Annotated in this window: 35 protein-coding genes; 27 read left to right on the forward strand and 8 right to left on the reverse strand. The window is 56.1% G+C overall.

Annotated elements, in window-relative coordinates; translation table 11 throughout:
- Positions 1 to 797 precede the first annotated feature (797 nt).
- Complete coding sequence (locus N0M98_RS27805) at positions 798 to 1151, forward strand: winged helix-turn-helix transcriptional regulator (protein ID WP_249865820.1); 354 nt, start codon at positions 798 to 800, stop codon at positions 1149 to 1151.
- A gap of 142 nt (positions 1152 to 1293) precedes the next feature.
- Here the strand turns inward: N0M98_RS27805 and N0M98_RS27810 are convergent, their stop codons facing one another.
- Complete coding sequence (locus N0M98_RS27810) at positions 1294 to 2511, reverse strand: MFS transporter (RefSeq protein WP_259619790.1); 1218 nt, start codon at positions 2509 to 2511, stop codon at positions 1294 to 1296.
- A gap of 130 nt (positions 2512 to 2641) precedes the next feature.
- Between N0M98_RS27810 and N0M98_RS27815 the strand changes: the two genes are divergently transcribed.
- Positions 2642 to 3526: a LysR family transcriptional regulator gene (locus N0M98_RS27815; RefSeq protein ID WP_259619791.1), complete on the forward strand. Its 885-nt coding sequence runs from the start codon at positions 2642 to 2644 to the stop codon at positions 3524 to 3526.
- 255 nt (positions 3527 to 3781) lie between these two features.
- On the opposite strand, the gene N0M98_RS27820 is transcribed toward N0M98_RS27815, so the two are convergent.
- Entirely contained in the window at positions 3782 to 4984 is a 1203-nt protein-coding gene (locus tag N0M98_RS27820) for an MFS transporter (RefSeq protein WP_259619792.1), read from the reverse strand.
- A 428-nt stretch (positions 4985 to 5412) separates the two neighbouring features.
- On the opposite strand from N0M98_RS27820, the gene N0M98_RS27825 reads away from it, so the two are divergent.
- The 7 genes from N0M98_RS27825 (at position 5413) to N0M98_RS27855 (ending at position 11809) form a co-directional block, all read left to right on the forward strand.
- Positions 5413 to 5808, forward strand: a complete 396-nt coding sequence (locus N0M98_RS27825) for a Fur family transcriptional regulator (RefSeq protein ID WP_249865816.1) — start codon at positions 5413 to 5415, stop codon at positions 5806 to 5808.
- Positions 5787 to 6533 (forward strand): winged helix-turn-helix transcriptional regulator, encoded by a 747-nt coding sequence (locus N0M98_RS27830; RefSeq protein WP_259619793.1) that lies wholly within the window; start codon positions 5787 to 5789, stop codon positions 6531 to 6533. Before N0M98_RS27825 ends, N0M98_RS27830 begins: the two co-directional genes overlap by 22 nt.
- 214 nt (positions 6534 to 6747) lie before the next feature.
- Complete coding sequence (locus N0M98_RS27835) at positions 6748 to 7680, forward strand: NAD(P)/FAD-dependent oxidoreductase (RefSeq protein WP_249865814.1); 933 nt, start codon at positions 6748 to 6750, stop codon at positions 7678 to 7680.
- 60 nt (positions 7681 to 7740) lie between these two features.
- On the forward strand, positions 7741 to 7983 hold the full coding sequence (locus N0M98_RS27840; RefSeq protein WP_249865813.1) for a glutaredoxin family protein: 243 nt from the start codon (positions 7741 to 7743) through the stop codon (positions 7981 to 7983).
- A 96-nt stretch (positions 7984 to 8079) separates the two neighbouring features.
- Positions 8080 to 8649: a peroxiredoxin gene (locus N0M98_RS27845; RefSeq protein ID WP_259619794.1), complete on the forward strand. Its 570-nt coding sequence runs from the start codon at positions 8080 to 8082 to the stop codon at positions 8647 to 8649.
- Positions 8650 to 9131: 482 nt separating this feature from the next.
- Positions 9132 to 9935 (forward strand): (2Fe-2S)-binding protein, encoded by an 804-nt coding sequence (locus N0M98_RS27850; protein WP_249865811.1) that lies wholly within the window; start codon positions 9132 to 9134, stop codon positions 9933 to 9935.
- A 185-nt stretch (positions 9936 to 10120) separates the two neighbouring features.
- A complete protein-coding gene (locus N0M98_RS27855) occupies positions 10121 to 11809 on the forward strand; it encodes a methyl-accepting chemotaxis protein (protein WP_259619795.1) in 1689 nt (562 codons plus the stop codon).
- Here N0M98_RS27855 and N0M98_RS27860 read toward each other — a convergent pair.
- From N0M98_RS27860 to N0M98_RS27875, 4 genes are all read right to left on the reverse strand, one after another.
- Positions 11779 to 12129: a hypothetical protein gene (locus N0M98_RS27860; RefSeq protein WP_259619796.1), complete on the reverse strand. Its 351-nt coding sequence runs from the start codon at positions 12127 to 12129 to the stop codon at positions 11779 to 11781. The two genes, N0M98_RS27855 and N0M98_RS27860, sit on opposite strands and share 31 nt — an antisense overlap.
- Before the next feature lie 90 nt (positions 12130 to 12219).
- On the reverse strand, positions 12220 to 14313 hold the full coding sequence (locus N0M98_RS27865) for a hypothetical protein (RefSeq protein ID WP_259619797.1): 2094 nt from the start codon (positions 14311 to 14313) through the stop codon (positions 12220 to 12222).
- Between the two features lie 11 nt (positions 14314 to 14324).
- Positions 14325 to 15173, reverse strand: a complete 849-nt coding sequence (locus N0M98_RS27870; RefSeq protein WP_259619798.1) for a hypothetical protein — start codon at positions 15171 to 15173, stop codon at positions 14325 to 14327.
- Between the two features lie 82 nt (positions 15174 to 15255).
- Positions 15256 to 15405: a hypothetical protein gene (locus tag N0M98_RS27875; RefSeq protein ID WP_249865804.1), complete on the reverse strand. Its 150-nt coding sequence runs from the start codon at positions 15403 to 15405 to the stop codon at positions 15256 to 15258.
- Positions 15406 to 15584: 179 nt separating this feature from the next.
- Here N0M98_RS27875 and N0M98_RS27880 point away from each other — a divergent pair, with 179 nt between their 5' ends.
- The 7 genes from N0M98_RS27880 (at position 15585) to N0M98_RS27910 (ending at position 29833) form a co-directional block, all read left to right on the forward strand.
- Positions 15585 to 17345, forward strand: coding sequence for a VWA domain-containing protein (locus N0M98_RS27880; RefSeq protein WP_259619799.1), 1761 nt, complete (start codon positions 15585 to 15587; stop codon positions 17343 to 17345).
- Positions 17346 to 17366: 21 nt separating this feature from the next.
- Positions 17367 to 20756, forward strand: a complete 3390-nt coding sequence (locus N0M98_RS27885) for a tubulin-like doman-containing protein (RefSeq protein WP_259619800.1) — start codon at positions 17367 to 17369, stop codon at positions 20754 to 20756.
- A gap of 84 nt (positions 20757 to 20840) precedes the next feature.
- Positions 20841 to 23246 carry a hypothetical protein gene (locus N0M98_RS27890; protein ID WP_259619801.1) on the forward strand — a complete coding sequence of 802 codons (2406 nt, stop codon included), beginning with the start codon at positions 20841 to 20843 and terminating at the stop codon, positions 23244 to 23246.
- Positions 23247 to 23323: 77 nt separating this feature from the next.
- On the forward strand, positions 23324 to 24616 hold the full coding sequence (locus tag N0M98_RS27895) for a vWA domain-containing protein (RefSeq protein WP_259619802.1): 1293 nt from the start codon (positions 23324 to 23326) through the stop codon (positions 24614 to 24616).
- Between the two features lie 36 nt (positions 24617 to 24652).
- Positions 24653 to 25294 carry a hypothetical protein gene (locus N0M98_RS27900; RefSeq protein ID WP_259619803.1) on the forward strand — a complete coding sequence of 214 codons (642 nt, stop codon included), beginning with the start codon at positions 24653 to 24655 and terminating at the stop codon, positions 25292 to 25294.
- Between the two features lie 379 nt (positions 25295 to 25673).
- Complete coding sequence (locus N0M98_RS27905; RefSeq protein ID WP_249865798.1) at positions 25674 to 26939, forward strand: TRAFAC clade GTPase domain-containing protein; 1266 nt, start codon at positions 25674 to 25676, stop codon at positions 26937 to 26939.
- Positions 26936 to 29833: a GAP1-N2 domain-containing protein gene (locus N0M98_RS27910; RefSeq protein ID WP_259619804.1), complete on the forward strand. Its 2898-nt coding sequence runs from the start codon at positions 26936 to 26938 to the stop codon at positions 29831 to 29833. The genes N0M98_RS27905 and N0M98_RS27910 overlap by 4 nt, the downstream gene beginning before the upstream one ends.
- 339 nt (positions 29834 to 30172) lie before the next feature.
- Here the strand turns inward: N0M98_RS27910 and N0M98_RS27915 are convergent, their stop codons facing one another.
- Entirely contained in the window at positions 30173 to 31018 is an 846-nt protein-coding gene (locus tag N0M98_RS27915) for an SDR family NAD(P)-dependent oxidoreductase (RefSeq protein WP_259619805.1), read from the reverse strand.
- A 275-nt stretch (positions 31019 to 31293) separates the two neighbouring features.
- On the opposite strand from N0M98_RS27915, the gene N0M98_RS27920 reads away from it, so the two are divergent.
- From N0M98_RS27920 to N0M98_RS27960, 9 genes are all read left to right on the forward strand, one after another.
- Positions 31294 to 31950 (forward strand): YheC/YheD family protein, encoded by a 657-nt coding sequence (locus tag N0M98_RS27920; protein WP_259619806.1) that lies wholly within the window; start codon positions 31294 to 31296, stop codon positions 31948 to 31950.
- Between the two features lie 190 nt (positions 31951 to 32140).
- On the forward strand, positions 32141 to 33211 hold the full coding sequence (locus tag N0M98_RS27925; protein ID WP_259619807.1) for a cache domain-containing protein: 1071 nt from the start codon (positions 32141 to 32143) through the stop codon (positions 33209 to 33211).
- A gap of 4 nt (positions 33212 to 33215) precedes the next feature.
- Positions 33216 to 33794, forward strand: a complete 579-nt coding sequence (locus N0M98_RS27930; RefSeq protein WP_259619808.1) for a sensor histidine kinase — start codon at positions 33216 to 33218, stop codon at positions 33792 to 33794.
- A gap of 404 nt (positions 33795 to 34198) precedes the next feature.
- Positions 34199 to 35491 (forward strand): ABC transporter substrate-binding protein, encoded by a 1293-nt coding sequence (locus N0M98_RS27935; protein WP_249865793.1) that lies wholly within the window; start codon positions 34199 to 34201, stop codon positions 35489 to 35491.
- Positions 35492 to 35684: 193 nt separating this feature from the next.
- On the forward strand, positions 35685 to 36605 hold the full coding sequence (locus N0M98_RS27940) for a carbohydrate ABC transporter permease (RefSeq protein WP_259619809.1): 921 nt from the start codon (positions 35685 to 35687) through the stop codon (positions 36603 to 36605).
- A 54-nt stretch (positions 36606 to 36659) separates the two neighbouring features.
- Positions 36660 to 37490: a carbohydrate ABC transporter permease gene (locus N0M98_RS27945; RefSeq protein ID WP_259619810.1), complete on the forward strand. Its 831-nt coding sequence runs from the start codon at positions 36660 to 36662 to the stop codon at positions 37488 to 37490.
- An 18-nt stretch (positions 37491 to 37508) separates the two neighbouring features.
- The gene (locus tag N0M98_RS27950) at positions 37509 to 38501 is read left to right on the forward strand and encodes a PfkB family carbohydrate kinase (protein ID WP_259619811.1); all 993 of its coding nucleotides are present in this window, start codon (positions 37509 to 37511) and stop codon (positions 38499 to 38501) included.
- Positions 38502 to 40007, forward strand: a complete 1506-nt coding sequence (locus N0M98_RS27955) for a glycoside hydrolase family 32 protein (RefSeq protein ID WP_259619812.1) — start codon at positions 38502 to 38504, stop codon at positions 40005 to 40007.
- An 84-nt stretch (positions 40008 to 40091) separates the two neighbouring features.
- Positions 40092 to 41759, forward strand: coding sequence for a response regulator transcription factor (locus N0M98_RS27960; protein WP_259619813.1), 1668 nt, complete (start codon positions 40092 to 40094; stop codon positions 41757 to 41759).
- 28 nt (positions 41760 to 41787) lie between these two features.
- Here the strand turns inward: N0M98_RS27960 and N0M98_RS27965 are convergent, their stop codons facing one another.
- Positions 41788 to 43008, reverse strand: coding sequence for an ROK family transcriptional regulator (locus N0M98_RS27965; protein ID WP_249865786.1), 1221 nt, complete (start codon positions 43006 to 43008; stop codon positions 41788 to 41790).
- A 355-nt stretch (positions 43009 to 43363) separates the two neighbouring features.
- Between N0M98_RS27965 and hepB the strand changes: the two genes are divergently transcribed.
- Both hepB and N0M98_RS27975 read left to right on the forward strand, forming a co-directional pair.
- The gene (hepB, locus tag N0M98_RS27970; protein ID WP_259619814.1) at positions 43364 to 45667 is read left to right on the forward strand and encodes a heparin/heparin-sulfate lyase HepB; all 2304 of its coding nucleotides are present in this window, start codon (positions 43364 to 43366) and stop codon (positions 45665 to 45667) included.
- Positions 45657 to 47117: a sulfatase family protein gene (locus N0M98_RS27975; protein WP_259619815.1), complete on the forward strand. Its 1461-nt coding sequence runs from the start codon at positions 45657 to 45659 to the stop codon at positions 47115 to 47117. The genes hepB and N0M98_RS27975 overlap by 11 nt, the downstream gene beginning before the upstream one ends.
- The last annotated feature ends 527 nt before the right edge of the window (positions 47118 to 47644 follow it).

The raw sequence follows: 47644 nt of genomic DNA on the forward strand, positions 1-47644 counted from the left end.
AACGAAGGAATGTAAGGGCGAAGACCCGTTGAGTCATGGGAGGGTGAACCTCCAGAGGCAAAGTGGAGTAGTGCACAATAGGGTAAAACTGGAAGCGTTATGAACGCTGCCTCTGTTCCTGCATGCCTATTAGCCAATGAGATGGGCCAGAATCCCTACATTCCAAACTTCACCGACATCCAATACAATAGAAATCCTGCGAATGAGTGAGCATTCGTGAGATTATCCCCTAATTACGAGGGACGGACACAGCGGCCGTTATATAAACCCTATCGGCCATTTCGGATTTCTAACGGACGCAGATGCAGTTATTTGTTGACAAATTTTCCTCAAAAAGCAATTCGGAGTAATGTAAGCGCGATGATGACCGTTACGTTTCAAAAACGTCTGTTTGCGACGACTTTAGCTCCCTGGTGTCCGTTAAAGTTAGTAACTATTCGGAGGCTGCACCTCCTGCAGCTTTCTTCCTTTCTGACCGTTCGGGCGCCTACCGTTTCGGAGAAAGATGGTTGGGGAATTGCTTGAAAACGCCAAGCCATTGTCTAAACGGGTACGTTGGAGCATGAAGAGGGAATAGGATATCGGATTCCGAACGCCGTTAAAGTCATTCGTGTTCCTTGAATGATTTAAAATGCTGTGAACACACTTTTAAAAGCATGGAGAAAAGAGCGGAGGGCCGCTTGAATCTTGAAAAGCGTCAGCGTTCGCCTTTGTCCCCGGATTTCAAGACATCGGAAGATGCTTTCGCATGTGCAGTCGGCGTTTTTAACTATATTTCTTAAAAGGCGGGATGAATCATGGCAAGCGAACTGAAGGAACGGATCAATCTGAAGGAAATCAACTGCGAGAAGGAATTGACGCTCGCCGTGATCGGCGGCAAATGGAAGCTGATTATATTATGGCATCTCGGGCTGGAAGGGACGAAACGGTTCAGCGAGCTGAAGAAGCTGATTCCCTCGATTACACAAAAGATGCTGACGAACCAGCTGCGCGAGCTGGAGGAGGATTTGCTGGTAAACCGCAAGGTGTATGCCGAAGTCCCGCCGCGGGTAGAATATTCCCTGACCGAGTACGGCCAGAGCCTGATGCCTATTCTGCGCATGATGTACGACTGGGGCAAAGATTACGGGGAAAAAGTCGTATGGAAATAAGCTGTCGGGAAGCGGCAACCGCTCCTCTCCAGCGTGGAATAAACGTGTGAGTATGAAAAAACAAGCGCAGTCCACGAGCCTATCAGCGGCTGTCGGGCTGCGCTTTTGTTTGCGAGGTGCCGCTGGTGCTGCGGCGGAACGGTTATTTCGGCGCCCCGGCTTGATGAAGAGACGGAGCCGGCGCCTCCCGGGTTAGGGGCACGATCAACAGCGCTGTCAGCAGGAGCAGGAAGCAGATCAGGCCGATGACGCCGGGCCATCCGAAGGAGGAGAGGAACAGGCCGCCGGACCAGCCGACGAGGCTGGAGCCCGTATAGTAGAACAGCAAATACAGCGAAGAAGCGTAGGCTTTGTGACGGGCCGGAGCGAACTTGCCGATCCATCCGCTGGCGACCGTATGTCCGGCGAAGAAGCCGAAGGCGAACAGGATGATTCCGACGATCATCAGCGCCGCATGGCCGTACACCGTCAGCAGTGCACCGGCCATTGACATCGCGATGCCGAGGCCGATCAGACGCGCGCGGGAATGCCGGTCGGCCAGCTTGCCGAACAGAAACGAGCTCCAGGAGCCGACCAACTGAAAAACAAACAGAAAGCCGATCACGGTTTGGCTCAAATTGAACGGCGACTTGGACAGCGGGTAGCCGATATAGTTAAACAGCGTTACGTAGGCTCCGAGCAGCAGGAAACCGATCCCGTACAAGCTGAGCAGCTTGACGTTCGAGAAGCCGCTCTTAAAGCCGCCGAGCCAGTGGCCGAAGGAGATGCCGACCGGTTCAAAATGGCGCGACTTCGGCAAATACAGCCAAAAACAAATGCTGCACAGGAAACTGAATATACCTAGAGCGAGCAGCGCCGTATGCCATGAGAACAAGTCCGTCAAGGCGCTGACGATGACCCGTCCGGCAAAACCGCCGACCGCGGTGCCTCCCACATAGACGCCCATAACGCGGCCGATACTGTCCGGGGCGATTTCTTCGTTAAGATAGGTCATGGCGATCGCGGGAAAACCGGCGAGGCTGACTCCTTCAAGCAGACGGAAGGTTAAGAGCAGATGAAAGTCGGTGCTGAACGACGAAGCGACGGCCAACACCGACGTAATGAACAGCGATGCGCTCATGATGCCTTTGCGGCCCCAGGCGTTCGAGAAGACCGAGATGAACAGCATGCTGACGGCCAGCGTCATCGTGGAGAAGGAGATCACGAAGCTTGCCGTCGACGGCGAAACTTGGAATTGCTCCGCAAAAGCGCCGATCAGCGTCTGCGGACTGTATAAAATAGCAAAGGTGACCAGGCTGCCGAGCAGCATGCTCACGAGTGTCCTCCGGTAATCGGAGGTTCCGATTTCAATGTATGGCATAAGTAACGCCCCTTGCAGTGAAGTATGAATGCTGTAATTTAGTCTACTCCTTGCCAACTCATAACGTTCAATTTATTATTGTCATATAAATGATGCATTACAGTTATTAATCGAATGGAGGCAACGAGGGATGGAGTGGCAGCAGTTGGAATATTTCCGGGCCGTCGCCAAGACCGAGCATTTCACGAAAGCGGCGGAGCAGCTCGCCATTTCGCAGCCTGCGCTCAGCCGTTCGATTACGAAGCTCGAAGAAGAGCTCGGCGTCGCTTTGTTCGACCGCATCGGCCGCTCGGTGCAGCTAAATCGGTACGGCAAGCTGTTTTTGCGCCGGGTCGACCGGGCTTTGCAGGAGATTCAGGACGGAGCCGACGAGCTTAGGCAGATGAAAGACCCTTACACGGGAACGGTATCGCTCGCTTTTTTGATGACGTTCGGCTTGAGTGTGCTGCCCGAAGTGATCAGCAGCTTCAACCGCCGCTATCCCCAGGTGGAGTTTGCGCTGTATCAGAACCCGACGACCAGCATCATCGAGCAGCTGGTGCAGAGCGAGGTCGATCTGTGCATCGTGGGGCCGCTCGATTCGATGAAGGGCATCGCATGGCATAAGCTAATCGAAGAGGAGCTGTTCGTCTACGTTCCGGCCGCTCACCGGCTTGCGGAAGCCAAGGCCGTCGCTTTGGCCGAGCTGGCGGACGAACCGTTCATTGGCTTCAAAAGAGGCTACGGGATGCGCACGTTGACCGACCGGTTTTGCGCGCAATCCGGGTTTGAGCCCAGCATCCGTTTCGAAGGAGACGATGTCGCCACGGTGGCGGGTCTGGTCTCGTCGGGCCTCGGCGTCGCGCTGATTCCTTCCTTTTCCGGGATCGATCCGGGCAAAATCAGGCGTCTTCGCGTCTCGCAGCCGCAGTGCCGCAGAGAAATCGGCCTGGCCTGGATGAAGGATCGGACCTTGTCGCCGGCAGCCGAGCTGTTTCGCTCGTTTATCATGGAGGAATTCGCCTCCTCCCATTAAAATAACGGTGAAAAAGCGGACAAAGCAGCCAGAACAATCTGGAGAAGCGAAGCGATCGCCTTTGTTCCCGGATTTCACCCGTTCTACGGGCTTGACTATTCAAGAAATCCGGGAACAACAGCGACCGGATAATGCTTTCGCCTGTGCAGCCGGGGTTTTTACCACCCTCTGGCAGTTCAACGGCAAACAAGGCTGCGCTGCAATTCCTGCAAGGAATATACAGCGGCAGCCTTGACGTTTTAGGCGACTTATCGCTTATGCGCTCTGAGCTTCCGCGGCCCGGGGCTTCTTTTTATGATGCAGGCCGTAGTACAAAATAACGGTAAAGGCGACGACGATGCCGCCGATCAAATACATCGTATGATAGCTCGTTTTCGCGGCGATAAGCCCAAGAAGGTAAGAGCCGAGTCCGTAGCCGGAGTCGAAGAACACGAAGTACGTACCGGTTGCCAGTCCGCTGCGGTGGCTCGGCGACGATTTGACGGCGATCGCCTGGAAGCTCGGCAGCAGCGCGCCGTAGCCGAGCCCGATAATGCCGCCGGTCAGGAGGAACACCCCTGCCGTATGCGCCTGGCTGAGCCAGATCATGCCGATGACGAACAGGACGATTCCCGGATAGACGAGCACATGCTCTCCCATCCGGTCGAACAGCCGTCCGGTGAACGGCCGGGACAGCAGGATGACCGCGGCGAACACCATAAAGAAGTAGCTGGCCACCTGCTCCAGCCCGAGCGATTTGGCATAGACGGAGATGAAGGTCGATATCGCCCCGTACGAAAACGCCAGCACGCTGCCGGCCAGCGAAATCGGGATCGCTTTGGGCTCGATCAATTTTCTCCAGTCCCACGAGGAAGCGGAGGATGCGGGCGCGGTCAGACCGCCTTCCTTCTCCGGAATACGGGTGATCAGGGCGCACAGCAAAGCCAGCGCCGAGAGGATAAAGCACACGCCGAACAGAACGTTGAATGTAAAATGGGACGTTATCATGAGCCCCAGGAACGGGCCGATGACCATCGCCAGACTCATGAACAGACTGAAATACCCGATGCCTTCCCCTTTGCGGTGGTTCGGGATAATATGGATCACGACGGCCGACGTAGCGGTCGCGGCGATGCCGAAGCCGATGCCGTGAACGAATCTAAGTACAAGCAGGAGATAAAAAGAGCTCACGAACAAATGCAAAACGGTGCATACGGCAAAAATAGCGAGAGAGACGAGGATCAGTTTCTTCCGGTTCACTTCATCGAGCCATTTGCCGGTGAGCGGGCGGAAAATAACGGCGGCAATAATAAAAACGGTCGTAACAAGACCGATCTGCTGCTTGGACCCGTGCAAATCATCCAGCACAAAGGCGGGAAGCGTGACGGCCAGTATATAAAACGTCATGAAAATAAAAAAACTGCAAACGCAAATCGTTATGAAGTTGCGGCTCCAAAGAGCCTGTTCTTGCTGCTGCATCTTGAAACATCGCTTCTTTCTGTTAATTAGTTGTCTAGACAATTATACGCATGATAACTAAAAGTGTCAATTCATTCCCTATGAGTTTAGTTGGAATAGGGACATGCTTTACGTGCTTTTGTATGAACGCGGCAGTTATGGGGATGATAAAGACGAGGTTAGCGGCGAGCCCGCCGTTGTCAAGCTATATCGGGCAGAAGATGCGAAGCGAATTCGGCATCGTTCAGCGGCCGGGACGACGCTCCCGATGTCCGGCGGTTTATTTTTCACTCGCTACATATAGGTAATCCGGATCAGAGACCAGGAAACGGGAAGCTTTTCCCTGTACTGGCCTTTTTTTTGATGAAATCGCAAGGAATGTATTGACTTAGACTAAGTATAATATTAGAATTAATCTAAATATAAAGCTGAGGAACGGAGGTTTGATCATGAGCAGAAAAGGACAGCTGACGCCCCAGCGCAAAGCGATCTACGAGGTGATTATGGAGTCTCACGATCATCCTACGGCTGCGGAAATTATTGAACGGCTCTCCAAACGCGGCCAGCAGTTCGCCTATGCAACGACGTATAATTCCTTACGTTATTTGACGGAGGAAGGACTGATCAGGGAATTGAAGCTGGACGGAGACGCAAGCCGGTATGACGCGAGAACGGAAGAACATCAGCACATCGTTTGCCGTGTTTGCGGAAAAGTGGACGAAGTGTTCACGCACGTTCCTGCGGAATGGGCGCGTGCCGTAGCCGAAGAAACGGGATATGTGGTGGAGGAGGAACATATTTTGTTGAAGGGAGTGTGCCCTGAATGCAGCAGCAGCGGCAAATAAACGAACTGGAGCCCGTTACGGCTCCGGCTATGGACCCGGCTCTCGGAGCTTATTGTTCGACGACGAACACGATTGTCATTATAAGCGCCTTTCCCCGTGGGCTCCATGAGCTGGTTCGCGAACTGACGGCTAAATGCTACGATGTGCTTGTATTTCACCATTTGGATGAGCAGGCGCTCTCGGCGCTGGCCGTCGATCTGTTGATTATGGACGGAACCCATGAAACGATACAGTCGAAGCCTCGGCCTTCCGCGATTAAGGCGCCGGCCGTGCTGCTGGTTCGGGGGGAACGGCAGGATCAAGATCCGGCCGTCGTATCCTCCTTTGACGACACGATGCAGTGGTCGGCCGAAGCCGCGGGCTCCGTGCTGTCCCGAATTGAAGAGCTGCTGCTGCAGCCGGGCCACACGCCCGAGGAGCGTTCGGATCAGGTGCAGCGCAAGGAGCTTGTCGTCGATTTCAAAAAAATGGCCGTCTACCTGGGCCAAGCCCGGATCGATCTGACGAAGACGGAGTTCGATCTGCTTAAGGCGCTGCTCGATACCGGCGGAGCGGTATTGTCACGGCAGGAGCTGATGGACCGGGTATGGGGGGATCAATATTTCGGGGGCAGCAATACGGTGGATGTTCATGTCAAGAGCTTGCGTCAAAAGCTGAAGGACAATCCGAAGTCGCCGACCTATATTGAAACGGTTCGCGGAGTAGGCTACCGGCTTGCCGATTAATAGTTGTGAATCATGAAAGCAATGAGGACCGTCCGGAAGGGCGGTTTTTCTTAATCCTCATGAAATCTTCATGATAGCTTCATCAAACCTTCACGCACCCTTCATCAAATCTTCATGCTCCGTCATGACAATCATGATACTATTCATATATCAACAATTTAGATTTAGTTTAAGTTCAAGTTTAAATACGGATTCATATCGAGGGAGGTATCCAATGTACGATATGTATGATGTCATCATTATAGGCGGAGGCCCTGCAGGAGCGACGGCAGCCGTATATACGGCCCGAAGCCGCTTGAATACGCTGGTGCTGGACAAAGCTCCGAACACCGGGGCGCTCGCCCTCACTCACAAAATCGCCAACTACCCCGGGATTGCCGAAGCTTTGAGCGGTAAGGAGCTGCTCGACCGCATCCGCGATCAAGCGGCAGGCTTCGGAGCGAAGTTCAAGCAGACGACGATTACGGCGGTCGATTTGGACGGGCCGACGAAATACGTATTTACCGCCGAAGGGATCTACGAGGCCAAGGCGGTCATTATCGCCACCGGCTCCAAAGGGCGCAACCGGATGCTGCCGGGCGAGGAGAAGCTGCTCGGACGAGGGGTGAGCACTTGCGCCACATGCGACGGAGCCTTCTTCGAAGGCAAAGAGATCGCCGTCGTCGGCGACTCGGAGGAAGCGCTGGACGAAGTGATGGCGCTGGACAAGCTAGCCGCCAAAGTCCATTTCATCATCCCGCGCGGCGAGCTGCAGGGAGTCGAAGCGCTGCCGGAGCTGAGCCGTACTCAGTACTATTTTAAGGCAAGGCCGCAGGAAGTGGCCGGAGAAGAACGCGTCGAAGGGCTGCGGGTAAAAATGGCTTCCGGCGCGGAGCAGACGCTTCCGGTGGAAGGCGTGTTCGTATTTTTGTCCGGCAGCAAGCCGGGGACGGACTTCCTGGAAGGCCAAGTACCGCTCGACGAGAGCGGCTATATGATACTCGACGAGTACATGCAATCGCCGGTACCGGGGGTATTCGGAGCCGGTGAAGTGCGCCGCTCTCCTGTGAAGCAAGCTATCGTCGCCGCAGCGGACGGTGCGATCGCCGCGATGGCGGCGGACAAGTTCATTCATCGCCGGGAGCAGGTTATTCCGCAGTACAAATGACGCGTCAGGCCGAACGGCTTGCGCCGAAAATAAAACGAATTTTTTCGAGGAGGCTATTTGATGTCAACAGCTACAACGCCGGTTATCGTCTATTCCAGCACGACTTGCACCTATTGCAAACAGTTGAAAACCTATTTGACCGATCAGAATATTGCTTTCGAAGAACGCAACATCGATCATAACGACGCTTACCGCGAGGAGCTTCAAGCTATGGGCATGAGCTCGATTCCGGTGACCGTGATCGGCGACACGAGAATATTGGGCTTAAACCCGACTCGTATCAAAAAAGCATTGGCGCAGTAAGACGCGGCGTCCGCGCATCCATGGATCGGGCGCCACAGACGCACTATTTGTCAAATCGATTGAAAACATAAACCCATCTTACAGGAGGAATTGACTATGACGACAACAACAGCAGGAGCAGCGGCGGAAACGATAAAAATCGGATTGCAGGCCCCTTCCTTTAACCTGCCTTCCACGATCAATCTGGAGACGCTGGAAGAGCATGTAGCGCTGGAGAACTACCGGGGGCGCTGGCTTATGGTGTTCTTCTGGCCGTTCGACTTCACTTACGTATGCCCGACCGAAATTATCGCCTTTAGCGACCATTACGATAAGTTCCAGGAGCTCGATTGCGATGTGATCGGGATTTCCGTCGACAGCATCTATACGCACCGGGCTTGGATTAACACGCCCCGCGACCAGCAGGGAATCGGACCGATCCGCTACCCGATGGCATCGGACTTCAAGAAGGAAACGGCCCGCGCTTACGGCGTGCTGGACGAGGCTACCGGCGCGGCGCACCGCGGTCTGTTCATCATCGATCCCGAAGGCGTTCTGCGCTACCAGGTCGTAACCGATATGAATGTCGGCCGCAGCGTAGAGGAGACGCTCCGCATATTGGAGGCGCTGCAGTCCGGAGGCATGTGCCCGGCGAATTGGAAACCCGGCGAAAAGACGCTGGGTTAATCATAGCGATTGTCAGGAAGGCCTGTGAAAACGGGTCTTTTTTGTAGTTTATTTAAAAGCCTGGTGAAAAAAGAGCGGAGGGGCCATTTGAATCTGGAAAAGCGTAAGCGTTCGCCTTTGAAAACGGATTCTCTCCACAGAAAAACGAAAAAACAATCCAAAGAATCCGTTTTTAACAGCGATTGGAGGATCAAATGGACGCCGCAGCGGACTTTTTCACCACCCTTTTAAAAGCCCGGTGAACAAGAGCGAGTGGAAACCTCTATCGACCGCAGGGCGCGACGAAATCACCGCACTTTTAAACGGGAGCCGCAATGTTTGACAAGCGGTAAGGCAGTCTCTATAATGATAATGATTTTCGTTATCAAACACAGAATCCTTCGAGCATAAGATTGGATTAGGCCGGCCTGCTTGGGGGAGCCTGATCATACTTCATACAACAATGAATACGGAAAAATAAAAAGATGCAAGGAGGGATTGCGTTGCCGCAATTTGACGCAGCATATTATGCCGGGCAGTTCGGGGTAACTTTGGAGGATAGGACGGATACGGTGTTCGGGGCGTCGTTGTCTTCTCTTGCAGGCGCAGAGGGCGCCGAATCGTTCATACGGGCTTATGCGCCGCTGATCAAAGCGCTGGAGCCGGATGTCGCGGGCACGTATTTTGCCAGCTGGTTCGGAGCGGTCTGCGCGGCGTTTCAATATTCGCTATGGCATGATAATGCGAAGCCGGATTTGTCGCTCGACAACGTGGAGCTGCAGCTTTATGTGAAGGAGCAGCGGGCAGGCATGGAGTTTCGCGTCAGACAATGGGAGAGCGAGTCGCTGCCCGACGCTGCCGCTCACCGCAGTTCTCAGGCGGTCGAGGCGATGGAAGCCTTCTACGGTCGGCAGATTCGGCCGCTGCTGGAGAGCATAGCAGGCGTCGTCGGTCTGAACGCCGGACAGCTGTGGGGCGTGATCGGCACCCGGCTGCATTATGTCAAGGACCGCTGGCTGGAGGAGGCGGAGACGGAGGAGCAGCGCGAGAGATTGAACCATGATCTGGATCAGCTGCTGCGCGGACTCGATCCGGCCGTATTCGGCCGGCCCAAGAATCCGTTCGACATCCGCTTCCGGATGATGGAGAATCCGCGCAAGCCCGGCGAGCAGATGAGGATCAAGGCGGTATGCTGCCTTGCTTACAAAACGGATACCGGCCACGGTTATTGCTTCACCTGTCCTCGCTTGTCGGAGCGGGAACGTCAGGAGAAGATCGACAAGATCAAAGCGGAAGCGGTGCGGTAAGGTTCATTTTTGGAAAAATACGGATTTAAAGGCGAGCGGAGACAAGCCGTTGCAGCCCTTTCGAGCGAAAAGCTCGGAAGGGCTGTTTTCATTCTTAACACCATTTTAACAGGGCGTATTGTAAGATGAGGGGAGAAAGCGACGAATCGTGTCAACATATGCATTTTTGTAACTGGAGGGCTTCAATGAAATTGTCCATTGGCAAACAAATTATTATCGGTTTTTTGATCGCGCCTTTGCTGCTTGCCGTGATCGGAGGAATGTCATACCGCTATTTGCAGACGGTTAACGATTCGTATTCCGCCCTCGTCGAGGTGCAGGCCCGCGCCGCTTTTGACGCTCATGTGATCCAATTCGACGCCGCCCAGCAGATGAACTTTCTTAACGCGTATTTCGTTGTGAACGACAGCCAATATTTGCTGGGATTTCAATCGACGAACGCCGATTTGAACGATCTGGTCGGCCGAGTGTCGGGGAACTTGTCGGAGGACGGACGGGCATCGGCGAATGAAATCGCCGAGCTGAACAAGAAATTGCAGGCGCAAGCGGATCAAGTGGTGAAGCTGCTGAAGACAGATCCGCAGGAAGCCAGGAGACTGATCGGGGCCGAGGTGCTGCCGACCGGCTCCGAGATCAAGAATGTGTCGAAAACGGTCGTCGACCGTCAAGAGCAGCTGATGAACGAGGCTTATCGGACGAACGCCGGGCTTGTGGAATCGACGCGCCGGATGATCGTCGCCGCCAGCGCCGCGGCGATCCTCATCGCTCTGACGTTCGGGATCATTTTGGCTGCCCGCATATCGCGTCCGCTAGCTTTGGTCAGCCGTCAACTGAAAGACATCGCCGAAGGAGAGGGAGATTTGACCGGACAGATCGTCATCCGCTCCGGAGGCGAATTCGGAGAGCTTGCCGCCTCGTTCAACGGGATGGTGAATAAACTGCGGGAGCTGATTCGGCAGGTCGGAAGCCATGCCGAGCAATTCGCCTCCCATGCCGCCGGGCTCCATTCCAGCGCCGCTGAGACCGGAGAAGCCTCGGAGAAAATCGCCGCTACCGTGCAGGAGGTAGCCTCCGGGTCTGTGAAGCAGCACGCCAGCGTGGAAGAAAGCATGCGCGTCATCGATGTCATGTCGCATCAGGCGGGGCAGATTTCGGATAAATCCCGTCATGTGTCCGTGATCGTCGGTCATGCGAAGGAAGCGGCTCTGCAGGGGGACGATACGATCAGGACGGCGATGAAGCAGATGGCATCGGTGCACGATACGATGAATTTGATGAACGAAGTCATCGCAGGGTTACAGGAGAGGTCGATGGCTATTGAGAGGTCGATTCAGCTTATAACCGATATTGCGCGCAGAACCAATCTGCTGGCATTGAATGCGGGCATCGAGTCCGCCCGCGCGGGAGAGCACGGAAGGGGCTTCGCCGTCGTAGCCGGGGAAGTGCGCAGCCTTGCGTCCCAATCCGCTCATTCGGCCGCAACGATCGTGGAGATGATCGCCGATATCCGCGAGAAGACACATAGCGCGGCGCTGCTTATGGCCGAGAGCCGCAGCGTCACCGATGCAGGGCTGCAGGATGTGAATCATGCGGGCGCGGCGTTCGGCTTTATTGTCGAGTCGATCGGGGAAATCGACAGGGAAATGTCGGAAGTCACCGAAGCTTCCGGCAGGATGGAAAGGGAGACGGCCCATGTCTCGCAGGCGGTTCACGCCATCGCCGAAGTAGCGGCAGCGAATGCGGGCGGTACGCAGCATATTCTTACTTCGACGAAGGATCAGCTGGCTTCGATGGGGCATGTAACGGGCTCGATACGCCATCTGACCGAGCTTGCGTCCCAGCTTCAGCAGTCGATCGCCCGGTTTAAGGTGTAAGCTTCACTTGATCTCCGACAGCAATCGTTCCTGTGCCTTGCACCATCGTGGACGATCGCCGCGGCCCGCAATTCCCGGTGCTCGGGGAAAAAATGCCGCACAAGCGCCCAGACGCCGACCGTATGCTCGTAGCGCGAATGGGTAACCGGGCAAAATAAAGCACCTGCGCCGAAATGATGCAGATGCTTCAATCTTCGTACGGGAGCGCTCCGGAATAAGGCGGCTTCGCAATCGTCGGCACGCGCGCGCATCCGGTATAGCGGCCCCCACACCTCGGTATGATGAAACGTTTGTTGAACTGCAGGGCATTGCTTATACATAGGATCGCCTCGAATTCCAATTACCGGTAAAGGAGTTATATTATAACGGGATTCCGGAAGGTTGTAAACGTATGATTCCGGCAGGCCGAATCAGGGCTGTGCCGGGCGGTTGGCGGAACGGCCGGAGAAGCCTCCGCCGTCGTCCTGCGCCAGCTCGGTCACGGCGATTTTATAGGTGTGGGCCGCCGCCGACGATGGGACGCCCGTGGCGCCGCCTTGGTTTGCTCCCGCCGTCGCTCCGCTGCCTCCGGTGGCTCGCGGAGCGGTGTCCGGCAGCGAGCCTGCGCCGTTTCTTGAACCGGCGCCCGGGCTTCCATCGGCATTTCCGGGCACATCCGCTTGTTTTGTTGCTTTCGCGCTTGCTTCGGCTTCTCTATTCGGAGCAGAGCTTGAGCTTGCCGCGGGGTTCTTCGTCCCGGGGATGGAGCCGGCCTCGCCTTGCGGCCGCTCCCGGCTTTCCTTCCCGTCCGCTTCGTTCTTCTCCAGAAGCGTCCCCGTTACGACGGCCGGTCCCGTCCGAAACCGGACATTGCCGCTCAGCAGCACAACGTCGTTGCCGAGCCTGACGACGGCGGTATTGCCGTCCACGGACGCAATCTGGCATTGAAACCGGATGACCGCTCCCGGCTTCTGCTTCGGCAGCTCGGACAGCGCGATGTCGAGGATATCGGATTTCACCTTCGCGAAGACGTACTGTCCCCCTTGAAATTCGTAATAGGCCTGCCGTCCCGCAGCATCTCCGGCCGGATTATCGACAATCAGCGTGCCCGGGCGGCTGCGGTCGGGAGCGAAACCGTCGGCTTCTACGTCGAGAACGGTCTTGAGCTCCGCCGAGCGAGGATCGTAAGTCACAGCGACGTATCTGGCTTGACGCGATTTCGACGCGGCTTCGATGACGATGGCCGGCTGCTGGTCGCCGCCGCCGAGCGGGCCGGACAGCTTCAGCGCTTGGACGGCAAGCTGTTTGCCGAGCGCGGCCGAAGCGTAATCGAGCTTTTGATCGGCCGCCAGACGCGCCAGGACAAGCTCTCCGTCTGCCGCAATCCCTACGGCGGCGAGCTTCGCGCCCCATGCCCCTTTGGCGCTCTGCACATTCGTGAAGACGGCGTCCGCCTTCGCGCCGGTCGCTTTGCGCAAGAGCTGCGCCGGATCGGCTTCAAGCCAGCGCTGCTCGGTATCGGCGGCTTCCTTCGACGTATCCTGGTACGCGTTTAATATCGTATACAAATCGATCGCTTCCGCGAATTTTTTCGCGGCGGCAAGCTGTTGCGCCCGGGTAAGCTGCGCTTTGATCGAAGCTTGAATATAGCTGCTCAGCTTGGGGCGTCCGTCCGTAAGCTCTTTAGCTGCCTGGTATTTTTTGGAATAGGATATAAAGGCGGTTAAATCGTTTTTCTTCAGCAGCGAAGCGAGCGCGTTCTGCGCATACGTCTCGAACTGGGGCAGCAGCCATTCGGCCTGAACGCCGCCGGCCGTATAAAATTTGCGGAGGCGCTGCGTTTCGTCCACGACCTCGGGAAAGCTCTTCGTTTGGAACAGCGCGTCCATCCGTTTCTGGTCATAAGCTTTGAACAACTCGTTCAACTGCTGCTTCTTCGTCTTCTCGTCCTTGTAATAGACGGCGGGAATTTGCAGCAAATATTGCATCGCATTGCCGCTGTCGAACGACTTGTCGGCGGCGCCGTTCTCCAGGCTCTGCTCCAGCTGCGTCTTCACGTCGGCGAACGATTGCGCAAGCCCTTCCTCCACCCGATAGGAAGCTTCCGCCTCGGCAAGCCGATTCCGGTCCGCTTCGCTGCGCGAAGCATACTCCATTTGGACCTGCTGGAACGACTCGTACGCTTGGAGCAGCGTAGGCACGTCGTTCACCTTGGCCGCCGCATGCATCCGGTCGGAGATGGAGCCGAGCGTTCGCTTCAGCTCGGTTACCGGCCGAAGCGTGTTCAGAGCGGCGTCGATCTCCTCGTTTTTATAGCGGATGACCGTGTTCGCTCTCGCCCGCTGGAACAGGGCTTCCGCTTCGAGCTCATGCCCGTCCGCCTGCGCTTTCGCCGCCTGCTCGTACAGATCGGCCTTCGACCAGCCGGCATAGCTCTTGTAGCCGGAGGCGGCGAGCATGACGGCCAGCAGCAGCCCGGCCAGATTGCGGGTATGCTTCGAACGGCTGTACATCGATATGAACATGACCGTCCCTCCTACAATAACCCTTGAAATTCGGGATCAAAATCGTATTTCAGCTTCACTTGCTCCTGCGCCTTGTCGTACAGCTCGGGCACCCGGTCGCGGCTGCCTTGGAGCAGCTTGCACAGGCGCAGCAGGCGGTCTCGCGGCAGCGCGTCCAAATAATCGGCGATCAGGCCGGGGTACTGCAGCACATAGCCTTTGACCCGCAGGGCGGCGCTTGCCGTAAGCGCCAGCGTCTCCGGACCTCCCGGGAAAGCCTCGATCGCCTGACGGTGGCGCATCACATAGTCGAGCGCATCGCGCCCGACGAGCTGCGGACTGACCTTGCTCACCTCGTGCAGATAGCGGATGAAATCCGGCTCGAAGCCGGACGGAATCAGGGTGGACAGCTCGAGGTCCATATCGCTGCGCACGATAAAATGGCTCAGGCACATCAGCTTCAGCACCTTCACCTGATTGCCTGTGATCAGATAGCCGATCTCGCGCAGCTTCTCGTAGGCGGTCTTGAAATCATCCGCCTTCAGATCGCTGGCCGCATCCTCCAGATCGAGCAGCATGCCGTCGCGGATCGCCTGATGCTCGGTCGCCAGCAGCTGATGCAGCAGCCGGTTTTCCACGGCGGAAGCGTAGTGTCTGGCCAGCAGAAGATAACCGGCGACGAGGACGATGCCCGCCAGCACCGAGATAACCATCTGCAGGAGGGTTTCCGCCAGGAAAAAAGCGGCAAGACTGATCGAGAAGGCAATCATCGCATCTCTGGCTGTATGGCGGAGGCGAATCGTTCGGACGATCTGCCGGTACGACTGGAATTTTCCGTCCGCTCCGCATTTCAGACAATTTTCGCTCCAGAGAACGGACACATTTCCGCAACCTTTGCACTGTTTTAAACGTTCAAAAGCATGGCGGGTTCGCACGCTTTTGCGAAATTGCACGGGAATCTTTTTACTCATGGCGATCACCGTTGTTCAGCAGGTCCAGAAATTCGGCGTCGACGGCGTCCGGGCGCACTTCCTGCTTTCGGCTCGTATGAAAATAAATCCAGCGGGCGGCGACAAAGACGGCGGCAAAAGCTATTCCAATAAATGTCGGCATCGGATTCTCCTAAACTTTAAGATTCTATTAGTGGAATTTTGCATACTAAAAAGTTAATATGGTTAGTAGACATAATATACATCATCGCTCCCACATTTTACAATTTACAACAGAAATTCGTTACAACCCCGACAGGAATCGACAATTTCCTTAAATCACGTTTTGGAGGAATCAACACAATGAATCATACCACATCCGTCTTCCGCTTGCTCCTTACGCTTCTGCTGCTTCTGACCTGCTCGCAGGGAGCATGGGCAGCCGGCGCGGACGGCGATACGCATATCGACGCGGTGCTGTCGGTGGACGTCAGCACGTCCATGAACGAGAGCGACGTCAACAAAGTCAGCTACGAAGCGATGAAAATGTTCGTCGATATGTCCTCGGTGCAAGGGGATAAAATCGGCGTCGTCGCCTACACGGATCAAGTGCTCCGCGAGAAGGCGCTGCTGAAGATGAACAGCGTTCAGGATAAGCAGGATCTCAAGAAATTCATCGACCAGTTAACCCGCGGACCTTATACGGATATCGCCGTCGGCGTCAGCGAAGCGGTCAAGGTGCTGGAGTCCGGCTCCGAGCAGGGGCATGTTCCGCTCATCGTTCTGCTGACCGACGGCAACAACTCGCTGAATGCCGGCAAGTCGCAGGAACAGTCGGACAAAGTGCTGAGCGACGCGGTCAAGAAGGCCAAGGACAAAGGCATTCCGATCTACACGATCGGCCTCAACGCCGACGGACAGCTGAACAAGGATGCGCTGGAGCGCATTTCGAACGAAACGAACGGCAAGCTGTTCGTGACCAGCTCGGCGGACGATCTGCCGCAAATTTTGAGCGAAATTTATGCGAGCCATCTGAAGCTGAAGGTCGTGCCGCTCACCGGCATTACGGCGAACGGCGATTTTCAGGAGGTGGCGGTGCAGATTCCGAACTCCAGCGTCCAGGAGGCCAACATTTCGATCATGTCGGCCAAGCCCGTAGAGGTTAAGCTGTTCAATCCGGCCGGTCAAGAGCAGGCGATTCCGTCCGACCAGATCGTGTATTCGACTTCGAACGCTTATTCGCTGATCAAAATTTTGAACCCGGCGCAGGGCGACTGGAAGCTGAAGGTCAAAGGGGTTCCCAAAGAAAAAATCGACATAAATTTAATTTATAACTACGATTTGCAGGTGTCGATGGAACTTTCGTCGTCTATATCTTATAGGCCTGGAGACACGGTGCCGGTCAAAGCGTATTTGCAGTCGAACGGACAGAAGGCTACGGATGCCGAGCTGTACAAAAACGCCAAATCGACGCTGATCGTCACGGATCTCGATACGAAGAAGACGCAGGAAATTCCGCTCGCCGTATCGGCCCAGAGCTTTGAAGGCTCGATGAAGATCGCCGATGCGCACGATTATTCGCTCAAGGTAAAGGTGGAGAACGCGAATTTCGTCAAGGAATCCGCAGCGGCGACGATTTCTGCCAAATCCGGAGCCAAGGCTCCCGAGACGGGCACGGGGACTTCGGAGGAGCCGAAGATCAACTGGGCGGTGACGGGCGGCTCGATCGCCGGCGCGCTTATTCTTATCGCAGCGCTGCTGTACGCCCTGTCCGTCTGGAAGAAGGCGAACAAAGGCTTCGTCGGCCAGTTCGTGATCGAAATCAAGGACGAGGATACGGGAGAGCGCACGACGCCGCAGTACAAGAAGCTGAACGCCTTCAAAGGCAAGTTCCAGCTCCATCAGCTGCTGCAGCTGGCCCCCGAGTTTGCGGAGACGCAAACGATTATCTTCAGGCCGGGAGCCGGGGATACGGTCGCGCTGTTCAACGAATCGGGCTGCGTCATCGAGAAGGGCGGACGCGTGTTCGACGCGGCGAAGGGCAAGGAGCTGAAAAGCGGCGACCGCATCCGGATTACGCTGCAAAACGTAAATAAATCGATCTCCCTCGAATATATAAAATAACCGTTAACGGAGGAAGCACATATGAAAGCAGTGGTCAGAGAGCATATACAACAGTTGGATGTTTCTTTGGGCGGCGGCATTATCAGCGAAAAAATCCGCGTCGACACGATCGACAACCCGATGCTGATCATCGGTCTCGGCGGCACCGGGATCGATGCGCTGCTCCGCTTGAAATACCAGATCAACCGCCGGTTCAAGCTGCCGGAGGACCCTTTTACGAAGAAGAAAAAGGAGAAGCCGAGCAACGTTGAGTTTCTTGCGCTGGAGACCAACGAGCACGACCGCAACAAGAAATATAAGGGGATCGGGCTCGATCCGCTGACGGAATTCGTGCTGCTCTCCAATCCGGAGATCGGCAGCGTGCTGCAAAACCGCAGCGTGCTGGAGCCGTACATCAAGGAATGGCTGTCGCCCGAGCTGACGATTACCGACGGCATCAACGGCGCCTCCGGCGTCCGGCAGGCGGGACGGCTCCTGCTGTTCACCAAGATCGTGCAGGTCGTGCAGACGATCGAGCGGAAGATCAAGACGCTCTCGGTCGGCACGAACAAGAAGCTGATGGTATTTCTGCTGACCGGTCTGTCGGGCGGTACGGGCAGCGGCTGCTTCCTCGATATCGCCTATATCGTGCGCGGCATCATCGAACGCGATTTCGGTTCGGCCGGCGTCGATAAGGTGAACCTGCTCGGCTATCTGTTCACGCCGGACGTGAATTTGGCCAACAAGAGCTTATCCGAGCATTCGCGCGAATATATCAAAAAGAACGGCTATGCGGCGCTCAAGGAGCTCGACTACTGGATGAATGTCGACGAACGCAGCGAGCGGTTCAAGCAGCAGTACGCTAGCATACTGAACGTCAACTCGCCGATGCCTCCGTTCAATCTGGCGCATCTGATCTCGGCGACGAATCTCGAAGGCAAGCTGCTGGAGAACGCCTACGATTACTGCATGAACGTGACGGCGGAGAATATTACGAACTTTATGGCGAGCGAGGACAAAAGCTCCGGCGAGGAGTTCGCGATCCATGACTATATCAGTAACATCCGCACCAATATCAATCAGATGCCCAAAGCGTACGCGGCCAACTACCAGTACAACATTTTGGGCGCTTCGTCGGCCGTGCTGCCGATCGAGGAGATGACGACATACCTCGCCTTCAAGATGTTTCAGCGGATGGAGAAGATGTTCCATGCCGGTCCGTCCCAGGAGGACGTGGAGAAGCTGGCGCATAAGCTCGGCATCGATCCCGATTCGATCCACAGGGAATTCGGAGAGCGCGTGCCGGAGCCGCTGGCGGGCTATCAGAACAGCGAGCGGCTAAGCTATGCCAACGTCGTCAAGCAGCAGACGGTCAATATCGATACGGAGCTGGAGCAGAGCTTCCTCTCCCGGGCGCGCGAGGAATATATCAAATGCCGCAGACAGCTGCCGGGCGAGAAGAAAGAGCTGTTCTCCGAGCAGGTAACCAAAATTTTCCGCAACCCGGAGCAGGGGCCGTTCTATGTGTCGCGCATTATTTTGCAGGATAAAGGATTCTGTCTGCTGAAGCTGATTTCCTCGTATATCGAGTCGCTGAAGGAGAGCATTTACCGCATTCCCCGCGATATCGAGTCGGCCGAAGAAAATTCGGAGCAAAAGTTGACCGAGGCCCGCAGCGCGTTCATCTCCAAGGACAAGAAAAAGGATGCGTACATCGAGGCCAAAATCCACGAATATTTGCTGCAGGCCGACCGCGAGCGAATGGAGCAGATGGTGGAGTTTTACGAGGATTTGTACGATTTGATCAACCAGGAAAACTCGCGGATTTATCAAGTGTTTACGGAGCTGCTGAACGAGCTGAACAAAATATTCGAGAAAAACGGCGATATTTTGACCAACGGCGAGGAAGAGGTCGATCATAAAGGCAACCGGACGTACTACTGGAACGTCGTCAGCGTGCCGGATATGGCCAAGCTGATCGGTCAGGTGACGGACGAGAAGAACGTGAACGATTTGATCCGCGATTTCACGAACGAGCTGCTGCGCAAATCGAATCAATGGATCAAGGAGCAGGAAGTCGACGTTATCAGCGCGATCTCCGAGTTTTTGACCGACCATTTCGGCGATCTGATCACCAAGTCGATGGAGGAGTTCCTCGTCATCAAGTACGGCCATGACGATTCGATCGAGAAGCTGGTGGAGCAGAACATCGCCAACCGCTTGTATGAGGAAGCGAAGCCGGTCTTCCACTTGAGCAACAGCTCGGGACATTTCAATTTCCCGTCATGGGGCTTCGTCTCGGTGCCGGTGAAGGCTCCCGCCATTTTCAAAGGGATCCGCAACTTCCAGGATCATGCGATCGCCAACTCGCGCTTCACGGTCAAGGAGAGCGAAGTGAAGAACCGCATCTTCTGGCTGAACACGCAAAACGGGATTCCGCTGTTCCTCTATACGCCGCTCAAAGTATACGAGACGAGCTATGAGAACACGATTCTCGAGCCGGAAGGCATCGGCCGCCATTTGGTGCAGACGGATAAGATCAACTGGACGTATCTGCCTTCGCCGATACCGGAGAAATCATGGGGCGACACCTACGACAATTCGCGCGTCAAAAAATACAATGCCGAAGTCCGCGCTTTGTTCGATAAGCTGATGGAATACGGAGTCATCCGCGTCAAAGGCGACGACAGCGGCACGATTAACCGCTACGAATGCCGATTCTCGCAGCCGTTCGATCTGGAGCGCCACCTGGCCTCCTTCAATATGCAGCTCGGCTCGCAAAGACCGAATCTGGGCGAAGTGCAGCGCTGCGTGAGCGAGCTCAAGGCTTTCGTTCAGCAAGGGCTGCCGGTGGAAGGAACGAAAGACATTTTCGGCAGCATAAGCGAGGAGATGGCGAAGGACAACCTGATCCGTTCGCCCGAGCTGCTCAAGCGGGTGAAGGAAGAAGGCCGCAAGTACGATCAGATCTCGGCCAAAATCGCCGAGCTGGAGAAGCTGCTCGGAGCCTACAAGGACGAAGAAAAGCTGATGCAGCTGTTCATCGAGGCGATGTATACCGACACCATCTGCAAAAAAGGCGCTTTGTTCGTCTACGATCACGATGCGGACGAAGATCCGTGGGATGCTTTCGTCAATCTGATGCAGGTGAATAAATTCGTCGAATACGAAATTTATAACCGCGCCCGCGAGCTTGATGAAAAGAAGAAGGCGCTCTTGCAGCGCAAGTCGGCCAAGCGGGTACAGCAGCTGACGTCATCCTCGGATATTAGCGGGCTGCTCGCGAAGCTTAGCGAGATGGCGGCCAGTTACCAGGAGGCGAAATCGGCTCTGGATTACGATCGCGTCGAATGGGAGAACGGGGAAGACATGTACCGCTTCTACAAGCAGGTGTCGGTGAAAGTAAACGATATGGTGAAAAGCTTGAAATAGGCCAGTCGGCATCTAGGAAGATCAAACGGGGCCGGCTCTAATGAAAAAAAGAACACTTCGCTTAAGCGGAGAGGGGGAAGGAACATGCGGGAGAAGCTGCTCGCGTTCGCCAACGAATATGCGGCCGATATGGATAACCGAGGCAGTGACGGAGACGAGCTGCGCAGCATCAACCATCCACTCGTGTTTTTGTTCCTTGGCGACCAGACGGAGGAAGCGCTGCGGCAGGTTGCGGCGTTAAACGGCAAGCAGTGGAACAACAGCGCCGGCGTCGTCTACTTGCATGTCGGCACGAAACCGCTGGACGCGGATGACGACCGCAGATTGTACCGCTGGACGATGCCCGGCGCAGCCGGGGATAAGAAAAGCCTGCGGGCGGATTTGCACAAGCGCTTCTATCAAGATGAAGCGAAGCTGCTGGAATTGAACGTCATCCTGCGGAAAATGAACAGCCGCATCGCGGAATTCGGACGGATGTATTCGCATATGCAGCGATTGAACATCGCGGTCGTAACGGAGCTGGACGATCCTTGCAACGTGCTGCTGCCGGAATTGACGGTGCTGATCAAATCGGTATTCGGGGAGCATTTCCGCTCCGTGATGATCGATTTGTACGGGCTTTTGGAGGAGAAGCAGGTCGAGGAGACTTATGCCTTCTCCTCTTCGCTCGGCGTCAGCTTTTTGCGGGAGACCGACTCGTACCAGGATCGCGGCTACCGGTTTGAAGCGATGCTCCAGGTCACCGGAGAAGGCATTCGGCTGCCGGTTATGCACGGTCCGGCGCCGCTGTTCGACATGGTGTACTTGCTGAGCAACAAGGATGAGCGGGGGATATTTGCCGATAGCGGCATGCAGGGCGCTTACGACATCATCAGCGGATTGAATCTGCTGAAAAACCGCAAGGCGCAGCAGGAGCTCGATCCCCAGCACGGCGCCTACAACAACCAGCAGTTCAAGCAGAATATGATCCCGCCGGATACCGACGGACGATGTTACGCATCCGCCGGCATGGCCCGGGTGAAGCGGCCGGACCAGGCTATTGCGCTGACCGCGCTGTACCATTGGTACCGCCTGGCCCTGCAGCGGCTGGAGGAGAACAGCGCGTCCAGGGACAGCCGCGAGCTGCTGCACGAGCTGGAGCTGGAAGAAGGGCGTTCCTCCCGCTTGGCCGAGGAGCTTGTCAGCGAGCCCGCCAAAGCGGTCGACGGGATGTACGGGATGCTGTATCATCCCGTTTCGCCCTCGGAGCTTAAAACGATGACGCTTCGGGAAGCGGAGATCGCGCTGTTCGGCGGCAACGCGCAAACGTTCTTCGAGACGAACGTCGCCCGACGGGTCGAGACGGCGCTGGCCCAGCGCGGCCTGCCGGGGGAGCTGGAGCGGCGGTTCCGGGAGCGCGTCCTGATTCACCCGGCTTACGGGTTTATCAGCGGCTGCGCGTGGACGGCTGAGACGCTGGAGGGCGGCATTGCGCACGAGCTGCGCGAGCAGCTCAGAGAAAACGCGGCGCATATCGAGCAGTGCCGCGAGGAGCTGAAGCGCAAGTACGACGAACGGGTCGAGGCGCAATCGTTCGGGCAGGCGTCGCTATGGAGCCGGCTGAGGAATCAGCTTTCAGTGAAGCAGGTCGTCCGGCATATCGTCGATGAAGTGTACGGAATGAAGCTGGAGCTGCTCTATTTGGAGACGAAGCAGCAGCTGCTTGCCGGTTATATCGGCAAGCTGGAGGAGCTGCACGCGTACGCCGCGCCGTTCGCGGAACGGCTTCGCCGGTTGGAGACGGCGCTTCGCGATACGAGTCGGAGCAGCATATCCGTGACGAACGATTACTTGGGCCGCAACATCAACGAGTTTTACGAGCAAGTGGTGAAGGAGATCGCAGAGGAGCTGGAGGAGCGCCGCGGCGTTCAGTTTTATTGGGAAGACCGCTGTCTCGGCAATATATCGGCTCTGCTCCTGCAGGGGGAAGAGGCGCTGATCGACCGGCTGATCTTAGCCGCGCGCAAAGACTTGTTCTCCCATCGCCTGTTTAGCCGCACGTTCGAGGACGAGCTGCTGAAGCGGGCGAATGTGGCCGCCAGCTACGATAACCGCGAGGTGCTGTCGAAGGAGGATCTGTTCCGCGATTTGTACGCAACGCTCGAGAACGAGGCGGCGATTCGCATCGATGTGTACCGGTCGACGCATCGGCACCGGTACGAGGAGAAATATATATTCGGCGATTATCAGAGCGAATTCGTACAATATGCGTACGCCGTCGATCACGGCAGCCGAACGTACAAGCTCGGCTGCATTCATGAGAAAAAGCCGAGCGGCATCGAGAAGCTGAACCTGATGGGCGGCTTCCGGCTGGACGATCTGATGTATTACCGCAACGGTAAAATTTATTACGATACGTACGTTCAGAACGGGTACCAGTTTCACGGGATTGAGCTGAGCGGCCCGGAAGACCGCTCTTCGGAACCGAAGGCGCTGCCGGATCAAGGCTAATCATCCGCATCGGGCTGCGTGGCGGCCGGAAGCGGAATCGATACGGGAAGGCATGGAACTAGAAAGAGGGGGAAACGGTGAAACAGCGCAAATGGAACTCATTGTTGACAATTTTTAGCGTTATCGGCGGTTTTATTGGCTTTGTCGTAGGAGAATGGATACTGGACCGCTGGGAAGGCGCGATGCACGAGACGCTGCTGATGGGGCTGTATTTCGGCCAGTTCGCCTTGTTCGTCGGCATAGGCTGCCTGGCGGCCGAGATCATCTCGCCGAAGCTGAACGGGAACAATTGGCGGCTGCATTACGCCGGCGACGGCTGGAAGCTGCTTGTGCCCGGTACGCTGGTCCTGCTGTTTGTCGCGGGGGTTCTGTTTCAGTTTATATACGGCCTGTCTTTGGGGAAGCGGGACGTTCCCCAAGATTACGTGCTGCTGCTGGACAAGTCCGAGAGCATGCTGCAGACCGACCCGGACAGGCAGAGCGTCCGGGCCGCCCAGTCCCTGATCGGCAAAATGGACGGCAAGAAGCGCGCGGCGCTGTTTACGTTCAACGAGCAGACCGAGCAAGTGTTTCCGCTGACGCAGCTGAGCGGAGCGGGCGTCAAGAACGAGCTGTCCGCCAAGCTGGAGGCGGCCTATGCTCCTAACGGGCAAACCGATATCGGCAAGGCGCTTAATGCCGCTATGGATCATTTGCAGCAGCAGGGAAGAGCCGGCCGCAACGCGGCGGTGATCCTTATTTCCGACGGGTACAGCGATGTCGATACGGCCAAGGTGCTTGCTCCTTACGTGCAGGAGCATGTCCGCGTACATACGATAGGCATCGATTCCACTCAGGCGGAAGGCAGACAATTGCTGCAGCAGATTGCCGCCAATACCGGCGGCAATTATTACGACGCGCAGAGCGCGGACCGGATTGCCGATGCCTTCGAGCAAATTTATTTGCTGAATCATCAGCGGCATCTGCTGAACGAGCGCACCGGGGCCGCGGCCTCCGACGGTTATCACGGCCTATTGAGAGCGGTGCTGATTACGCTGCTCGGAACGCTGCTCGGCTTGTCGCTCGGGATCATCTTCGACAACCGCTATTTGGCGGCGAGCTTCTCGATCGGCGGCACGGTAGCCGGACTTCTGGCCGGGCTAATTATCGAATCCGGCGTCCAAGGAGCCGATTATCCGTCGATATACCGGTTGATGGCCGACCTGATTCTCGCTTTCGTGCTTTCCGTCTCTACGCTGCTTGTTGCGGTACGCCAGGAAACGGGCGGCCATTCGGGCTTCGGCCGGGGCCGGAGGTCCCGCGTCGAGCTGGAGCCGCAGGGCCGCTACGGCAGACGAGGCGGCGACCAGACCGGCAAGCGGTTCCGCTAAAAAAGCAGCGATTTCTGGACGGAGGGATAAACAGCGATGCAGCGGCAGTGGGAATCATTAAACGAATCTTATCGCATCCGCAAAGCCGAATGCCAGCTGCGGGACGGGGAATGCACGATCACCTGGCAGTGGCCGAAGGATGTCGAGTACGTATATATTTACAGCTTTAAGGAGGACGAGGAGCAGGCGCCCGAGCAGCTCGCTCCGGCGCAGCTGAAGCTGCTGACCCGGGAAGAGTACAAAGTGAAGGGCGGTTACAAGGAGCGCGTGAGCTATATCGGCGCCCGCGGCTACCGCATCTTCCCTTGCCTCCGGCAGGGCAGCGGCTTGACGGCGTTCATGCAGGCCGACCGCGATAACTACGTCCGCGTCAGCGGCGGGAGAGCGCAAATACGCTGCTCGATCAAATACGGCGGCAGGCTGTTCAGCAAGTTCAAAACGGCCCGCATCCAGCTGTTCTGCGAAATCGCGGTGCCGAAGGAAGCGCTCTGCTATGTGAAGAAGGAAGGCGCCGTTCCGGCGCATAAGGAGGACGGCATCGCCTACCCGTTTATGAGCGATTTTGCCGTCGGCCACAGCGCGCTTCCCGAGATCGAAGTCGGCAAGCACGACTTTATCCGCTTGTTTTTTACGGAGAGCCGTTACGGAGAACAGTATGAGCTGATATTGGAATCGTGAAAAACGGTGAAAAAGCGGGCGAAGCAGCGAGAGCAATCTGGAGAAGCGCAGCGTTCGCCTTTGTCCCCGGATGTCTAACCTATTCAAGAAATCAGGCGGTTTTCGCCATATTTTGAAAAACATGGTGAAGAAGTGGCCGGAGAGTCGATAGAAAGTTGGAGCAGCGTAAGCGGTCGCCTTTGTAGACGGATTTGTCCCGCTTCAGGGCTTCAAAAATGAAAAAAATCCGGCTACAACAGCGAGTGGAAACTTCTATCGACCGCAGGACACGACGAAATCACCACCCTTTGAAAGCTCACGAAGTCAGTTTTCTAACGAAAACTCTTAGCTTATGCTTACGAAGATAGTTTTCTTCCGAAAACTTTTAGGAGGGATTCACATGCTGGGTAAATTCAAAAGCCTGTTTGAGAAAAAGCCGCCCGTCAAGGAGCGGCCCCCTTATTACAGCATCGTATGCCCGTATTGCTTCAGCAAATTCGAGCCGGAGGACGTCGTGTTCCGCGCCGTTCACAGCAAGGAGGACGACGACGAGTTCATGCTGCAGGAGGACCGCAGACTGAACGCTTGGCGGCGCAAGTTCCATTTGTCCGAGCAGGATATGGAAGCGGTGATCGATCCGGATACGATTCCGGAGGATTTTAAGCAATATTCGCAAAACGTGCTCGTCGCCGTCACCGACCGCTACGGTCATACGACCAAGCGGCGGCTGTGCCCGAACTGCCATAACGAGCTGCCGATTTCATCCGGCAAGGTGCCGAGCAACATCATCTCCATCGTCGGCGCCTCGCAGGTCGGCAAGTCCGTCTATATGACCTCGCTGATCCATACGCTGCAGCAGACGACCGCCTCGAACTTCGATGCGGCGTGCATGCCGCTCAGTGCGGAAATCAGCCGCAAATTCCGGCAAAATTACCATGAGCCGATTTTCGAGAGAGGCAGCATGCTGCAATCTACGAACCCGAACGAGCAGCAGGAGCCGTTTATTTTTCAATTCGTGTTCAAAGATCCGGAGCAGGCGCCGCTGACGCTCGTCTTCTTCGATGTGGCGGGCGAAGGAATGGTGGAGCGGGATTATTTGGACATTTATGCCGCGCATATTAAAAATTCGTCCGGCATTCTGTTCCTGGTCGATCCGCTGCAAATCCGCACGATCCGCGACCGGATTCATCTGAATCTGGGCGAAGAGGAAGGCGAATTCGCGAGCCGCTATGACGAGCCGCGCGAGGTGGTCATCAGCCTGTTCGAAAATTTCATCGCCCACCAGCATAACAGCAAGACGGATATTCCGACGGCGATCGTGCTCACGAAGAGCGACATGCTGCAGTATTTGAAGGAAGAAGACAGCGAGTACATTCAGCCGAACAGCAACGTTTTTCGCAATGTCGTTCATAAGGGCTATTTGGACCAGACGGAATTTCAAAATATTAACGGCGAGATCAGCCGTTTTATCGAGAAGGTGGACCGGCCGTTCAAGGATGCCATCGACGTCTACTTTACGAACACCGCTTACTTTGCCGTGTCCGCGCTGGGCACCAACCCCGTAAATAAACAAGTAACCAGCGTCATCAATCCGATTCGCGTCGACGAGCCGTTCATTTGGCTGCTTCACCAGCTGGATTACGTAGGCAGGAGAGATGCCAGGTGACCGGACAGAGGAAAATTCAGCAGCAATATTTTACAAGAGACAGGGAAGGCATATTCCGCACCAGCGAGGGCTTCGATACGGTGGCCAAGTCGGCCGGGCTCGACAACGGCTTTATCAAGTCGGTGCTGCATCCGTACTGCGTCTATAAAGCGCCGCAGGAGCTGCTCGGCCGCGACGAGACGGATAGCAGCCTGTATCCGAAGACGCTGACGGTGTTTCGCGCCGACAGCGGGGAACTCGTCATCGGCCGCAGCGTGTACGTTCAGACGGATTTCACGGGGCAGCGCAGCGCGTCGTTCACGCATCAATTCATCGTGCCGGGCGAGCGGCAGGAGCCGTTCGTACGCGAGCCGAACCGGCTGCTTCGCATCCGCGATTTCCGGAGCGGCTACGACATCCGCGGCGGCAAATCGATTCCGGAGCTGGACGAGGTAGCCTTCGATCCGGCCGGCTCAGCTGAAGAGGGGGATCGCTTGCTTGCCGCGCAGGGTATCGATTCGCGCCTGTTTCAGCAGCTGATTTACGCGGTCATGTCGTCGGCGGCCAACAAAAAGAAGGTCTACATTTCCCTCGCGGCGGACGTTGCGGACAGCGCCGAGCAGGCGCGGCTGCTGCTGGAGATTATTTACCGCTGCATACCTTACGCATTCCGCCGTCAGCTCGGATTTACGACGTTCAACAGCGAGCCGGAGGCCAAGCAGAACATCCATATCGTGTTTGTGGAGCCGGGTGGGCTGCGGCTGCCGGACCGCAGAGTCGAGAAAGATTATGTGTTCGACTTCGCTGGCCAAAAATGGCTGAATACCGAGCTCCCCGGGCAAAATCACGCCCTGCTGGACTGGATTTGGGCCCATCATAACGACAAGCGGCGGCTGGACGAGCTGTTCGATTTCTGCGAGCAGGCGCTGCAAGGGGAGGCCGGAGCGCTATCCCTGGCGATCCCGACTTATTATCAGCTCGGCATGCTGTATGAGATCGAGCAGGGAAGCGAAGCGCAGTACGACAATAACCGCGCGGGCGTTATGAATGCGCTGCTGACCTATCTGGACAAAGAAAGCGCGGAGCGGAAGCCGCGGCTTAAGGAGCTGTTCATCCGTCTGCTGCGCAAGGACGTTTCGGACGGAGAGGCGATCCCGACGGCGGACTATATGAAGAGCCTGATCGCTTATTACGATTTCGCCGAAGAAGGCGAGCAGGCGCTGCTGGTACAGTGCTTCATGATCTTTATGAACCGTCTGGCGGGAAAAAGCGGGGAAGGGATCGAAAAAGCGGCGCAGCTGTCCGATCTGCTGCTCGGCCGCGTTTCCCTGTTCGGACTCGTCATGAAAGAGCTGCATAAGCAGTCCGCCGCGACGGCCGAGCAGTATGTCGCCTACCGGTTGAAGCAGATTCAAAGCGCGGAACGGCTGAAAGAAGAAATCATGTTTTGGCTGAAGCAGGCGGAGGATGTGACGCTGGAGCCGTTCTTCGCCCGCGAGGTGACGGGCAAGCAGGAGCAGCTGCTGCAGAGGGAAGCGCGCAAACGCATCGAAACGGCGGTCTCCCTTCACGACTTTTATGGCGAACTGCCGTCGCGCTCCGGCCGCAAGCAGTTCGGCGCCGTATGCCGGCAGTGGCAGCTGGAGGTGAAGCTGGCGCTGCTGGAGGAGCTGGATTTGACGCAGCTGAGCTACGAGGACGTCGTCGCGCTCGGCTTCATCGCCGACCCGCTCGACGAAGAGCTGTTCCGCCATGCGAACAAGACGAGGCGTCAGCAGCTCATTTTGACCGGCATTTTGTACTGCTCGCTCATGCTGCGTCCCGGCGAGGAGGAAGAGGCGGTGGACGCGCTGCAAGGACTCGGTCCGGTGGAGCTGGACAACGTGCAGGCGGCGTTGAGACGGCTGCTTGCGGGCAGGATCGATCCGTCCCGCTACAGCTCGATTCTGCTCGCTTTCTACAGACCGGATTCGGAGCGGGGACTGTACGAGTCGAACGAATACGATTACGACGGGCTGCTGGAATTTATCGCCGCGAACAGCTTCGAAGCGGATAAGGTGCATGATTTTCTCCTGTGGTCGGCTTCCGACAGCCGCTTTGTGGACGAGAGAGGCGTCATCAATCCGCATTATAAAGCGGCGGTGAGCAAATATTTCCAAGTGCGCGAGCCGCGCGCGTTCAAGGATAAGCAGGTTCGGCAAAAGCTGCTTGAGACCGACAACGAATCGTTCGCCGCGCTGTTCCAAACGATCAAGCTGAGGCAATCGGGTAAGCTCGCTCAATTTATCGCGCGAAATAAGCGCAAGCTGGTGCGCGGCGGCTTGATTGCGGCGCCGTTCATCGTCGTGCTGCTCGTTCTCCTGTGGAATCCGCTGCTGACTTGGATCGCAAGCTTCGGCCCAGCGCCGGAAATTGCCGTCGAATCGCTGCCGGAAACTTCAACGACGATGGAGATCGCATTGAAAGCGAGCGTCAAGGGGGCTGACAAAGACGTGCTGAATGTCAAAATGTACGTTAACGGCCAATACGTCTCCAACGGCGCGATCGACACCAAGGTGCAGCTGCACGACGGCGAAAATATATTCGAATTTAAAGCGGTGAACCGGGGCGGCAAATCGTCCGAAGTGGTTCAGAAAAAGGTCATGTATACGGTGCCGCTGCCTACGGTCACGCACGGGCCGATCCCGGAGACGACGAAAAGCGCCTCGATTACCGTGACGGCCAACGCCAAAGACCCGAACGATCCGAGCCCGACCATCTATATTAACGATCAGGCGGTCGGTCAGGGCAGCATTTCCCAAACGATCAATCTCGTACCGGGAGATAACCCCATCGAGATCAAAGCCGGCAACAAGTTCGGCAAAATGAGCGATACGATCAAGAAAACGGTCAAGTACGACGCCGGTAAAAAGTAAGGCGCACGCCGCCGGACAAAAGCGAGCAACGGAGTTATCCTTTTATTTTTTCGGTAACGGGGTTTGGATTTGACTTGCTTAGAGGTAAGCCGCGTCTATGAATGATTTTCATAGAGCGGCTTTTTTATTGTTTAGGAAATGATGCGCAGCCATATCCTGTGGATATCCGGGTTCTCCCCCGAAAGTAAAGTCTACCCATAGAACGATCCCAGAGGAAGGGTTAGACGCCGATCCAGCTTAGGCTGGATGCGGACGGAATAAGCTTCAGAGCATCACGTCACTTTTGGGGGATTTGTTCACATAAAGGCTAAGTTAAAGAGGTCTCTACGGTATGCCTGATTATATCAGAAAGGGGGGGATGAATCGTCCGTCAATATCGGTGAATCCGTATTCCCGGGCAAGATCGCCAGCTTGAAGCACCTGTCCGTTTTTAAGCTGCACTTCGTCATCCCCTGCCAAGGCAGACACCGCTCGCCCAACATAATACGGCGACTCCGTGTGCTTAAGAGCTTCAACCTCCATCCAATGATCTTCATCTGTATCGAAAGTCCTTAATACCAGTTCCGTTCTCATCCAACCCGGGGAGACCGCTACCGCCGTTATTTTGGTGTTTTTGAGATCATGAGCCAATCCAAACACGGAGCGGTTAATCGCATTTTTGGCAAGGTCGTAATAGAAAGTTCCTAAATACTTATCCTGATCCCGAAATGTGGTATGTACGATCAATCCGGAATCGGCTTCCAACATAAGCGGGATCGCATAATGATTTGTCGCTATTTGTGCGCGTATTCCGCTCTGAAACGTAGCATCCCACATGGTCAGCGGATATTCCCAGAAAGGTTTGGGCTGCAAATTCACTTCCAAGTCATGCAGTCCCCAGACATTATTCACAAGGATATCGAGACGTCCTTGTTCCTGCCGGATTCTCTCGATCAAAGCTCGTGTATCCTCATCATTGGTATGATCGCAACGACATGCGTAAGCCTCTCCGCCGTTGTTTAGAATCTCCTCGACAGTTTCATCAATACTACCCGGAAAACCGTGCGTAGTCGTGCCTCGTAAACTTCTTCCGGATATATAAACTACGGCTCCGGCTTTCCCAAGCTCAATGGCTATCCCTCGTCCTGCCCCACGGCTTCCTCCGGTTACGAGAGCGATTTTCCCCGCAAGTCTCTTCAAGTTCATCTACTCCTTCGCAGTTATTTATTTCATAATACCAAAAGTAATATGTCATCTATTGTCATGTTGGGAGTGAGCTATTCGCAATTATTGGAATCTATGAAAAGGCGGACGTGCTCCTCGCCGGGGGCAAGCTTTGACCGCTTCGGTCCGGTAGACGCTTGTTCCTCCGCCATCCGTCCTTACCGGACAAAGGTACAAGAACCACCCTGCTTCCATGAATAGTCTAATAGTGGATGGAGTGGATTAGCCGGTACAAAGGAAGGGGTGCTTGGGTAACAATGTCAAGAAGCGTAGCAAACAAATGGCTGAAAACCAATGTATTGCTGAGGCACCGCGGCATTGCGGGCCACATACCGGAGACGAGACGGTTCACAAGCGCCGCATTGGCACAAATGGTAAACAAGTACGGCAGAGTGGTCGCCAAACCCGTCGTAGGTACGGGAGGAAGCGGCGTTATTCTAATTTACAAACAAGGAAGCGGGTATATCATTCATTACCGCGGCAAGATCATGCGCAGAGCCGATTTCGCCTCTATGCTGGCTGCCGTCGGGCGCATACGCCGGGGCAGAGCTTATTTGATTCAGCGGGGCATCCGCTTGGCGCAAATTGCCGGACGGCCGGTCGATTACCGGGTGAAGCTCGTTGATCAAGGAGGCAGGTGGGTGACCAGAGCCATTGTCGGACGGCTGGCTAGACCGGGACTGTTCGTTACGAATTTATGCCGGGGCGGCACGCTGCTGAAATCAAGCGACGCGATCCGCCGCTCCTTGTCGATCGCGCCGCAAGCGAAAAAGCGGGAGCTTCGCAATTTATCCTACCGCAGCATGCGGCTGTTGAAAGCCTCTTTTCCCGGAATCGGGCAGCTCGGCTTCGATTACGGAATCGATAAAAATGGGAAAATATGGATGTTCGAGGTCAATACGAAGCCGCATTAACGGCGGATGAGGCTTCGGCGAACGCAAAGATCGTCCGGGACGCGCAGGGTGGGAGGCGTCAACCGGGCGGTCTTTTCTTTGCCCGAAGCGGGAGGCGTAATAAATTGACAAAGACAGGCCCGCTCATTACGATGTAAACATACAAGCCGCTCTTACGGCCGTTCCATACTTTGTCGCCTCCGGAGGTTTTATGAAAGCGTTTAAACGGATCGCCCACACCTACGCCCGGTTAAGCTTGCGGGCTCGCCTGTTTTTGTCGTATATGATGCTCGTGATCGTGTCGTTAACGATTTTGGGAGTCGGCTATTATTATAAAAGCTCGGAGGTAATTCTTCAGAATGCAAGCGAAACGATCCTCGGCATCGTGAAGAAGAGCGACGAGTCCTTGAATTCGAAATTTGCGTCGGTCGAGCAAATCGCCGTCAATATGCATCTCGACGAGGATTTATTCGCTTTTTTCAACACGAGCGATTGGAGCAGCCGGCCGCTCAGCTCGGAGGACGACCGCAGAATTACCCGCATTCTGCAAAAGTATTTTCCGTCGTCGGAGGACCTCTACTCGGTCAATCTCGTCACAAGCCAATATATATTCGGCGGCAACCCTTATTTCTGGATTCCCAAGACGGATTTCCAGAAGTCGAATTTGTACGGGATCGGCCTCGAAGCGAAAGATAATACGCGCTGGATTCCGACCTACAATTTGCTGGACCGGTTTTATGCCATGACGACCGAGCATAAGGAACAGTCCCAGCTCGTCTTCACCGCCACGCGGCTTATCAACATTTCGATGATCCAGAACAATATGCTGCAGCAGCTGCCTCCTCATACCGAGCGTCCGGTGCTCGTCGTCAATTATCAGGAATCGATGCTGCACAAGGCGTTCGCCGAAAGCCTCGGCGTTCAGGGCTCTTATTATTACGTGCTGACGCCCGAGGGGGAAACCGTCTCCGCTTCGCGTTCCTTCGAGCAGGCCCCCGATGTAGACCGGGAATGGATTCAGAGCGCGCTCCGCCAGCAAAGCGGCACGGAATTGATCCGCATCGGCGGGAAGAAGATGGTCGTCTGCTTCGATACGATCAAGACAACCGGCTGGCTGTCCGTCGTCTTCATCCCTTATGACAACCTGCTTGGCACCGTGCCCAACATGCTTTCCTACACGCTCTATTCCACGGCCGCGATGATTCTGCTCTCCATAGCCGCTAGCTTCCTTCATTTCCGGACGCATTACGCTGCCGATCAAGAAGCTGCTCGTAGCCATTAAGCAAATGGGTGAAGGGCATTTCGGCACGATGATCGAACCGGCGGGCAGCCGGGGGGAAGCGGGCATTCTGATTCATAAGTTCAATCAGATGAACGAGAAAATCGAGCTGCTGATCAAGGAAAACTACGAGGTGCACATTAAGGAGATGGAGGCGGAGCTGCGGGCGCTCAATTTTCAGTTCAACCCCCATTTTCTGTACAATTCGCTTAATATCATTAACTATTTGGCGATCGAGAACAAGCAGCCGCTGATCAGCAGTATGCTGGTCGAGCTGTCGGAGATGCTGGAGTATACCGCCGGCCGTCCCGGCGAAGTGCGGTTCAGCGAAGATGTGAAGTATTTGGAAAATTACGTGTCGATCATGATGCGCAGATTCGAAGGGAAATTTCAGGTGGAATACAGCTTCGATCCGAGGCTGTACGAGGGCACGGTGCCGAAGTTTTTTCTCCAGCCGTTTATCGAGAACGCCTTGATCCACGGGCTTGAGGACGTCGAGGAAGGAGGCGTCATTAGCGTATCCGGCCGGATCGAGGGGAATGTCCGCCGGTTTTGTATAGAGGATAACGGCAAAGGCATGCCGTAAGAAACGATCCGCCGCATACTGGATGCGGGCGAAGAAGGACAAGCCGATTCCATCGGCATCGACAATGTGAACAAGCGCATGAAGCTGCTGTACGGCCCTGAGTACGGAGTACACATCCAATCGGCTCCGGGAGCCGGGACGAAGGTCGTCATCACGGCCCCGTGGCAGCCCTAATGTCGGGTCCGGGCGACCGCGCATTCGCTAGCGATTACGTCCCCGTAATAACCATGGCGGCTTAGTGTGAACTTCCGCTTGAAATCGCTTGAAGCCAAGACCCCGCTTTGCGGGGTTATTTTGCATGCAAAAGTCCACCTTTCATTGATTTTTAGAGTAGGTTTGGTATAGAAAAGCGGATAAAATGAAAGCGTAAACAAGAAGGAATGCCGAATTACAGGAGGGTTTTCATGAAAAAGACAGTATTACCGGTTATGTTAGCGGTTGCTTTGCTCGGCGGATGTACGCCGGGAGGAGCGGGCTCCGACAAGGCTTCATCGGATTCGGGATCAGGCGGAGCTGTGGAGATCAGCTTTTGGCGGCCGCAGGCGAAAGAGGACGAGGATCAATTCTACGCCAAGCGCATCGAGGAGTTCAACAAGGCGAACGAAGGCAAGATCAAGCTGAAGATGGAGGTCATTACGAGGGGGAACTCCTTTGCGTACGAAGATAAAATTAACGCCGCGGTAGCGTCGCATACGCTGCCCGACATCATCGCCATCGACGGTCCGAACGTAGCGAATTACGCGGCCTCGGGCATCGTCGCTCCGCTCGACGAGTATTTTGCCAAGGAAGATATGGCCGACTTCGTTCCGTCGATCATTCAGCAAGGCACTTATAACGGCAAATTTTATGCCGCGGGCTTGTCGGAATCTTCGGTCGTCCTGTTTTACAACAAAAAAATTATGAAGCAGTACGGCATCGAGCCGCCGACGCAGATGGAGAACGCCTGGACGTGGGATCAATGGTACGAGGTGATGAAGAAGACCGCCCAGAACGGAGTATTCGGCACCAATATGATCAACGACAAAGGAGAATGGATGACGTACGCCTTCGAGCAGTTTTGGCTGTCGGGCGGCACGGATATTGTGGACAAGGAAGGCAAGAAGGCGCAGGGATTCGTCAACAGCCCGCAGGGAGTGGAAGCGGCGCAATTTCTGCAGAAGCTGGCCAAGGACAAATTGTTCAATATCGATCCGAAGCCGACCGAATTCGAGGAGGGCAAGGCGGCGACCAAGCTCGGCGGCCCGTGGAATATTCCCGGGTTCAAGGATTATCCTGACCTGGAATGGGGGATTACGTACTTCCCCAAAAAATCCGGCGGCGTGCAGACCGCGCCATCCGGCAGCTGGACGATCGGCTTAAGCGCGGACAGCAAGCATCCGAAGGAAGCGGCGGAAGCGCTCAAATGGCTGACGAACAAAGACAGCTCGGCGGGCCTCGCGAAGGTGATCAGCATGCCGGCCAGCCGGAAATCGGCCTACGAGAGCATGCCCGAGTATAACGATTTGCCGCTGCGGGTGATCAAGGAGCAGGTGACGACCGTCTCCCGCGCCCGTCCGGTAACGCCGGGCTATCCCGTGCTGACGCAGAAGTTCGCCGAAGGGCTGACGGATATTATGATGGGGGCCGACGTGAAGAAGACGCTCGATAATATCGCTTCGGTCTATGACGAGGAATATAAGAGGAATTTCACCAAATAATTCGCTTCAAGCCAGCGGATTGCATCGGACTCTATATGCGGCGGCAGCTTGCCGGCAAGCCATTGCGGGCAGGCTGCCTTCCGTTAGGCCGGAGGCGGCCGAAAGACCTTTCGCTCGCTCGGGCGGCGTCAGGCTTGCGGCCCCGAAGCCGATGCAGCAGTTGGAGGCAGCGAAGAAGAAAGGAGCAGCATAAGTGCAGACAGCAACCGAAACGTTCAAGAACCGGGCCGCAGCGGCGACGATTCGCCGGAGCAAGCGCAAGGAAGCCGTGATGGGCTATTCGTTTATTTTGCCGGCCGTCCTGCTGCTGGCGGTATTTTTACTGCTGCCGTTTGTGCTCGCCGTCATGTTCGGCTTTACGAAGTTCAATCTGCTGCGGCCGGATCGCATCGAGTTTATCGGGCTCGCCAACTATATCAATCTGTTCACGGACCCGCTGTTCTACAAGTCGTTGTACAATACGCTGTATTTCTCCGTGATCGTCGTTCCGGTGCAATCGGCCGTCGCTTTGGGGCTCGCCCTTCTGATCAATAACAGGCTGAAGCTCCGCAACGTATTTCGAATCGCTTACTTCAGCCCGGTGATTACCTCGATGACCGTCATCGCCATTCTATGGATTTACTTGTACAATCCGAACGAAGGGCTGGTCAATTCCGTGTTGAATGTGCTGGGCATTCCGAACCAGCCGTTTCTGAGAAGCGCGGGACAGGCGATGAACTCGATTATTTTCATGTCCGTCTGGCAGGCTGCCGGTTACCAGATGATGATTTTTCTGGCGGGGCTGCAGGGCATCCCCAAAGATTTGTACGAAGCGTCGTCGATCGACGGGGCGGGCAAGCTGCAGCAGCTCAGGTACATTACGATTCCGAGCCTGTACAACGTCATCGTCTTCGTGCTGACGATTACGACGATTCAAGCGGTCAAGCTGTTCACCCAGCCTTACATTATGACGAACGGAGGGCCGGAGAATTCCACCCGAACGCTCGCGCTGCTGATTTATCAGCAAGGGTTTCAGTTCCGCAATGCCGGCTACGCTTCCGCCATATCGGTCGTTTTCTTCCTGATCGTCGTGTTCATTTCCGTCATGATGAGAAGGCTTCTTAAGGACAAATAGCGGCCCGCTGCGGATTTAAGGCAAAATTTCAGGCAAAGGAGGAGAGCCAGCCGTATGACGGATAGAAAAAGCAAGCTGCTGCTGTACGCCGCCAATGTTATCGTATCATTCCTGTTCATTACTCCGCTGCTGTGGATGGTGGTGTCGTCGTTCAAGCCGGAGCCGCGCATCTTCGCGGACTTAAGCTCCTACAAGGCGCTGCTGCCGGTCGATTTCACGCTGGACAATTACCGCAAAGCGTTCGAACGGATTCCGATGTTCAAATATTTGTTTAACAGCCTCTTCTACGTTTCGGTCATCTGCCTGTGCAGCCTCGGGGTGAACTCGCTCTGCGGCTACGCGCTGGCCAAGCTGAATTTTAAGGGAAGAGCGTGGATTCTCACGTGCATTGTCGCGCTGATGGTCGTGCCGTTCGAGAGCATACTGATGCCGCTGTACTTCGTGGTCAATACGCTGCATTGGGTGAACACGTGGCTGGCGCTGATCGTGCCGTTTATCGCCAGCTGCTTCAATATTTTTATGTTCCGGCAGTTTTTCATGGATATTCCGAACGAGCTGCTGGAGGCGGCGGCCATGGACGGCTCGTCGCCGATGAAGACGTTTCTTACGCTGGTCGTTCCTTTGTCGGGGCCGGTCTTTACGACGGTGTTCATTCTTACGTTTATTTCGCATTGGGGCGATTTCATGTGGCCGATTTTGGTTACGACCGGAGAAGACCTGCGCAACGTGCAGCTCGGCATCCAAACCTTCTTCACGCTGCCTCCGATTTATTACGGGCAAATTATGGCTACGCTGACTTTTACTACGCTGCCTATAGTGGTACTGTTTTTATGCTTGCAAAAATATTATGTGCAGGGGATTGCCAGCTCCGGACTAAAGGGCTGATCGGAAGGTGACAATGGTATGTACGATGTAACGGCGATTGGAGAGCTGCTGATTGATTTTACTCCCTGCGGGCTATCGGACAAGGGGAATGTCTGCTTCGAGACCAATCCGGGCGGAGCGCCGGCCAATGTAGCGGCAGCGCTGGCCCGTTTCAATAAGAAAACCGCTTTTATCGGAAAAGTAGGGGATGACGCGTTCGGCCGATTTCTCGCGCAGGTGCTGCAAAACTTGCAGATCGATACGGCCGGGCTGGTCGTTGCCGAAGAAGCTCCGACGACGCTCGCCTTCGTCCATTTGGATGAGCGCGGCGAAAGATCGTTCAGCTTCTACCGCCGGATGACCGCAGATATGCTGCTGTCGGAGCGGGAATTGAACAAGAACATCCTCGCGCATTCGCGGATCGTTCATTTCGGCTCCGTTTCGATGACGCACGAGCCCGCGGCGGGAGCTACGCTGGCGGCGGTGCGGTTGGCCAAAGACTGCGGCGCGGCCGTCTCCTTCGACCCGAATCTGCGTCCCGCGTTATGGGAGCGGCCGGAGCAGGCCAAACGGATGATCACGGAAGGCTTGCGGCTGGCGGATATCGTCAAGCTGTCGGAGGAAGAGCTGCTGTTTTTGACCGGAACTGCGGATGCGGCCGAAGGATCGGCGATACTCCAGGAGAGCTTCGGGACGCCGCTGCTGTTCGTAACCTTGGGCAGCGCAGGCTGCTTTTACCGTAAGGGCGACTTGACCGGCAGTGTGGGGGGCTGCAAGGTGACGGCCGTAGATACGACCGGGGCGGGAGACGCGTTCGTCGGGGCGGCGCTCAGCCGGATCGCCGACTGCGGCAAACCCGTTCAGGATTTGGAACGGGAGGAGCTCGAGGCTGTCGTACGCTTCGCCAATACGGCGGGGGCTCTGGCCGCAACCCGCAAAGGCGCGATCGACAGCATGCCTTACTTGGAAGAGATCGAGCAATGGATGAACAAGGAAAGAACGGGAGAACGCTTGATAAGGGAGGAATCGTAAATGAAGAGGGAGCTTGAGACGAGCTTGCATGATCCTTACAGACCGCAGTATCATTTTACGCCGCAGCGGCAGTGGATGAATGACCCGAACGGCATGGTTTATTTTGAAGGGGAATACCATCTGTTCTACCAGTACCATCCTTACGGCACGACCTGGGGGCCGATGCATTGGGGGCATGCCGTCAGTCCCGATATGGTTCATTGGGAGCATCTGCCGGTTGCGCTGGAGCCCGACGAGCACGGGGCGATTTTCTCGGGCAGCGCGGTGGTCGATTGGCGGGATACGACGGGCTTTTTCGGAGGGAAGCCGGGGCTGGTGGCGATCTTCACCCATCACGACACGGTGCCGGGGAGCGATCGTCCCCGGGAGCGGCAAAGTCTGGCCTACAGCACGGACCGCGGCAGAACATGGCATAAATATGCGGGCAATCCGGTGCTCGCCGACGAGAAGCACCACGATTACCGCGATCCGAAAGTGTTCTGGCACGAAGCCTCCGGCCGATGGGTCATGGTTCTGGCAACCGGACAAACGGTCAGCTTCTATACTTCTCCCGACTTGAAGGCGTGGTCTTTGTCCGGCACGTTCGGAGAGAAGGAAGGGTCGCATGACGGCGTATGGGAATGCCCCGATCTGTTCGAGCTGCCGATTGAGGGAAGCGGCGGCAGGGAGACGCGCTGGGTGCTGTTTGTCAGCATCGGCAACAATCCGGCGTTTCCGGAAGGCTCGCGAACTCAGTACTTCACAGGCACGTTCGACGGCCGGCAATTCGTCAACGACAACCCGCCGGAGACGGTGCTGTGGCTTGATTACGGGCGGGACAACTACGCGGGCGTGAGCTGGTCGGATATACCGCAGGAAGACGGCCGGAGAATCTATATCGGCTGGATGAGCAATTGGCAGTATGCCCAGGTCACCCCGACGAAGGAGTGGAGAAGCGCCATGACGCTTCCGAGAGCGCTGAGCCTGCGGAGCGTGAACGGCCGTCTGCAATTGATTCAGCGTCCCGTCGAGGAATTGCGGCGTCTGCGCGGGGATGCCTCCGTTTGGCGGGACATTGCGCTGGGAGATGACGCGCAGCCGTGGATCGGGCAGGAGGCGGCATGCTGCGAGCTGATCGCGGAGTTCGAGCTGCAGGACGCGCGGGAGGCGGGGCTGCGCCTCAGGACGTCCGCGTCCGATGCGCAGGAGCAGGAGGTCGTCGTCGGCTACGATGCCGCTTCGCAGCAGCTGTTCGTCGACCGCACCCGGGCGGGGGAAGCTTCCTTCCATCCGCTGTTTGCGGGCAAGCATGCTGCGCCGCTGCGCCAGGATGCGCATCATCGTGTTACAATGCATATATGGCTGGACCGTTCCTCGGTCGAAGTATTCGCCGGAGACGGCTCCGCCGCCATTACGGATTTGATATATCCGGCCGATTCGGATGCGTTAAGGATCGGGCCGTACGCTGCGGGAGGCCAGGCGAAGCTGATTTCGTTGGCCGTATACCCGCTCGCGCCCGGCTTATAAGCCTGCACCGGCCTGTGGCCGCGCCAGGTAGCTTGCGGCCCGCCGCCCCCGGCTGCATCCGGTTTCGCCAGAAAGGGGTCCTCTATGAACTGCATCCTGGTAGTGGATGATGAAGCGATACAGCGCAGAGTATTATCCGGTATGATTCGCAGCGTGAGGCCGGAATGCAGGGTGATCGAAGCCAGCAACGGCCGTAAGGCGCTGGAGGCGATCGACTCCGAGCCGGTCGATGCGGTCATAACGGATATCAAGATGCCGATTATGGACGGATTCGATTTTATCGAGCACAGCCGTAGGGGGCGCCGTCCGCTAAAAATTATTATTTTGAGCGGCTACCGTTATTTCGAATATGCGCAAAAGGCGCTGCAGTTGGGAGCGTTCGATTATTTGCTTAAGCCGGTGCGCGAAGAGAGCATCGTGCAGATGCTCGATAAGGTGGAAGCGAGTCTCCGCGAGGAACGAAGCAGCCTCATGGAGAAGGAGCAGCTGGCCAAGCGGCTGGATACCACCTTGCCGGTCTATTACGAGCGTCTGCTGAGCGAATGGATCGCCGGCCGGCTGTCCGCAGCGAAGCGGGACGAGCTGAAGGCCGCGTTTTCCTTGAAGGAAGCGGGGACGGTCATTGTCAGCCGCATTCACTTGGGAGCGCCGGAGGATACGGGGCAAGAGGAAGAAGCGGGGGCCACGGCGGAGCCGGACCAGCTGAAGCAGTCCGTCATCGAGGCGCTGAACCGCGGCTTGAGCCCGCTCGGCCAGCCGGTTTCGTTCGTTTCGCCGGACGATGCGCGCTGCATCGTCACCGTGCTGACCGCCGTGAGCGCCGCGGAAGCGGATCATCCCGCCGGGACGGCGATGCTGGAAGCCGTGCACAAGGAAGTGAGCGGGCTTTGCGGCGGCGCGGGAGACTATGCCGTCTGCACGATGGGAGTAGGGCGGCCGCGCGGCGATATTATCGCGGAAGCCGCCGGCTCTTACGCGGAGGCGCTGGAGGCGGAAGCCCGCCATTTCTATCAGTCCGCGGACGGACCGATACGTTACGGCGACGCGGATCGGCCGCTTCAGCGGATGAGCGGCGAAGCGTCCAAGGACGAGGAGACGCTGAAGGAGCTTATTAAGCTGCTGAAGGCCGACGCTTTCGAACAGCATATCCATGAGATGCTGAACAAAATCACGGAAGAGGGCTTTCCGTTTCCGGACCAGTTGAAGGCGAGGCTGATCCGGCTAACCGGGAGCTTGGCCGAAACGGTGAAGGATATGATGAACGAGGAAGACTATCGCCAGCTGGTTATGCAGATGGAACGGCAGATTAAGGAGTGCCGGGCTTTCGGGCAGCTGCACGGGATACTCGCCGGCTGCGGCGGGCAGCTCATCGCGGCGCTGCAGTCGATGCGGTCGCGCAAGCACGAGCTGACCGCGGACAAATGCGCCGCATTTATCGATGCGCATTATATGGAAGATTTGTCGCTGGAAGCGGTGGCCGGGCGGTTTTATTTCAGCCCCAATTATTTAAGCATGGTATTCAAAAATCAGCTCGGGACGACGTTCGTCAAATATTTGAGCGGCGTCCGATTGAATAAGGCGGTCCGGCTGCTGGAGGAAAGCGATCTGAAGGTATACGAGATTGCCGCGCGAACGGGCTTTAAGGATGAGAAGTATTTTTACCGGGTGTTTAAACGAAAATACGGCGTAACGCCGGATGAATATCGACGCTTATTGCGTCCCGCAGCAAACGGGCCTGCCGTCTATCCGTAAGACGGCAGGCCCGGTTGTATTGGCGTGCTTATTTGGCGATGGACTGCGGCGAAAAGTAGGAAAACGACATATGCCGATCGAGCGCCATATTGGCGGCTCCCAGCGCTCCGCCGATTTCCTTGAATTCGCCGATGTGCACGACGGTGGCGGCCGATAATTGGCCCATCGCGCGCTGCCGCATCATTTTAATCGCCGACTGCACATAGACGGTGCTTTCCTTGGGAATCGTCCCGCCCAATATGATCGCCTCCGGATTCAGCAGATTGACCAGATTCGCCATCGTGATGCCCAAATAGGTGGCCGCATGGTTAACGACCTGAATGGCCAATTCATCGCCTTGTTCGGCCGCATGGCATATATCCTCGGCCTTCAGCATCTGCAGATCGAAGCCCGGGTGATGGTGAAGCGAGGAAGGCGAGCCAAGGCGGAGCAGGCGGCGGGCTTCAAGCTCCATGGCGGGAGCCGCGGACAGCATCTGCAGGCAGCCGGTGTTGCCGCACGGGCAAAGCGGCCCGTCGGCGTCAACCGTCGTGTGGCCGATCTCTCCGGCTCCTCCGAGCGCCCCGTGAATAAGCTCGCGGTTCACATAAATGCCGGCTCCGATACCGGAATCGATGCCGATATAGATCATATGCCGGTAGTCTTTGCCCGCGCCGTACCGGCATTCCGACAAGCCGCGCGCGCGGCTGCGGTTCAACACGGCCGTCGGCCAGCCCAGCGCATTCTCCAGAAGCGCCCCTAGCTCGACCTGCTGCCAGCCCATCACGGCGGAGCTGCGGAGCAAGCCGTTATGCGTATCGACGAGCCCGGGCACGCCGATGCCCAGCAGCGGGATCGGAGTTTTGTCCAATTGTTTAATAAAGTCGGGAAGCTCCTGAACCAGCGCGCTCACCGCCGCCTCAGGGGTCAAAGGGCTGAAGGGGATGCGCCGTTTCTCGATCGTGTTGCCCAGCAAGTCGAAGGCGCCCAAAGTCCAGGTCTGATGATTGAGGTCGGCGCCCAGGATGATATGGGAATAAGGGACAAGCTCCAGATTGGTCGCCGGTCTGCCTCCGGTAGACTGTCGCAGCTCCGTTTCGTGCACAAGCCCAAGCTCGATCAATTCATTAATCGTCACCGAGATCGTCGCGCGGCTTAGATCGGTCTGTTGGGTCAGCTCGATACGGGACATCGGCCCGTGCACTCTCAGCATTTGGAGGATGGCGGTTTTGCTGCCTTTTTGATCCCAGACTTTGCGGATAGTATCCATAAATGTTCCCTCGCAATTCCTTCGAACTCAAAATATGTCTGCATTAACCATATCAAAATAATCGCGTGAAGGCAATGGCGGCATAGAGACTAATACAAAACTTTAGACAAAATTTTTATGAATTTACCCTAATTTAAAGATGTAAAATGAATTTTTTCGGATAATAAGTTTAGTTATTGACATAAGTTTCGAGTGTGACGTATGATCAAGAGGAAAAGGGAAGAAAATTCCGCCCCGCGGGCGAACGGCAGTTGATAGCGTTTACAGTTTAGCCGGTTGATGATTAACTTGTTTAATCTAATGATAGGCTATTATCGGCACTTCATTATCAATAAGCGTTAGGAGGACCATAGCTATGTTTCCGCAACCGCATTTGACCCCGCCGCCGGAGCATCCCCGGCTATTTCTTCGCAGGCAGCATTTGCCCGAACTGCGGAGCAAGATGACAAGACCCGAGGTGAAGCAGGCTTGGGAGCGGCTTATGAAGTACAGCGAATACGGGATCGAGGAAGCCGGCTCGGAGCATTGCCCCGGGGATGTGTATGTCATTGAAGCCAACGCGCTGCTGTATTTGTTAAAGGAGGACCGGGAGGCTGGGCTGAAGGCCAAGGCGCTCGCGCTGTCCGCTATTACGAAGCATTTCAACCCGAACTTTCAAGATATTTCGCGGGACATCGGCCGCTTGATGCTGGCCGGCGCGATCGTATACGACTGGTGCTACGAGCTGGTGAGCGATGAGGAACGGGATTTTTTCATCCGCCACTTCAAACGGCTGGCTTCCTTGCTCGAATGCGGCTATCCGCCGTTAAAAGAAGGCGCTTTCGTCGGCCACAGCTGCGAATGGATGATCCAGCGCGATATGCTCGGCACGGGAATCGCCATTTACGACGAGGACCCGGAGATGTACGATCTGGCGGCCGGCCGGGTACTGCATCAGATGGTGCCGGCGCGCAACTTCTTTTACCCTTCCGGTTGGCATCATCAGGGCGACGGTTACGGCGGCGTTCGTTTCCAGGGAGAGCTGTTCCCGACGTTTCTGTTCGATCGGATGGGCTTCGGCAACGTCTACGATGAATCGCAGCGCGAAGTGGGCTACCAGTGGATTTATACGCGGCGGCCGGACGGAAAGCTGCTGCGCGACGGCGACTCGACGCCCGTTATGCCGAATCATACGAAGTATACGAGGCTTCATTTTATTTATTTGCTGCTCGGCGGTTATTATAAGGACCCTTACTATGTATGCCAGCAGCTGAAGGACGAGGGGCGGTTTCAGGATAAAGACGTGCTCTTCGCCTTCCTGTTCGCCGATCCCGATGTGGAAGCGAAGCCGCTGCACGAGCTGTCGCTAACCCGTTATTTCGGCCCTCCTACCGGAGTGATGGTCGCGCGCACCGGCTGGGATGACGGCATCGATTCCAGCACCGTCGTAGCCGAGATGAAGGTCGGCATGTATCAATACAACAACCATCAGCATTTGGACGCGGGAGCGTTCCAGCTGTATTACAAAGGCAATCTGGCCATCGATTCGGGCTCTTATAAAGGCTCCTCGGGCAAGTATCATTCACCGCATAACAAATATTATTTCAAGCGTTCGATTGCGCATAATACGATGCTGGTTTACGATCCCGACGAGCTTCGGCAGTACCCCTATGTCAAGGACGGCGGCCTGGTATGGCCGAACGTCAATGACGGCGGGCAGCGCTGGCCCAATGAAGGCCGGCCGCCGCTTACGCTGGACGATCTGCTGAACAAAGATTTCAAACGCGCCGATGTGCTGGCGCACGCTGTCGGGGACGACCGGCTGCGGCCGGATTATTCGTATCTTAAAGGAGATATTACAGCGGCCTATTCGAGCAAAATGAAAAGCTTCCGGCGCTCGTTTCTGTTCCTTAATTTCAAAAATGAGGAGCATCCGGCGGCGTTGATCGTGTTCGACCGCGTCGTCTCGGCTCGGCCCGAGTTTCCGAAATATTGGCTGCTGCACAGCATCGAGGAGCCGCAGATCGAGGGAGGACGCACCGTCATTTCGCGCAGCGAGGACGGCTACAACGGACAGCTGATCAACGATACGCTGCTGCCGGAATCGGGCAATCGGCGGATTGAGAAGGTGGGCGGCCCCGGCAAGGAATATTGGGTGTTCGGCACCAATTATGTGAACGATTTCCCCGGCACGAAGGAGCAGGGCGAGTGGCGCATCGAGGTCAGCCCGGTTCAGCCGTCGGAGGAGGATTTGTTTTTGAATGTCATTCAGATGAAAGCTATCGACGGCCCGGCGGCGCTCCCTACGCAGAAGGTAGAGACGGAGCGGATGGTCGGGGCGCAGCTGAACGGCTGGCTTGCGCTGTTCGCGAAGAACGGCGAGCGTCTCGCCGAGGACGTCGCGCTGCCGGTGACAGAGGAGGGCTCGCCGCTGCTTGGACGCGAGCTAAACGGTCTGGCGGCCGATCTGGCGGCCGGCATCTGGACGGTCGAGCTGGAGACGGGGAATGGGGAAGGCTCGGCATGGGAGCGGCGGCATTTGTTGACCCGCGAGGTGACGGAAGAGAGCGGCGTGCTGCATTGGCGGTGGATGGCGGCTCCCGGGCGCATTCTGCTGAGTTACCGCGGCCCGGCGGAGCATCAGCCTGACGAAGAAGGAGGAGAACGGAATGGGAGATAAGCCGAACGTCGTCATCATTATGGCCGACCAGCTTCGCTGGGACGCTCTGGGAGGAGAGTACACGCCGAACATTAACCAACTGAAGGAAGAGAGCGTGACGTTCGATCGGGCGTACTGTGCCTCGCCGTTGTGCGTTCCGGCCCGCGGAGCCTTCTTCACAGGGAAATATCCGAATGTGACGGGCTCGCTGATCAATCCGTGGACGCCGCAGGAGAAGGAGCACGGCATGGTGCGTCCCGATCATGAACATTGGTACCGGCTTATCGAGGAGGAATGGGACAGCTGGCATACCGGCAAGCAGCATCTGTTCACGGAACCGAAGCTGGAGCATAGCGCGGACAGTAAAACCCATTGGCTGCAGCTGGAGCAGCGGTATGAAGCGTTTCTGAAGCAGAACGGCAAGAAAAAGCCGGGCGGGCCGGCGTTTCAAGGCTTGGTACCGGAGCTTGCCTACGGCCGCGTGACCCGCAAGCGCAAGTATTCGATTCCGACCGTCGGCCGCTACGATGAGGAGCTTGATTTCTTCTATGACGGTTTTATTCTTAACGATTCGCTGGAGGCGATTCGCGGACGGGACCGCAGCAAGCCTTTCGCGCTGAACGCGATGTTCCTTGCTCCGCATCCTCCGCTCGACATCCCCGAGCCGTGGTATTCGCTGGTGAAGGAAGCGAAGCTTCCGGACAATGTAGGCGTCTGGGCCGACAATCAATCGCCGCTGCAGCTGTACAATTTGACCGGGATGCTCGGCACATCGTATACGCGCGAGGAATGGGAGCGCATTTGGCGAGTATATCTCGGCCTGGTGGCGCTGCTCGATCACTGCGTTGGCCGGCTTGTCGCCGAGCTGAAGCGCGAGGGCCTCTACGACAATACGCTGATTGTGTTTGCGAGCGATCACGGCGAAATGCTCGGCTCTCATCGGCTGTGGCAGAAGATGTGCATGTACGAGGAATCGGTAAAAACGCCGCTGTACATCAAATTTCCGGAAAGCTTCACGCCCGCTATCAAGCAATCGGAGCAACTGGTCAGCAGCGTCGATGTGCTTCCGACCCTGTGCGATTTCCTGGGGCTGGAGACGCCGCAAGGAGTGTCGGGGGTGTCTTTAATGCCGTTAATTACCGGCGAACAGGAGCGCCTCGCGCGTGAGCGCATCTTCATTCAATTCGACGGCAACGGAGCACGAAGCAACTTCCAGCGCTGCGTTATGGAAGGCGATCATAAGCTGATCGTCGACATTTTTAAGGATGAAATATTTATCGAGCTGTACGATCTTAAGCAAGACCCGCAGGAAATGAACAATTTGGCGTTCCGGTCCGATGAGCATGGCGGCCGGATCGAGAGCCTGCTCGGCAGCCTGCGCGATTATATGCGGAGCACGAACGATTTGCTCGATCTGCCGGAGAACGCCTATGGGCGGTTCCTTGGCGATTACGCGGAATTTCAGGCTTAGACGCCCGGTGAACAAGCGGCCGGAGAGTCGATAGAAAGTTGGAACAGCGTAAGCGGTCGCCTTTGTAGACGGATTTTCCCCCGCGTAAGGGGTTAAAAATGAAAGAAATCGGGCTGCAACAGCGAGTGGAAACTTCATCGAACGCAGGCCACGACGAAATCGCCACGCTTTAAAAGTCCGGTGAAAAACGAGCGGAGGGGCCATTTGAATCTGGAAAAGCGTAAGCGTTCGCCTTTGAAAACGGATTCTCTCCACAGAAAAACGAAAAAACAATCCTAAGAATCCGTTTTCAACAGCGATTGGAGGATCAAATGGACGCCGCAGCGGACTTTTTCACCACCCTTTTAAAAGTGTGGTGAAAAAGTCCCTGTTATTACAAAATGAAGCCGTCAAAGTTACCAAAAAAACGGAACCCTGAGCATGTAGTGGAGCAAAGATACTGGGGACAGCCTGTTATCTTGGCGAGGACGGTGCAGGAAAGTGCACCAGCCCGTGGCCTTCTGGCTTTGAATCGGCACAGTCGCTTT

It is taken from the genome of Paenibacillus doosanensis (assembly GCF_025060755.1).
GTDB classification, from domain to species: domain Bacteria; phylum Bacillota; class Bacilli; order Paenibacillales; family NBRC-103111; genus Paenibacillus_S; species Paenibacillus_S doosanensis.

What these genes read in the sequence shown, in the direction of transcription:
- N0M98_RS27955 (WP_259619812.1), top strand. Translation starts at nt 38,502, where the DNA reads ATGAAGAGGGAGCTTGAGACGAGCTTGCATGATCCTTACAGACCGCAG.
- N0M98_RS27880 (WP_259619799.1), top strand. Translation starts at nt 15,585, where the DNA reads ATGAATCATACCACATCCGTCTTCCGCTTGCTCCTTACGCTTCTGCTG.
- N0M98_RS27830 (WP_259619793.1), top strand. Translation starts at nt 5,787, where the DNA reads ATGCAGCAGCAGCGGCAAATAAACGAACTGGAGCCCGTTACGGCTCCG.
- N0M98_RS27855 (WP_259619795.1), top strand. Translation starts at nt 10,121, where the DNA reads ATGAAATTGTCCATTGGCAAACAAATTATTATCGGTTTTTTGATCGCG.
- N0M98_RS27905 (WP_249865798.1), top strand. Translation starts at nt 25,674, where the DNA reads ATGCTGGGTAAATTCAAAAGCCTGTTTGAGAAAAAGCCGCCCGTCAAG.
- N0M98_RS27845 (WP_259619794.1), top strand. Translation starts at nt 8,080, where the DNA reads ATGACGACAACAACAGCAGGAGCAGCGGCGGAAACGATAAAAATCGGA.
- N0M98_RS27945 (WP_259619810.1), top strand. Translation starts at nt 36,660, where the DNA reads ATGACGGATAGAAAAAGCAAGCTGCTGCTGTACGCCGCCAATGTTATC.
- N0M98_RS27925 (WP_259619807.1), top strand. Translation starts at nt 32,141, where the DNA reads ATGAAAGCGTTTAAACGGATCGCCCACACCTACGCCCGGTTAAGCTTG.
- N0M98_RS27960 (WP_259619813.1), top strand. Translation starts at nt 40,092, where the DNA reads ATGAACTGCATCCTGGTAGTGGATGATGAAGCGATACAGCGCAGAGTA.
- N0M98_RS27820 (WP_259619792.1), bottom strand. Translation starts at nt 4,984, where the DNA reads ATGCAGCAGCAAGAACAGGCTCTTTGGAGCCGCAACTTCATAACGATT.
- N0M98_RS27900 (WP_259619803.1), top strand. Translation starts at nt 24,653, where the DNA reads ATGCAGCGGCAGTGGGAATCATTAAACGAATCTTATCGCATCCGCAAA.
- N0M98_RS27865 (WP_259619797.1), bottom strand. Translation starts at nt 14,313, where the DNA reads ATGTTCATATCGATGTACAGCCGTTCGAAGCATACCCGCAATCTGGCC.
- N0M98_RS27930 (WP_259619808.1), top strand. Translation starts at nt 33,216, where the DNA reads ATGGGTGAAGGGCATTTCGGCACGATGATCGAACCGGCGGGCAGCCGG.
- N0M98_RS27825 (WP_249865816.1), top strand. Translation starts at nt 5,413, where the DNA reads ATGAGCAGAAAAGGACAGCTGACGCCCCAGCGCAAAGCGATCTACGAG.
- N0M98_RS27920 (WP_259619806.1), top strand. Translation starts at nt 31,294, where the DNA reads ATGTCAAGAAGCGTAGCAAACAAATGGCTGAAAACCAATGTATTGCTG.
- hepB (WP_259619814.1), top strand. Translation starts at nt 43,364, where the DNA reads ATGTTTCCGCAACCGCATTTGACCCCGCCGCCGGAGCATCCCCGGCTA.
- N0M98_RS27915 (WP_259619805.1), bottom strand. Translation starts at nt 31,018, where the DNA reads ATGAACTTGAAGAGACTTGCGGGGAAAATCGCTCTCGTAACCGGAGGA.
- N0M98_RS27975 (WP_259619815.1), top strand. Translation starts at nt 45,657, where the DNA reads ATGGGAGATAAGCCGAACGTCGTCATCATTATGGCCGACCAGCTTCGC.
- N0M98_RS27835 (WP_249865814.1), top strand. Translation starts at nt 6,748, where the DNA reads ATGTACGATATGTATGATGTCATCATTATAGGCGGAGGCCCTGCAGGA.
- N0M98_RS27935 (WP_249865793.1), top strand. Translation starts at nt 34,199, where the DNA reads ATGAAAAAGACAGTATTACCGGTTATGTTAGCGGTTGCTTTGCTCGGC.
- N0M98_RS27860 (WP_259619796.1), bottom strand. Translation starts at nt 12,129, where the DNA reads ATGTATAAGCAATGCCCTGCAGTTCAACAAACGTTTCATCATACCGAG.
- N0M98_RS27815 (WP_259619791.1), top strand. Translation starts at nt 2,642, where the DNA reads ATGGAGTGGCAGCAGTTGGAATATTTCCGGGCCGTCGCCAAGACCGAG.
- N0M98_RS27885 (WP_259619800.1), top strand. Translation starts at nt 17,367, where the DNA reads ATGAAAGCAGTGGTCAGAGAGCATATACAACAGTTGGATGTTTCTTTG.
- N0M98_RS27890 (WP_259619801.1), top strand. Translation starts at nt 20,841, where the DNA reads ATGCGGGAGAAGCTGCTCGCGTTCGCCAACGAATATGCGGCCGATATG.
- N0M98_RS27805 (WP_249865820.1), top strand. Translation starts at nt 798, where the DNA reads ATGGCAAGCGAACTGAAGGAACGGATCAATCTGAAGGAAATCAACTGC.
- N0M98_RS27950 (WP_259619811.1), top strand. Translation starts at nt 37,509, where the DNA reads ATGTACGATGTAACGGCGATTGGAGAGCTGCTGATTGATTTTACTCCC.
- N0M98_RS27965 (WP_249865786.1), bottom strand. Translation starts at nt 43,008, where the DNA reads ATGGATACTATCCGCAAAGTCTGGGATCAAAAAGGCAGCAAAACCGCC.
- N0M98_RS27840 (WP_249865813.1), top strand. Translation starts at nt 7,741, where the DNA reads ATGTCAACAGCTACAACGCCGGTTATCGTCTATTCCAGCACGACTTGC.
- N0M98_RS27810 (WP_259619790.1), bottom strand. Translation starts at nt 2,511, where the DNA reads ATGCCATACATTGAAATCGGAACCTCCGATTACCGGAGGACACTCGTG.
- N0M98_RS27875 (WP_249865804.1), bottom strand. Translation starts at nt 15,405, where the DNA reads ATGCCGACATTTATTGGAATAGCTTTTGCCGCCGTCTTTGTCGCCGCC.